38 protein-coding genes and 1 tRNA gene (1 of these 39 running past the window's edge) are annotated in these 57,671 nt (G+C 43.4%); 11 read left to right on the top strand and 28 right to left on the bottom strand.

Annotated elements, in window-relative coordinates:
* The 6 genes in view from DWW23_RS19970 to DWW23_RS19945 are tightly spaced (at most 18 nt apart) and all read right to left on the bottom strand, a layout consistent with a single transcriptional unit that may run on beyond the window.
* Nucleotides 1-1,387, bottom strand: partial view of an ABC transporter permease gene (locus tag DWW23_RS19970; protein ID WP_122355470.1) — the 5' portion only. It extends 1,010 nt beyond the left edge of the window; the window shows 1,387 of its 2,397 coding nt (coding positions 1-1,387); the start codon lies at nucleotides 1,385-1,387; its stop codon lies beyond the left edge, outside the window.
* Nucleotides 1,388-1,396: 9 nt separating this feature from the next.
* The gene (locus DWW23_RS19965) at nucleotides 1,397-2,449 is read right to left on the bottom strand and encodes a hypothetical protein (RefSeq protein ID WP_122355468.1); all 1,053 of its coding nucleotides are present in this window, start codon (nucleotides 2,447-2,449) and stop codon (nucleotides 1,397-1,399) included.
* An 18-nt stretch (nucleotides 2,450-2,467) separates the two neighbouring features.
* Nucleotides 2,468-4,855: an ABC transporter permease gene (locus DWW23_RS19960; protein ID WP_122355466.1), complete on the bottom strand. Its 2,388-nt coding sequence runs from the start codon at nucleotides 4,853-4,855 to the stop codon at nucleotides 2,468-2,470.
* 6 nt (nucleotides 4,856-4,861) lie between these two features.
* Nucleotides 4,862-7,168, bottom strand: coding sequence for an ABC transporter permease (locus DWW23_RS19955; protein WP_122355464.1), 2,307 nt, complete (start codon nucleotides 7,166-7,168; stop codon nucleotides 4,862-4,864).
* An 11-nt stretch (nucleotides 7,169-7,179) separates the two neighbouring features.
* Entirely contained in the window at nucleotides 7,180-9,600 is a 2,421-nt protein-coding gene (locus DWW23_RS19950; RefSeq protein WP_147382633.1) for an ABC transporter permease, read from the bottom strand.
* A gap of 10 nt (nucleotides 9,601-9,610) precedes the next feature.
* Nucleotides 9,611-11,938 carry an ABC transporter permease gene (locus tag DWW23_RS19945; protein ID WP_122355460.1) on the bottom strand — a complete coding sequence of 776 codons (2,328 nt, stop codon included), beginning with the start codon at nucleotides 11,936-11,938 and terminating at the stop codon, nucleotides 9,611-9,613.
* A 215-nt stretch (nucleotides 11,939-12,153) separates the two neighbouring features.
* On the opposite strand from DWW23_RS19945, the gene DWW23_RS19940 reads away from it, so the two are divergent.
* Entirely contained in the window at nucleotides 12,154-15,030 is a 2,877-nt protein-coding gene (locus DWW23_RS19940) for a hypothetical protein (RefSeq protein WP_122355458.1), read from the top strand.
* A 940-nt stretch (nucleotides 15,031-15,970) separates the two neighbouring features.
* Here the strand turns inward: DWW23_RS19940 and DWW23_RS19935 are convergent.
* Genes DWW23_RS19935 through DWW23_RS19920 form a run of 4 tightly spaced genes read right to left on the bottom strand, consistent with a single transcriptional unit; the run spans nucleotide 15,971 to nucleotide 23,520 of the window.
* A complete protein-coding gene (locus DWW23_RS19935; RefSeq protein WP_222941118.1) occupies nucleotides 15,971-18,340 on the bottom strand; it encodes an ABC transporter permease in 2,370 nt (789 codons plus the stop codon).
* Nucleotides 18,341-18,362: 22 nt separating this feature from the next.
* Nucleotides 18,363-20,768 (bottom strand): ABC transporter permease, encoded by a 2,406-nt coding sequence (locus DWW23_RS19930; protein WP_122355454.1) that lies wholly within the window; start codon nucleotides 20,766-20,768, stop codon nucleotides 18,363-18,365.
* Between the two features lie 18 nt (nucleotides 20,769-20,786).
* Entirely contained in the window at nucleotides 20,787-22,037 is a 1,251-nt protein-coding gene (locus DWW23_RS19925) for an efflux RND transporter periplasmic adaptor subunit (RefSeq protein WP_122355452.1), read from the bottom strand.
* A gap of 4 nt (nucleotides 22,038-22,041) precedes the next feature.
* Nucleotides 22,042-23,520, bottom strand: coding sequence for a TolC family protein (locus DWW23_RS19920; protein WP_122355450.1), 1,479 nt, complete (start codon nucleotides 23,518-23,520; stop codon nucleotides 22,042-22,044).
* A gap of 168 nt (nucleotides 23,521-23,688) precedes the next feature.
* Here DWW23_RS19920 and DWW23_RS19915 point away from each other — a divergent pair, with 168 nt between their 5' ends.
* Nucleotides 23,689-25,053: a sigma-54 dependent transcriptional regulator gene (locus DWW23_RS19915; protein WP_122355548.1), complete on the top strand. Its 1,365-nt coding sequence runs from the start codon at nucleotides 23,689-23,691 to the stop codon at nucleotides 25,051-25,053.
* Nucleotides 25,050-26,051 carry a PAS domain-containing sensor histidine kinase gene (locus DWW23_RS19910; RefSeq protein WP_122355448.1) on the top strand — a complete coding sequence of 334 codons (1,002 nt, stop codon included), beginning with the start codon at nucleotides 25,050-25,052 and terminating at the stop codon, nucleotides 26,049-26,051. Before DWW23_RS19915 ends, DWW23_RS19910 begins: the two co-directional genes overlap by 4 nt.
* A 3-nt stretch (nucleotides 26,052-26,054) precedes the next feature.
* Here the strand turns inward: DWW23_RS19910 and DWW23_RS19905 are convergent, their stop codons facing one another.
* The 6 genes from DWW23_RS19905 to DWW23_RS19880 all read right to left on the bottom strand — a co-directional run bounded on the left by DWW23_RS19905 (nucleotide 26,055) and on the right by DWW23_RS19880 (nucleotide 35,365).
* Nucleotides 26,055-28,736 carry a response regulator gene (locus DWW23_RS19905; RefSeq protein WP_122355446.1) on the bottom strand — a complete coding sequence of 894 codons (2,682 nt, stop codon included), beginning with the start codon at nucleotides 28,734-28,736 and terminating at the stop codon, nucleotides 26,055-26,057.
* A 104-nt stretch (nucleotides 28,737-28,840) separates the two neighbouring features.
* Nucleotides 28,841-31,228, bottom strand: coding sequence for a TonB-dependent receptor (locus DWW23_RS19900; protein ID WP_122355444.1), 2,388 nt, complete (start codon nucleotides 31,226-31,228; stop codon nucleotides 28,841-28,843).
* 75 nt (nucleotides 31,229-31,303) lie between these two features.
* On the bottom strand, nucleotides 31,304-31,717 hold the full coding sequence (locus DWW23_RS19895) for an ATP-binding protein (protein ID WP_122355442.1): 414 nt from the start codon (nucleotides 31,715-31,717) through the stop codon (nucleotides 31,304-31,306).
* 2 nt (nucleotides 31,718-31,719) lie between these two features.
* Nucleotides 31,720-33,669, bottom strand: coding sequence for a SpoIIE family protein phosphatase (locus tag DWW23_RS19890; protein WP_122355440.1), 1,950 nt, complete (start codon nucleotides 33,667-33,669; stop codon nucleotides 31,720-31,722).
* 6 nt (nucleotides 33,670-33,675) lie between these two features.
* On the bottom strand, nucleotides 33,676-34,620 hold the full coding sequence (locus tag DWW23_RS19885; protein WP_122355438.1) for an ABC transporter substrate-binding protein: 945 nt from the start codon (nucleotides 34,618-34,620) through the stop codon (nucleotides 33,676-33,678).
* A gap of 10 nt (nucleotides 34,621-34,630) precedes the next feature.
* Nucleotides 34,631-35,365, bottom strand: coding sequence for an anti-sigma factor antagonist (locus tag DWW23_RS19880; protein ID WP_122355436.1), 735 nt, complete (start codon nucleotides 35,363-35,365; stop codon nucleotides 34,631-34,633).
* A gap of 275 nt (nucleotides 35,366-35,640) precedes the next feature.
* Between DWW23_RS19880 and mnmD the strand changes: the two genes are divergently transcribed.
* A complete protein-coding gene (mnmD, locus tag DWW23_RS19875; protein ID WP_122355434.1) occupies nucleotides 35,641-36,297 on the top strand; it encodes a tRNA (5-methylaminomethyl-2-thiouridine)(34)-methyltransferase MnmD in 657 nt (218 codons plus the stop codon).
* A 1-nt stretch (nucleotide 36,298) separates the two neighbouring features.
* On the opposite strand, the gene trxA is transcribed toward mnmD, so the two are convergent.
* On the bottom strand, nucleotides 36,299-36,613 hold the full coding sequence (trxA, locus tag DWW23_RS19870) for a thioredoxin (protein ID WP_122355432.1): 315 nt from the start codon (nucleotides 36,611-36,613) through the stop codon (nucleotides 36,299-36,301).
* Nucleotides 36,614-36,685: 72 nt separating this feature from the next.
* Nucleotides 36,686-40,489: a DNA polymerase III subunit alpha gene (dnaE, locus tag DWW23_RS19865; RefSeq protein WP_122355430.1), complete on the bottom strand. Its 3,804-nt coding sequence runs from the start codon at nucleotides 40,487-40,489 to the stop codon at nucleotides 36,686-36,688.
* A 145-nt stretch (nucleotides 40,490-40,634) separates the two neighbouring features.
* Here dnaE and DWW23_RS19860 point away from each other — a divergent pair, with 145 nt between their 5' ends.
* From DWW23_RS19860 to tsf, 5 genes are all read left to right on the top strand, one after another.
* Nucleotides 40,635-41,276: a porin family protein gene (locus DWW23_RS19860; RefSeq protein ID WP_122355428.1), complete on the top strand. Its 642-nt coding sequence runs from the start codon at nucleotides 40,635-40,637 to the stop codon at nucleotides 41,274-41,276.
* A 215-nt stretch (nucleotides 41,277-41,491) separates the two neighbouring features.
* Entirely contained in the window at nucleotides 41,492-41,947 is a 456-nt protein-coding gene (rplM, locus tag DWW23_RS19855; protein WP_007655343.1) for a 50S ribosomal protein L13, read from the top strand.
* Nucleotides 41,948-41,952: 5 nt separating this feature from the next.
* The gene (gene rpsI, locus DWW23_RS19850) at nucleotides 41,953-42,339 is read left to right on the top strand and encodes a 30S ribosomal protein S9 (RefSeq protein WP_122355426.1); all 387 of its coding nucleotides are present in this window, start codon (nucleotides 41,953-41,955) and stop codon (nucleotides 42,337-42,339) included.
* Nucleotides 42,340-42,475: 136 nt separating this feature from the next.
* Nucleotides 42,476-43,321, top strand: a complete 846-nt coding sequence (gene rpsB, locus DWW23_RS19845; RefSeq protein WP_122355424.1) for a 30S ribosomal protein S2 — start codon at nucleotides 42,476-42,478, stop codon at nucleotides 43,319-43,321.
* A gap of 157 nt (nucleotides 43,322-43,478) precedes the next feature.
* Nucleotides 43,479-44,468: a translation elongation factor Ts gene (gene tsf, locus DWW23_RS19840; RefSeq protein WP_122355422.1), complete on the top strand. Its 990-nt coding sequence runs from the start codon at nucleotides 43,479-43,481 to the stop codon at nucleotides 44,466-44,468.
* 77 nt (nucleotides 44,469-44,545) lie between these two features.
* Here tsf and DWW23_RS19835 read toward each other — a convergent pair whose 3' ends face one another.
* The 4 genes from DWW23_RS19835 to DWW23_RS19820 all read right to left on the bottom strand — a co-directional run bounded on the left by DWW23_RS19835 (nucleotide 44,546) and on the right by DWW23_RS19820 (nucleotide 49,466).
* Entirely contained in the window at nucleotides 44,546-45,739 is a 1,194-nt protein-coding gene (locus DWW23_RS19835; protein WP_122355420.1) for a pyridoxal phosphate-dependent aminotransferase, read from the bottom strand.
* A gap of 81 nt (nucleotides 45,740-45,820) precedes the next feature.
* On the bottom strand, nucleotides 45,821-47,038 hold the full coding sequence (locus DWW23_RS19830) for a bifunctional 3,4-dihydroxy-2-butanone-4-phosphate synthase/GTP cyclohydrolase II (protein ID WP_122355418.1): 1,218 nt from the start codon (nucleotides 47,036-47,038) through the stop codon (nucleotides 45,821-45,823).
* A gap of 7 nt (nucleotides 47,039-47,045) precedes the next feature.
* The gene (locus DWW23_RS19825; RefSeq protein ID WP_233564398.1) at nucleotides 47,046-49,010 is read right to left on the bottom strand and encodes an LptF/LptG family permease; all 1,965 of its coding nucleotides are present in this window, start codon (nucleotides 49,008-49,010) and stop codon (nucleotides 47,046-47,048) included.
* 72 nt (nucleotides 49,011-49,082) lie between these two features.
* Complete coding sequence (locus DWW23_RS19820; protein ID WP_122355414.1) at nucleotides 49,083-49,466, bottom strand: START-like domain-containing protein; 384 nt, start codon at nucleotides 49,464-49,466, stop codon at nucleotides 49,083-49,085.
* Nucleotides 49,467-49,670: 204 nt separating this feature from the next.
* Here DWW23_RS19820 and DWW23_RS19815 point away from each other — a divergent pair.
* Together DWW23_RS19815 and DWW23_RS19810 are read left to right on the top strand one after the other, a co-directional pair.
* Nucleotides 49,671-49,744: transfer RNA gene (locus tag DWW23_RS19815), tRNA-Met, on the top strand.
* 116 nt (nucleotides 49,745-49,860) lie between these two features.
* A complete protein-coding gene (locus tag DWW23_RS19810; RefSeq protein ID WP_122355412.1) occupies nucleotides 49,861-50,439 on the top strand; it encodes an ORF6N domain-containing protein in 579 nt (192 codons plus the stop codon).
* A gap of 36 nt (nucleotides 50,440-50,475) precedes the next feature.
* On the opposite strand, the gene DWW23_RS19805 is transcribed toward DWW23_RS19810, so the two are convergent.
* The 6 genes from DWW23_RS19805 to DWW23_RS19780 form a co-directional block, all read right to left on the bottom strand.
* Nucleotides 50,476-51,792: a PAS domain-containing sensor histidine kinase gene (locus DWW23_RS19805; protein ID WP_122355410.1), complete on the bottom strand. Its 1,317-nt coding sequence runs from the start codon at nucleotides 51,790-51,792 to the stop codon at nucleotides 50,476-50,478.
* Nucleotides 51,789-53,144, bottom strand: coding sequence for a sigma-54 dependent transcriptional regulator (locus tag DWW23_RS19800; protein WP_122355408.1), 1,356 nt, complete (start codon nucleotides 53,142-53,144; stop codon nucleotides 51,789-51,791). The genes DWW23_RS19805 and DWW23_RS19800 overlap by 4 nt, the downstream gene beginning before the upstream one ends.
* A gap of 45 nt (nucleotides 53,145-53,189) precedes the next feature.
* Entirely contained in the window at nucleotides 53,190-54,464 is a 1,275-nt protein-coding gene (locus tag DWW23_RS19795; protein ID WP_122355406.1) for an ABC transporter permease, read from the bottom strand.
* A gap of 2 nt (nucleotides 54,465-54,466) precedes the next feature.
* The gene (locus DWW23_RS19790; protein WP_122355404.1) at nucleotides 54,467-55,732 is read right to left on the bottom strand and encodes an ABC transporter permease; all 1,266 of its coding nucleotides are present in this window, start codon (nucleotides 55,730-55,732) and stop codon (nucleotides 54,467-54,469) included.
* Between the two features lie 16 nt (nucleotides 55,733-55,748).
* Nucleotides 55,749-56,417, bottom strand: a complete 669-nt coding sequence (locus DWW23_RS19785; protein ID WP_221267755.1) for an ABC transporter ATP-binding protein — start codon at nucleotides 56,415-56,417, stop codon at nucleotides 55,749-55,751.
* Nucleotides 56,418-57,011: 594 nt separating this feature from the next.
* Nucleotides 57,012-57,671 (bottom strand): FimB/Mfa2 family fimbrial subunit (locus DWW23_RS19780; RefSeq protein ID WP_122355401.1); only part of this gene is annotated, 660 nt, incomplete at its 5' end.

Genomic DNA, 57,671 nt, shown 5'->3' with positions numbered 1-57,671 from the left:
AACGGTCACGATAATTCATTGTGATATGAATCAGCCCCTCTTTCCGGAATCCCAGATCCTTATGCTTCATTAATGAGATTTGCCGAAGCATGATGAAGGTACTCATCAGGAAGAATACGCAGATTCCGAGCTGAATGGTCATGCTGACTTTTCGGAATGAACCTTTCCGGTTGGCAGAAATACCTCCGGACAACATGAGTGAAGATGTTCGTATGAAACGCAGTAATAGTGGAAATGAGACAAAGAGTAATACCGCCCAGCTGACTAAAGTTGTAATAATAAGGCTTATATAGAAATCATGGTTGGCTATCTTCGTCTCGAAGGTTTTACAGAACAGTGAAGAACTGAGTTCCAGCAGACAAAAGGCCAGAACAAAGGCTATACCTGTCTGTAATGTGAGTTCGGTCAATAGTTGTATAATCAATTCCCGTTTACCGGCACCTATCGAATTTCGGAGTCTTATTTCTTTCATACGCTGATAGATACGGTTCAGGAGAAGATTGACGAAATTGAAGAATACGCACAACAACAACAGGATGGTCGTTATGGCAAAAGTGCGGATGTAGGACAGGTTAAACGATAACTCGCTTCCGAACGTGTGTCGCATATCTGTTAACGGAATCATCTTTATCGCAAGTGTATTCAGATAGTTGTTTTTCTCCAGATAAGTTTGCAGCTTCTTTTTGAATACATCCGCACTGGCTTGATCTTCTAACAGCAGATAAATTTCATTTTCAAATTGGCTCCATTGTCTGTCTTCCGATATTCTGTCTGTCATTTCAGTGGTAAACTTATCCAATTCGAAGACATTCTGTTTAAATGCGGAATTAGCAGGTGCATCTTCTACTACCGCCACGATGGTAAGTGTTTCCCGGTATCCGTTTTTCATCACTTTCCCGATCGCGTCTTCCGGACTTTTGAAATATTTGAGGGCGAAAGAGCGGGTTATGACTATTTCATCCAGCGAATGCAACAGATTCGTTTGCCGACCGCTAAGAACTTTCCTGGGGAAAAGGGTAAAGAAGTTGTTGTCGATAAATATTTCCTTCGGGTCTTCCAATGTCTGGTCGTTATATTTGAAGATGGAAACGAAATTCCCGTATACCAGTGCGGTCTCTTTTATCTCCGGAAAATCTTGTTTGAGTTTACGGGCCAGAACGAGTGGCAATTTTCTCTCTTTTTTCCCGGTTTGTTTGTTGATGCCGTAGAGCGTGTACATTTGTTTGGACTTCGGATAAAAACCGTCGTAGGAAGTTTCGTATTCCAACCATTTCATTCCGTAGGTGAAACAGACGAGTCCAACCGCCAGTCCGATAACGCTGATAAGGGTCTGTAATTTGTATTTGACAAAATTACGTGAAGCGATAGTGATATAATGTCGTATCATGGTTTAGAATTAAATTTTGTTCTTTAAATTATATTTGATAACATCCCGGCCTCCTTCTCCGTTGGGGGATAAAGCTAACAAGTATTCGCCGGACTTCTCTGTGGCAATCTTTCGCAAATTACGGTCTGCCTGCAACACCGCTTTTTGTTTCCCTTCCCAGTCGAATACATAGATGACCGAATTGCCGGTAAAGTTTGTCGATCCGTCGAACAGACAGAATACATATTTGTCTGAACTACAGATGTCGATAAAGCATTTTTTACTCTGTTCGGCATCCAGATATTTATTGGTTATGTCAGGAACCGGTATTGTATAATAATCGGCAAAAGAGACCGAAGCCGTCATATCACAATTCAGATCATAGAAATTGATACCGTCGATAAAACGTAAGGCTGCGACGATTACTCCTTTTTCTTCGTTGATAACCAGGTCGCTGACGTATGCTTTTCTCAGGACATCGTCAGGCATCGGAACTGTGATCCGGGGATAACCCGGAACAGCATATTGCCCTGTTATTTTATTGGAAGAGAAGAAAACCTGCGGTTTACCCGGATTGAATGAAACGGCATATAGTTCTTTGGACGTGATGCAACAGTTTGTACAGATATTCCCGGAAATGAAGTTTGTCATAGATATAAGCTCTGCAGAGACAGTAGGAGAAGTCTGTGTCTGATCCAGGTCTATGCGTTTCAATTGATGTGAATCATTGTCCCAGATGGAGATCCTGTTCTTGCTGTTGGCATAGTCATATTTGGTAAAAGACGGATAAGCAATAGAGAACGTATCTTTCTCTCTCGGTTCGATCTGATAAAGTGAGAAATCATTTTTATTTCTCACTTGCAGGAGTGTGTCGCTGTAATAGTCCAGAAATGCATAGTAATCGTTGGTAATCGCTATATCGTAGTAGTTATGTATCCCATTTCCGGCAAAAACAACCTCGCCGGACAGTTCGCCAGTGATCTCCGTACCGGCTTTATATGTTTTTATGCCTCCTTGGCTTTTCTGTTTATTACAGGATACCAATAGGGAAAGACAGGCGAGTAAATATAAGAACTGTTTCATATCTGTATTATTTTATTGTTATTCGGAACGGATAATATCTGCCGGATTTGTACGGGACGCTTTTTGTATTTGCCAGATCAGAGTGAGGAATGAAATACCTCCGGTCAAAAGGATCGCAATGGCAAAAATCCACCAGGCGATATTGGCTTTGTAGGCAAAATCGACCATGTATAAAGTGATGGCCAGCCAGGATAAAGGCAAACCGACCAGGCAGGCTATTCCATATAATTGACTGTATTTGATAAATAACATTTGCCATATAGCTTTAGTCGTCGCTCCGTTTATTTTCCGAATCGATATCTCATGAAACCGTTGTTGTATATCGAACAGGGATAAACTGAACAAGCCCATAGCAGAAATCAATATGGCTATAATCGCGAAAAGAGAGGCGACACTTACCAATTGCTTATCCTCCTTGTAAATTGACAACACTTCATCTTTCAAAAATGTATAAGGGAGTTCATTTCCACATGACTCGTTGTATATTTTTCGAAGAAAGTCGATTGCTTCCTGTTTTTTATCCGGAACGATACTGACTAATAGACCGGATGAAAAACCTTCTTTATAATAAAAGAAAATCATCGGTTCATAGCCTTTAGACAAATGTTGGGTACAAATGTCTTTAATAACTCCGATAACCTGATACCTGGGAGCCGGTTGCTCTTTCGTTTGCGGACTGTAAACAAGCAGGCGGTCCAGAATGACTGGTGTTTCATCGATATCTGTAATACCCAGTTCTCTTTTTGCCGATTCATTGATAACAATCGAAAGATCCATATTATTATCGATGGAGTCATTCCATAGCCGTCCTTCAATTGCCTCTATCCCCAGAATACGGAAGGAATTTTGATTGCTTACCTGGGTTCCTATACTTGTCCATTCTTTTCCCGGAATATGTGCCCAGCAATTTTGTCCTAAACGACTGAGTGGCCCGGGAGAATAACTATGCAGCTTGATGAGCGATGGGGTATTTTTCAGGTTTCTGTCCAGTTGCCGAACGATCAGATTGTATTTATTCCACATGCTCATATCGCTACCCCGTGGTCCTTCTATGGGTGAAATTTTGATAATGTTCTCTGTTTCATATCCAAGATCGGTATTCAGCATAAAGTTTAACTGACGGATAGAATAGATAGATACGATGGTTAAAGCCAGTGTGATAATATATTGTAAACAAAGGAATACTTTTCTGGATATAGTAGATTCTCCGCCTCTCCCGATCTTTTTCAAAGAAGTGACCGGCGAAGAATAATTATATTGGAAGAAGGGATATAGGGCTGTGATAAAAGGCAACAGGAACAGAATCCCAACAGAAAGGCTGGCGTCAAATAAGAAATGCGAAGGAATCCGGATCATTAGAAAAGTATTGACCAGCAACGTCCCTGTCTCTATGAATGCCCATGCCAGAAATAAAGCTACGAGAGTCATACATAAGTTTTCAGCATACAATTGAACGGCTACTTGGCGGGTATTTGCTCCGAATACTTTTTTCATACCGAATTCACGTGCCCGTTTCTGGATCAACACCGTGTAGACATTGATAAAATTGAATAATCCTACCAGCATGATCAATACGGCAATAGCTATCAGAATAAGTACGTGTGTATAATTCCCTACCAACCGTTTATCCAGGTATGTGACTACCTGCTGATCGAAATATAGCTTCTGTAGAGGGTAAAAGCAGATGCGCAGGCGGTTGGTGAAATTGGACATTTTACGGAATGCTTCGTATTCCTTGTTGACGGAGGCTGCAGAATGCCCCTTATGTAATTTGACAAGGGAATGGGGCATTGAATATTTTCTGTAGTTGGCCGATTCATTCGATATCAGCAGGTCGAAAGGCATGGAAAATCGGGTGTCCGGTTTACCCATGACGGCAACGACGGTTACCATCTCTCCCATCGAGGTGGTGATTTGTTGACCGATCGGATCTTCTTTCCCGAATATTAATCGGGATAGGTCTTCCGAGATTATTGCGTCTTGCGGATTCTCTAATAATTTATTCCGGGACGTTTTTAGTATGGGGATCGGTACTATTTTCAGATAATTCGTGTCTGCGGCTAAAGAGGCAACATTGTACAGTTTATTATCGACTGTAATCTGATCTTCGTCACTTTGGAATAGTGTAGATACAATTTCCACAGCCGGATCTTCCAATGGGTTTGGGGTATATCCATATTCAGGTAACAGACCGTAGAGTCTTTTCTGGTGAGATACTTCATCTTCTATCACTGTATAGCAAACCCTGTCTATTTCGGGAATAAAATGATCGGTCGTCATTTCTCCGTAGACATACCGGAATATCAATATACAACAGGCCAGGCTGAGTGCCAGTCCCAGTATATTGATTGCCGTATAAAGCCGGAATCGGAGGAGGGTTCGTATTGCTAACAGGATGATTTTCATTTTTATTTATTCTGATTTTACGACTTCTGCCGGATTTTGATTGGCTGCTTTCCAGATCCGCAAACCGGTACATGTGATAATGAGTAAGGCTAGTGCCAGCCATATGGCCGGATAAATCCAGAAATCGATACTTGTCTGGAGTACATAGCCTTCTATCCAGGGTTTCATGATGAGGTAACCGACAGGGAATGCAATGACGGATGCGATCACTAACAAGAACATATATTTCAATAGGAACGTTTTCACGATATGACTGGTTTCCGCGCCGTTCACTTTGCGTATGGCTATTTCTTTCCTGCGTTTTTCACAGTCGAGGGTGACGAGTGAGAAAACACCGAACAGGGAGATCAACACACAAACCAGGGTAACGAAATCCAACATCATCAGCAATGCGTTTTCCGATTTGAGGAACTTCTCATATTCTTCTTCCATAGATATTATGTTATAATGGATTATGTTAGGATTCATCTGTTTGATCAGTTGCTCGATCCGTTTCTTACAAGAGCTCCAGTCGCAATTCTGATATTGGAAGATGATATCGGAGGATACGCTTGATCCGTCCTCCAGGGTAAACATCATCGGTTTGGCCGGAATGGTAGGCGGAGCAATATAGAAGTCTTTGACGATGCCTGTGATTACTTTTTTCTGAAAACCCTTACCGATAGGATCATTCATATTCATCTGTAAGGCTGCTGTCTCATTTATTATCATACTTTTATCATCTGAAGGGAATGTCCCTTTCAGCAACTGCAGACCGTAAAACTTAAAGTAGTCTTCGTTGCAGTCTATAATTTCTAAAGTGACAGTAGAGGTCGAATCTGTTTTTCCTTCCCATTCATTGATTGTTTGGTAAGCGCGGGCATTACGCGGAAGTAGTCCGGGTAAGTTCGCCGGAACGATCGTTGCAATATAGGGATTTTTAGCCAGTTCGTCCTTAAGACCGTCAATTGGCGGATAAACCTGGATTGTTCCGCGATTTGCACGTTCGATTCCCAGATCCGTATGATTCAAATGATGTATCTGTTTCATCAGGATAGTAGAGCAGAAGATAAAACCGATACTGATAATCAGTTGTAATACCATACTGACTTTCTGAAAAGAGTTTTGCCCTTTTCCGTTTGATGAACCTTTTAGGGCTGCATTCAGACTTTTCTTTCGGGAGTAGTAGATCGGATATAATGACAAAATGAATGAAAAGGCTGCTACAATGCCGGAATAACTGAGTGCTTCCAGGTAAATACTTGTCTTATCCGATTTAATATCCGACAACTCCTTAAAAGTCGGGATTACCAGTTCCAGTAGGATCAGTCCGAAAAATATTGCAAAAACCAGGGTGATCAAATACTCGGTAGAAAATAACATCAGTAATTCACGATTGGACGAACCGTTTACTTTGCGTAGAGCTATTTCTCTGTCACGCATGCGAATACGGGTGATAAACAGGGTTAGATAGTTGAATAGCGAACAGAGTATGACTAATCCGCCAGCCAGGGCGAAAAGCCGGATATGTTCATATTTAACTGTTACTCCCTGGTTTGGACGGTCATACCGCATGGCTGTAATAGGGGTCGCTACACTTTTCTTTACTACGATCGAGTTCTCCGTTTCATAGGTATGTTCATATAACTTTTGGATAAATTTCTGTGCGTCGACCCCTTTTTTCAGTTTTATAAAAGTCTGGCACATACTGGCATACCATTGCGACCGGTTATCTCCCGGCGAAAAATTCCCGACAATTTCGTATGGAATGTTAGAATGACGGCTCCAGGATTGGATAATAGCACATATCTTTTTTTTCTCTCCATATAACTCCAGTTCCTGTCCAAGTGGATTTTCCGTTCCGAAAAGCTGTTGTGCGAGTCTTTCGGTAATGGCTATTTCATTGCTGTTTTCTGTAAGGAAGTTATGATTCCCGTTTGTTATTTTTAGTTTGAACATATGCATGGCTGCCGAGTCAATGTCCATTTTAAAAGACCGATATTCCGTACCTTTATATCTGACAGTCGTTCCCCATGCTTGCATATTGCAGGCATCTTCTATTTCGGGAAAAGTCGCTTTCAGATAACCGGCCAGCGGATAAGGAGTAATTTCGGATAGGCCGTTATTGGTGGTCTTTGATTCAGGTCTTACCAGATAGATCCTGTCGGCACCGTCATGGAAGGTATCGTAAGTCTGCTCGTAACGTATCCATAAGGTAGACAGGGCAAAACAGGTAAAACCGATAGCCAGTCCGATGATGCTGATAACGGATTGCGATTTGTATTTTATCAGGTTGCGTATCGCCAGTTTGATATAATGTCGTAGCATATTCATAATATTTCTGTTTATTCGGATTTAATAACTTCTGCCGGGTTGATCCGGGCTATTCTCCAAAGCTGCCATATTATCGTGAAGGCAACGATTGCTGCCATAAGCAGGAATATCAGGATAAAAGGTAGAATACCGATGGAGATTCTCTCAGCATAACTTTCCAACCACGATTTTAGTAACAATATCAATATGGGAAAAGCAATGCATGCAGAAATAAACAATTGCAACAGGTTGCTTTTGCAAAACATATGAACAATTGTAGCAGGTGTCGCTCCATTGATCTTGCGGATGGCTACTTCCTTTTTCCTTCTGTCGGTAGATAAAGTAACCGATGCGTATATTCCCAGTAGGCTGATGATAATAGATATTATGGAAAATATGGTTGTCAGTTTGAATATATTCTGTTCTCTACTCACATAAAAACCGGAATCATCTTTCATGGAGAAAATATAAGTGGGAGTGGCCTGATTGACATATTTGGATAGTTCGGCTTTCATGATCTCCGGAAATTCCTTCCTATATTCAGGCTTGATTTTTACTAAGCAGCTCATGTTAAGACTGTTTTGGGGAAATGGCATATAAATACAAGGAAGAACCGGGCGGGTATTCATTTCATACCGATTATTTATAAAATCTGAAACGATTCCGACCACCTGGAAGTTACTCATTTCCGTACCCCAATATCTCACATTTATTTGCATACCGATAGGATTTCGATTGAATAACCGTGCAAAAGATTCGTTGACAACTGCTTTGTCTGTTTCTTCTGAGCTATATAGACGTCCGTCCCGTAATTTTTGGTTGACAAGTTCAAAGAAAGATGGATCGGTATAGATATGGCCCATGGTGCTTTTAGCTTCCTCATCACTGATCCCTTCCCACGAAAAGCTTCCTTCTCTCAACTGCCAGGCTCCGGAAAATCCCATTCCGTTACGACAAACGATTTCGACTTTTGGGTCTTGCCGTAATTTTTGTAGTATTTCCGGACGGTGGGGAGTTAGCTTATCTCCGTTGAGAGATACGTCGAATGTTGAGGTTTTGTCGGTTTCACTCAGTCCGTTCGTCAGCCGGTATTCAATCAGATCGCTTTGTTGTTTGATAAACCAGGTAGTTCCCAGGAACAGGAAGCAGATAACGAGTTGTATGGATATGAATATATTCCGTAAAACACTATGGCGGCGTATGATCTGATTACTGAACAGACTTTGTATAAGGGATATCTTACCCAGATTATGAATAACGATCAGACACAGAAGCGCAATACCACCTAAACCGATAATGCTGTATTGGGTAAGAAGTTGTACTACGTAACTATTGTCTATTGAAAAATCAGGATTAAGACTGTTAATATGTGGAATGACCAGTTCTGCAATAGCGAAGCTACAAGTACAGGCTATCAGAAAGGCGATGGAAGCTTCAATGAAAAGCAGATAGAATATGGAACACTTTGTCGCTCCGTTCACTTGACGGATGCCGCATTCCTTGATCCTGTTCATCATCCGTCCGATGATGAACAGTACATAATTAAAGAGAGCTGTCAGTAGTACCAGCAGTCCGATAATAAAGAAAATAGTTCCTGAGTCAGAAAAGAAATTTCTTTTGTAGAGCGTATTACGCTTCGTCAGTGGTTTTAACTGAACAATAGATTCTGCAATTTCATTTTTATTTTTAGGATATTTCAACGTGCTTTTTTTAAGCTTTTCGTTTAGCTTGTCGATATTTATACCCGGTTTGATTTTTACGAATGAATTGAATCCGTCGTAATAGATATATCTATCGGGAGAACAGATTGCTTCATTTGTTGTATTCAGTTCGATACCGCTGTATCTTTCCAGATCACTTTGCTTTGGAAAGTTTTCGATCACTCCCCGGATGGTAAATACTTTTTGGGTATCGTCAAAATCATTAATATCGGTGAAGGTTTTACCAATAACATCCGTTGTTCCGAATAATCTATTGGCGGTCTTCTCTGTAACTAGGATAGCATCGGGTGTCTGATCTATTTCATTGGGGTTTCCATTGATTAGCCGTATATTGAAAAAGTCCAGAAAATGATGGTCGGCAAAGACAAACAACTCTTTGAAATAATTGGCTGTACCATCCGTCTTTCTGATTTCGCATAACTTCTCCGTGTAGGGTTGTACTTGGCTGTAGGCGGTAGCCGATTCTATTTCAGGAAACTCCTTTGCGAGCATAGCGGAGGCAAAAGGTGAATAACTTGTCTGGGTACCTTTCTCTGTTTCTGTAAAAACGATGCATATTCTTTCTACCTCTTTGATGCTGTGATTCCAGTTTAAGTCAACTCTTAACGTATAGGAACAGATGGCGAAACAGCAGACACCAACCGCTAACCCGATGATACTGATTAGCGATTGCGTCTTATATTTCAGTAGGTTACGTATGGCCAGTTTGATATGGTGTTGTATCATATTCATATATATTGTATTATTCAAATTTAATAACTTCTGCCGGATTTTTACTTGCAGCCTTCCATATTCGCCAATATATGCAAGTGATTGTGATCATGACAAGGGATATAAATAATATCAGGTAGATCCAGAAGGGGATTGTTGTTTGTATAACGTAGTTTTCCAACCATGCTTTCATGATCAGGTAACCGACAGGTAACGCGATGGCTGCTGCTACACAAAGTAATAATAAGTATTCTTTGAAGAACATGCGGACGATTATTCCGACTGACGCTCCGTTCACTTTACGGATAGCAATCTCTTTCCGGCGTTGTTCGCAGTTAAGAGTGACCAACGAGAAAATGCCGAAAACGGAGATAAGGATACAGACAATGGATACAAAGTCGAGTAACTTGATCAGGGCATTTTCCGATTGCAGGAACTTATTGAACTCTTCTTCTGTATTATTTAATCCGTAGAAAGTGAATTCCGGGTGTTTCTCTTTGATCAACGCCTCGATCCGCCGTTTGCATTCTTGCCATTGCCCTTCACGGAAAATGAAAAGGAGATTGCCACTGGAGTTAATAGACCAGAACAGTTCTTGTACTGTAAATACCACCGGTTTCACGGGGATAGTAGGCGAATCTTTACAGAAATCGCGTATTACACCGATAATCTGTGCCCGGGTAGAGTCGCTTTTGAGGAAAGATTTTCCGATCGGATCTGCCCAGCCAAACAGACGGGCGGCCGTTTCGTTGATCATCACTTTCTCTTTCCGGTCGTCATCCCTTAACATAGTGCCTTTCAGTAGTTTCAGATTATAATAATTACATATTCCTTCGCCGCTGGCAATCGTCTCCAAAAGTACTTCATCGGCAGATGCAGGCTTATCATCCCATTCTTTCACCGGTATATAGCTTGCTCCGTTTCGGGGAATGAAAGAGTTGTGATTACCTGAAAGGACTTCGGTTATCATGGGGATTTGCTTAAGTTCTTCCCGCAGGCTGGCTTCGGATGATTTGGCACTGAATGTGATGGAGGCTCTTCCTACCCGTTCCACTATACGGTCGGTATGTGATAAGTAATGTATCTGTTTGATCATCACAAGCGTGCAGAAGATGAATCCGATACTGATAATAAACTGTAAGACCAGGAAGAATTTCTGGAAATAATTCTTCCCTTTCCCTTTTTCCGTTCCTTTTATTGCTGCATTCAGCGATTGGCGGCGGAAATAATGGATAGGAAGCAGAGAAATAAGGAACGACAGTAATGCTACGAAAAGGGAATAGCCGATAGCTTCCTGATAGATTCCGTTTGTCGTCGTTTTTATTTCGGATAATTCCCGGAAAGTGGGTAGTATCAGTTCTATCAGTAACATCCCGATAAATATAGCAGTCAATAGCGTTAATACATATTCTATAGAAAATAACTCCATCAGGTGTTTATCGGAAGAGCCGCATACTTTGCGTAAGGCTATTTCCTTTCCGCGCATCCGTATCCGGCTGACGAACAGAGTCAGGTAATTGAACAGCGAACAAAGGATGACCAGACCGCCCGACAAGGCAAACAACAGGATGTGATTGAATTTGATGGTCGCTTCCCGGATGGGATGGTCGTATCGCATCTGTATGATCGGGGTCAGTACGAAATGTTCCAGTTTGGCGTTATCTTTTTCAATAGTATGCTCATATATCTTTTTACGGAAAGCCTTGATGTCCGCCTCTTTCCTTAGCTTGATAAAAGTCGTCCATCCGGAGGCGTACCAGACCGGGATCGTATAATTGGCTCTTACTATTTCAAAAGGCATGTTTGTATGAGGCTCCCAGGCTTTGACCACTGCACAAATGGGACTTTCCAGGCCGTATATGCTTAGTTCTTTCCCTATCGGGTTCTCTTTTCCGAATAGTTTTCCGGCAAGTTCTTCTGTGATGGCTATTTCTTTACTGCCGTTGACAAGGAAATTGGCATTTCCACTAACCAACCGGATCGGGAATATTTTCATGGAGGCGGAATCCATCTGGATCTGATAAGATGGATAAGTGATCCCTTTGTATTTGAATTCCATTTTACTGTCCGACACGTTACAGGCTTGTTCTATTTCGGGAAATGTTTCCTGCAGATAGGCTGCCAATGGGGAAGGGGTGACTGTGGCCAAACCCTCGTTACTGTTTTTGTCTTCGTTACGGACCAGGAAAATGCGTTCCGCTTCCTCGTGAAAGTTCTCGTAGGTCATTTCGTGCCTGATCCACAGGGTTGCCAGTGCAAAACAGGTAAAACCCATCGCCAGGCCGATAATGCTGACGATCGATTGGGTTTTATATTTTAAAAGATTGCGTATTGCAATCAGTAAGTAGTGTTTTAACATGGGCGCACTGTTATAATTACATTTGAAAATACAAAAGACGTGCCAAAGGGATAAGTGGTTAGTAATACGTGTGTTATGCTTTGTTTGGAACTGACGGTGGTGTGTGTATCCGCACGAATTGCGTTCGTTTACGCACGGTAGGGGAATTTTGCTATAAAAAAAGTGAAGCTACTTGGTTATATTTTATAGTTTTGTGGTCTGTAACTCTATAAAATATGCAGATACCTACGTTTCGATACCTGTTTTTAGCTGTATTTGGCTTGCTTACTTCTTTAAGTATGCAGGCACAGTTTCTTGATTACGGTTCTGATCCGGCACGCTTCAAATGGAACATCGTTAAATTGCCTCATTATAATCTGGTCTATCCGCAGGGAAACGATTCGATGGCTTATAAATATGCACTCTATCTGGAGAATGCTTATCCGCATTTGCAGAAAACGATAGGTATCGGCATGCAGAAAAAGTTTCCGGTGATCCTTCACCCGGCTAATATGTCGTCCAACGGCTTGGTATCGTGGGCACCGCGCCGTATGGAGCTGATCACGACACCTTCCTCTAAACTCGACGGGGTAAGCTGGGATAAACACCTCGTGCTGCATGAGTCGCGCCATGTCCTTCAGACCAGCAAGGTTATGCGGGGCTGGTTTAAACCGTTATATTATGTGATAGGCGAACAGGCTGCCGGTGTGGCTGCTTTTTTCATGCCGAGCTGGTTTCTGGAGGGCGACGCTGTCGGAACGGAGACTTCCATGTCGAACGGCGGGAGAGGGCGGTTGCCGGAATTCAGTATGCCTTACCGTGCCCAAATGCTGGGAGAAGGTAAGAATTATTCGTTCGATAAATGGTACCTGGGTTCTTATAAGGATTATACCGGCGATTATTATGCGTTGGGGTATAATCTGACTTCTTTTGCCCGTCACCGTTTCGGACCGGATATCTGGGATAAGACTACCACTCGTTATGTGAACCGTTTCTTTGCGATCCCGATGTTCAGCAATGCTTTCAAACATAATGCAGGAATCAGTATCGACGGACTGTATAATGAAACATTCGGTTTTTTGCGTAAAGAGTGGGAAAAGATGGATACGGCGGCTGTCACGCCTGCTTTCCTTTCTCCGGCATCCGGGATGTACACCTCCTACCGTTATCCGCAGGCCGTGAACGATTCGACGGTCATTGCCGTTAAATCGGGAATACAGGATATTAATTCGCTGGTATCGGTAACGAACGGGAAAGAGAAGCGGCTATGTTACCTCGGTACGATCAATAGCCGTCTGAACCTGGCGGGCAATCGGTTATACTGGACGGAGGTCGTTCCCGGACTCCGCTGGACACATGAAAACTATTCCGTTATCAAACAGTATGACCTGGAGACCGGGCGGTTGACGACACTCACTCCCCGCCAACGTTATCTGGCTCCGGCCATCGATAAGGATAATCGTACAGCGGCTGTTTCCCGTTTTACGGTAAGCGGTGAAAACCAGTTGGTGTTGGTCGATCTGGCAACAGGGAAGGAACAACGTTATTTTACAGTGCCTGATAATGCCTTTTTGAAAGAACTGACTTTTGGTGATGATGGAAAGATAACCGCTGTGGCAGTTACCGATACCGGGATAAGCTTGTTACAACTGGATACGCAAACCGGTGCATGGAGCGAGTTGCTGGCAACTACCTCTGTGAATATCACTGCTCCATTCTGGAGTGGCGGTAAGCTGTATTTTGAATCGGGGGCAAACGGAACCAATAATATCTATTCCCTGAACCTCCCGGATACAACCGTCTACCGGTTGACATCTGCCCGCTTTGGGGCGTTCGATCCTGCTTTTTCTCCCGGAAAAGACAAACTTCTCTATTCGGATTATCAGGCAGAGGGATACCGTATCGGTTCGTTGCCGGTCGATAGCCTGAAAGCTGAAAAGGCTGATCTGGGAGAGCCTTTTCATTCTCCGCTGGTCGCTTCGTTGGCGCAGCAGGAACAGTTCAATCTCGATTCTGCTGAACTGACCCCCATCGAATTTGCTCCCCGCCCTTACCGGAAGGGATTACATACGTTCAAACTTCACAGCTGGGCTCCTTTCTATTATGATGTGGCAGAGGCTATGAATACAGGTGCCGACGATTTGAGTACGATCGTGAAACCCGGTGTTATGGTCTTGTCACAAAATACGTTGAATACAGCCATTATGCAGGCGGGATGGTATTATCGAAAGGGCGAACATCATGGTAAGTTGTCATTTACTTACAAAGGCTGGTTCCCGGTTATCGATATAGCCGCCGACTATGGCGGAAAGGCATTCGATGTAACCTGGATGACCAACGACAAAGGAAAAGAGGTTGCGCAGGCCAAAACAGTGAAGCGGACGTTGCTGGAAGCCGAAGCACGTGTCTATCTTCCTTTCAATTTGACCCGCAACCATTATATACGTGGAATACAACCGGCTGTTGCATACTATTTTACAAACGACAAGTACCAGCAATACGAAAGCCGTACATATAGCAATTTCCAATATATCCTGCCGGAAGTGTTGTTTTACAGTTACCGCAAGAAAGCATTGCGTGATATTCTTCCCCGGTGGGGATATCAGTTGCGTCTACAATACCTGCAATCTCCTTTCAACAAAGAGAATTACGGAAGCCTGTATGCAGGGCGCCTTACTACTTACTGGCCCGGCATCCTGCGTAACCACGGGTTGATGCTACGGGTAGGATATCAATATCAGAGTGTGGACAATAAAACGTTGTATTTGCCGAAGCACCTGATCGAAAAGCCTCGTGGATATGATTTTATGTATCAGACCCGGCAGCAGGTTGCCTTTAAAGCGGATTATGCTTTTTCTCTCTTTTCTCCGGACCTTAGTCTGGGACAACTGGCTTATATCCGGCGTTTGCGTGCCAATCTGTTTTACGACCTCAACCGTAACCAGGCAGCGAAAGGGCGTGACTGGACGACACAGAGTTCTTTCGGTACTGACCTGATATTCGACTGGAATGTTTTTCGGATGAGCTTCCCGTTAACTACCGGTGTACGCTTGATACAGCCGATCGATTACGGTAAATTCCAGGCTGAGGCGTTGTTCTCCATTACATTTTAGGAAAGAATCGTTCACTCTTCACCTTTATGTATATAAGTTGTTGCTTATTAGTTGTTTATCTTGTGGTAAATCGAGTGAATGGTTTGACTAAAAGGTGAATGGTTTATCCGAACCCTTCACCCCAGCCTCCTGCCGAGGCTTTATAGAGTGAAATTGTTTACACCAGAAGAAGAAGGATACTTTGTTAATCGGTTTCGCGGTCATACATAGAAAATATTTGAGCCAATGTGGCAATATGCCCATGTGCCAATTTAGAAAGATTTGAACTATTCAGCTATAAACCATCAGTCATCAATAGGGCTGGTATAGTTACAGGTCCATTTGCCGTCGGTTTTAACCGACGGATAAGTAAATACTCTATCTCTTTGGACTTTAGTCCCATTTAAAGAGTCTCTCTATGTAAAGAGAAATGTGGCTGAAGCCAATAAAGAGAAGCAACTTGTTAACCGTCAGTTAAAACTGACGGCAAATAAACCTGTAATGGCTAAGTCACTTTGATAAAGGGATAGCCCATTATTGATAAATTCCGAACCTTTCCCTTAATCCTACTATCATTCATATAATTGGGAACTAATCGGAAAGCAATATATAGCTAATGGTAAACATATTATCCGGTCGTTTTTTGACTGCCATCGTTAAGCTTGTCGACGTAGGTGGTTAAGCTTAATGACAGTGGTCGAAAAGCTTGCCGGGCATGGTCGTTAAGCTATTGGGTTATCATTTTTGTGTTAATATACTATTGTCGGCGGGTTAATGGGTTATATGATAATGGATAGTAGTTCAGGGTGAAGGGTTTGTAGTAACCATTCACCCTTTTGCTTAACCGTTCACCTGGATGTCGTATTGTAATTGTCATTATATTAGTTATATACGATAGTATGGTGAACGGTGAATGCTTTTATGTCTGAATTGCATAGATATGCTTGTCTGTTTTCCGGATTTATTCTGTTTTGATTGCTTTCGCAGGGTTTGTCCGTGCTGCTTTTCGTATCTGCCAGATCAGGGTGATTAGCGATATGCTTGCGGTCAGCAGGAAAGCAACAGCAAAAATCCACCAGGATAACGGTGCTTTGTTGGCAAAGTTCTCCATATATTTCGTGATAGCCAGCCAGGAAAGAGGTGTAGCGATAATGAAAGACAGCCCCAGCAGCCTGTAATATTTTCGCAACAGCAAATTGGTGATGACTCCCACTGTCGCTCCGTTTACTTTACGGATTGCTATTTCCTTGTAGCGCTGCTGAATATCGAAAAGAGAAAGGCTGAATAAGCCCATAGAAGATATCAGGATGGAAATTAAGGTGAAAACAGTATAAATCCGGGCTACCAGCCGGTCTTTTTCGTACATGGCACTGATCTCATCTTCGACGAAGGTATATTCAAATTCACCCCCGATGGTCTTATCATGCAATCCTTTCAGAAGTTGTATCGCTTCCTGGCGGCGTCCGGGTACAATGGAAGCCATTAGTTTCCCCGGCCAGAACAGTTCGTCCTGTACGTCTTTGAGGGTGATGACAATCGGTTGGTTGCTCTGGGAGAGGTGTACTACCTGAAATTCGGGAGTAAAACCTTTTACCAGAAACGACTCGGTATCATTATACGAATCTCTCTCCAGTTCCGTAGGGGCTTGCCCATTCTGACTGAATAACTTTCTGGCGGTTTCATTCATCAGTACTTCTTTTTCACTTTGAGGAAACTTATCTGCTGAAACCGGTATTTCATATACATCAAAGAAACTTTTGTATAGTTTCACTTGAAGGACTTCCTGCCATTCTCCTCCCGGAATACGCATATTTATCCTGTTAAACTGATCGTCCGGCAATTCATACGGGCTTTCTCCGTAAGAGAATGTCTGGAATAGGGGAGATGCTTTGAGTGCTTCCTGCACAGTAAAAGAAATATCATCAGATCGTTTCTGGTCTTCTTCTCCATAAGTCATTTTGGAAGAAGGACGTATGAACCAGGCCTTTATGATGTCCTGCGTCCGATATCCCAGGTCTGCATTCAGCATAAAATGTAATTGCTTCATAAAGAACAGGGAAGAAATGATCAGGCAACAGGTAATCACATACTGAACGACAAGAAAAAGAGAACGGGTACCCATTTTGTTTTTTCCGGGAGTAATTCCCTGAAGCGAACGGATCGTTTGCCGGTAGCTGTAATTGAAAAACGGGTACAGCGTGATGATCAACGGCAATCCGAGCAAGAGGATAAGGGTTAGGACTGTGTTGAAGGATGAACCGACAGTAGCGATGATACCCAGTTGATTGATTTGCATCGGCTGGGTGATCTCGATGATCATCCAACTAAGAAAAAGAGCGATAGCTGTCAGTACCAGATTCTCTGCATATAGCTGGATAAACAGTTGTACAGGTCTTGCCCCGAATACTTTTTTCATTCCCAGTTCACGGCCTCGTTTAATGATAACGACCGAGCTGATATGAATAAAGTTGAACAAGCCGATAAATAATAACAGTATGGCGACAAACGACAGTATTTTCAGGCTGTCGGCATTTCCTTGCCGGAAAGTGTCCTGTCCTTTGTCAATGGCTTTATCCATATACAGTTTGTCGAGCGGTATGACCTGGAAAAAGAAACTTTTACTACCCGCCTTATGAAAGTCCGTTTTGAGTTTCTCGTTGATCTGTCTGGCATCGACACCGGGAAAAGCCAGAGCGACACTGAAATAATTAACCGGCGGCCAACGCCATTGTAGTTCTTTGGATATCAGCAGGTCGAAAGCTAGCGAACTTTGTGTATGTGGCTCTCCGATAATACCTTTGATAGTCAGAATATTTCCGTTATAGTCAAAGCTCTTGCCGATCGGACTTTCTTCACCGAATAATTTCTGTGCAAACCGTTTTGTGATGACGGCTTCTTTAGGGTCAGTCAATAGCCGGGAACGGCTTCCTTCTATGACCGGGAAGTCGAGTATCTGAAGGAAGAAGGTATCTGTTGCCAGGACATGTGCTTTGAATCTTTTTTCATCGACTTTGATCTCTGCATTACCGAGGGAGACAAAGGAGGTCCTTTGCTCTATTTCCGGAATGTCCAGCGGATTGACGTAGTCTCTTTTCATGAGTACGTTGTCTGTTGTGCATAAGAGTGTTTTTTGTTCTCCCTCCCCCCAGTGGCGTACACTCAGATACATCCGTTCATGATTTTTATTGAAATGATCGGTCGTCGCTTCGCTATATACATATCGGCTGATAATGATAACACAGGCCAGGCTCAATGCCAGACCGAGTACATTGATAACAGTGTATAAACGGAAACGCATCAGTGAGCGTATGGCTAGTAGGATGATCTTCATGGGGATGTATTATATAATTAGTTTATTCGGATTTGATAGCTTCGGCCGGATTGGTCCGTGCCGCTTTCCGTATCTGCCAGATCAGTGTTGCCAAAGATATACCGGCCGTAATCAGTAAGGCGACAGCAAAGATCCACCAGGAGATAGGTGCTTTATTTGCAAAGTGATCCAGATATCTGAAGATAGCCAGAAGTGAAATCGGGATGGATATCATAAAGGCTAACCCCAAAAGTTTGAAATATTTGCGTAACATCATTGCCATGACAACATTGGTCGTTGCACCATTCACTTTGCGGATGGCGATTTCACGGTATCGTTGTTGCACATCGAATAACGATAGGCTGAACAATCCCAATGAAGAGATCAGGATGGCTATGATTGTGAATAGGGAATAGATATAAGCTGTTTTTTTATCTTCTCTATACATAGCGCTAACTTCATCCTCGACAAATGAATATTCAAATTCACCGCCAACTGTGTCGTCGTGGAGTTTTTTCAGGAAAGCAATCGCTTCCTGTTTCTTGCCGGGGACGATAGATGCCATTAGTTTCTGGCTGTTGTAATTGCCGGAATTGGAAATAACCAAGGGAGGTGTCGGTTTGGACAGGTGGGTGAACTTGAAGTCTTTTACCACACCGATGATCTGATAGGGGGGATTGGTGTCCATATCAGCCCGGCTGGTTATCCACAAACGACGTTCCGGCTGTAATAACACGGCATCCCGATTTGTTATGCCAAGCAACTTTTGTGCCGTTTCATTAATAATGAACTGGTAACTGTATGTATTATCGATCGAGTCATTCCAGAAGCGGCCCTCTTTTAATTGCAGGCCGTACATCTGTATATTGGAGGCAGACATGTAGGCTGAACAAACTTCCTTATATTCCCCATCCTGTGTCTTCAGACGAATGCCGCTTTCCTGTATATTATGGGGACTATCTCCGTATACCCATTGACGGAAGAGAGGACTGGCATCCATCTTCTGCTTTATTTCATCATCCAGCCGGTTGATATTATTGAAATATTTTGCCCGGTCTTCATCCGGCATACTCCATACATTGCTGGGGTGCTGAATGAACTGAACTTTGACAATGTCTTTTGTCTTATAACCCAGGTCTGCATTCAGCATAAAATAGAGTTGCTTCATAAAGAACAGTGAAATAACAATCAGGCAACAGGTTATCATATATTGGAATACGATGAAGAGAGAACGTGAAACGACGGAGTTACCGCTGATGTTTACTGAACGTAGTGAAGTTATAGGGGGAGTGTAGTTATATCTGATAAAAGGATATACAGAAGTAATGGCCGGTAACAGAAATAAAATACCGGTTGAAAGTAAAATGTCGAATGTCAGGTTGCTTTCCTGTGAAATTCCTAAACCGGATTCAACGGCGCCTCTGCTGATCTCTATCAGTATCCAGGCAATAAAAAGAGACAAACCTATCATTGTCATGTTTTCACACACCAGTTGAATCAGCATTTGCGAGGCTTTCGCTCCGAATACTTTCTTCATACCCAATTCGCGTGCCCGCTTTAACATCAGCACAGTATAGATGTTGATGAAGTTGAAAATACCCACCAGCAGGATCAGAAGTGCGACACCGGCGAGGACCAATACATTGCTATAATTGCCCCTTAGATGAGTGTCATCGAACAGGTTGACCGTTTTGTCGAAATAAGATTTACCAAGAGGTAACAGTTGGTAGGGTATTTCATTATTCCCTTCTTTCCTGTTACCGGTAAATTCTTTATTCAGTTTGTTTATATCTGTACCTGGAGCCAGTAATACAATAGCATGGAAGATACGTCCCCATCTCTCTTGCAATTGCCAGGAAACGAGCAGGTCGAATTGAATGGAACTCTTGTCGGCAGGATCGTCAAGAACTGTTGTGATTGTAAGTGTTTTACCAATAGAATGTTGTATGCTTTTTCCTACTATATCCTTGTCTGTGCCGAATAATTTACGGGCAAAACTCCGGGTAATGACTGCTCCTTGAGGATCTAGCAACGCCACTTGCTTGTTGTCGGCAAATACCGGGTAATCGAGTATCTGCAGAAAGGTGGTGTCGGTAACCAGAATGCGGGTGTTGTATTTTTGGTCATCAATCAGTACATAATCCTCTGCAAAGGAAGAGTACGGAGCTACTTTTTCAATGGATGGGTTATTGGCCAGCCGGGCGTCTCCTATGCCTGTTTTAGGATTGAAATTGTAAGAAAAGCGAGGCATTATCTCGCTGTCGAAATGTTGGGTAACCAGACATATGCGATCCAACTTTTTGTTGAAGTGATCGACTGTCAATTCCCGATATACATACCGGGAGATAATCATAACACATGCCAGACTCATTGCCAGTCCGAGTATATTGATTACAGTATAGAGTCGGAAACGGCTAAGTGAGCGTATAGCAAGTAGTAATATTTTCATGGTATCTGTTTTCTGCTTTTATTTCAGAATCAATTCTTCCGCGTCGCCAAAAGTACTATATCCGGTGACAATAACCTTGTCGCCTGCTTGTAACCCGCCGGTGATCTCATACTGCTGCGGATTCTGGCGGCCGATGCTGATGCTTACTTTACGTGCTTTTGTTCCTGCCTCGTTCAGTTTATATATCCATTGTCCGCCGGTAGTCTGGAAGAAATCTCCGCGGGGGATGACCAAGGCTTCTTCCGGCTGTCCCAGTTCGACCTGTACACGGAAGCTTTTTCCGATACGGACATTGTCGGGAGATTCTTCGGTGAAGACAAGGTCGACATCGAAGTTACGGTCTTTTACTTCCGGTACTACTTTGGTGATACGCAACGGATATTTCTTTCCCTGCCAGGTGATCGTGGCGGGGAGGCCGGTGGTGATGCGGTCGATATAATATTCACTGAGTGAGGTATGTATTTTGAACTGGTCGAGTACCTTGATCTCGGCGATAGCCTCTGTACTCTGTACCTGTTGGCCCGGAGTTACTTTGACGAAACTCAGCTGTCCAGCCAACGGAGCACGGACGATCAGGTTCTCCATACGTTCCTGAGCGCGGTCGAATTTCTTTCGTTCCCGTTCCAGGTCGTTCTTCATCAGTTCGCGGCGGAGGATGGTTGCTGCACTGTCGTGGCGCAAACCTTCCAGTTGCAGAGCCGTACTTTGTGTTTTATATTCGAATTCATCCCGCTGTACTTCCAGCTGTGCTTTACTTTTTACACCCATACGGAACTCCTCTTCATCGAGGGCGAAACTCTTTTTCAGTCGGTTGAGTTCGTAGGTCGTTTGTAGCGTCTGCTTCTGCAGGTCCAGGCTTTTCTGTTCCATTTCGATCTCTTTTTCCTGGTAGGAGATCAGCTGCTTTTCCCATTCGTCCCGCTGGTCGTCGATAGTACGTACCAGGTCCGGATTATTCAGGGTCAGGATGGTGTCTCCTTTTTCCATCATAGTCCCTTCTTCTGCCACGATCCGTTCGACGCTTCCGGCTTCCCGGGCATTTATCTTAATGGTCAGGATCGGTTGAACGACGCCCTCCACATCTACGTATTCGAGGAATTTATCCGCTTGTGCTTCACCGATAATAAGGTTGTCGGCCTCTGTACGTAGTTTTCGTCCTCCGGATGCAACGATGGAAACGTACACTAGGAGGATTATAAAAGCTACACCTCCGGCAATATGCCAGCGGTAACGGTAATATACGGGTTTCTTTTCAATAGGTCTGTCCATTATTTTATTTCATTAATTGTTCGTAATCGAATGTCAGTTCACGGCTTTTCTCGAAGTCGTAGCCGGTCATACTGCGCAGTCCGTAATACAAGCTCCAGTAATTATATAAAGCCGTGATATATTCTCTTCGTGCCCGGTCTTTTTCGCTGATGGAAGCGTTGAGATCGAGGATAGTGGATTTGCCCAGGAGGTAAAGTTTCTGTGCCACATCGTTCCTGCGTTGGGCGGTCAGGTCGGTCTTTTGGGCGATCGTCACTTTATCTGCCTGCAGGTTGAACTGTTTGACCATTTTGATGACGTTCAGTTCGAAGTCGTTGCGCGATTGTTCTACTTCGGTATATACTTTGTCGCGATTGCTGAGAGCCACTTTAACCTTCCCTTTGCCTACGCCCCAGTCCAGGATCGGGATTCGTATGCCTAGACTGACCAGCTGCTGGTCCAAAGGATTCCGGTAAGCCTCTTTCAGTTTCTCATTCGTCTGTGTCAGTCCGAATTGCATGTACAGGTCGGCTTTGAAGCCGCGCGAAGCTTTTGCCTGTGCAACGGCACTTTCACTTTCAAGCCGACGGCGCTGCAGATATTCCGGCTCCGGATTGTTTTCATAAGCCAGTCCCAGAGCCTGTTTTACATCCACATTGAAATGCGGTATTTCTTCATTTACATCGGCAACCAGTTCGGAGGCATTATTGATCCCCAGGTAACTGCGTAGAGACTGGATACAGTCGTCCACTTCGATACGGGCGTTCATCATATTTGTTTGCTCGGTCAGCAGGTTAAGCTCTAGTTGCAGCATCTCGTTTTCTGTGATCGTCCCGATATTATACCGTCCTTTAGCATATTGGAACAGTGTATCGGCATTTGCGTAATTATATTGTGCTATTTCCCAGTTCGTCTGTGCAGTTGCTAGTCGGAAAAACTGTTGGGTTGCCTGTGCGGCTACCAGTTCCAGTGTTTCTACCAAATTCTTTTGTGATTCGACATAGCGGATAGGTTCGATTTTTTTATCCCACTTGAACTGATTGTATCCGAACAGGTTTTGCTCATATCCGACAACTACCGGCGTACTGTTATACGAGCTGGTCTTTTCCGAAAACAGATCCAGTCTTTGTAAGGCCGTCTTTACGAAGAGGCTACCTCCTGTAAACGGTATATTCTGATTGATCGTTAAACCGGCATCTATCATCAATTGGTTACGATGAACGAAACTCTCTCCTCCGTCGGGTAATGTAACCGAACTGATCGACCGGTTCAGCGAAGGATCGGAGGTGAAAGTAAGGCTCGGCAACATGTTTGCCCGGAAAGAACGCCAGTTCCAGTAAGATGCCCGGAAAGAATGACGAGCGGCAATAGCCTGGGGCGATTGCTCCTGTGCGATGCGTACAGTCTCTGACAAAGTCAGATGTAACGTGTCCTGCGAGTAGGCCGGAAATAGGACCGTCGTTGCAAGGATTATGGATAATATGTAACTTTTTATCTGTTTCATATTCTATAAGAAACAAATAGTATGCCATATTTATAACCTGTTGATTGATAGTTGTAAAAGAAACGATGCGATTGCTTTTGTAGTGCGTGTGCGCACGAAAAACGTTCGTATTCGCACGCACATACAATGGCTTTTATACTTATCTTTACAACCAAATCAGAAACAGGAATGAAACAAGGGAAAATATTAATCATCGATGATAATGAAGATGTGCTTTTTGCATTGAATCTGCTGTTGGAGCCTTATGTCGAACAGATCCGTGTCACTACGCAACCGGAACGGATCGAGCATTTTATGGAAAGCTATGTGCCCGATGTGATTTTACTGGATATGAATTTCCGGCGGGATGCCATCAGCGGGCAGGAAGGTTTCTTCTGGCTTGAAAAGATAAAGAAGACAGACCCGGATGCTGTCGTTCTTTTTATTACGGCTTATGCCGATACGGAAAAAGCTGTACGTGCCATTAAGGCCGGGGCGACGGATTTTATACCTAAACCCTGGGAGAAAGAGAAGTTGCTGGCTACCTTGTCTGCCGCTCTGAAACTTCGGGAAAGCCGTACCGAGGTTCGGTCGCTGAAACGTCAGGTAGCAGCTCTTGAAAGTTCGGAGGATGACGGGTTTGAGATTATCGGTGAAAGTAATGCCATGCAGGAGATCTTTACGACGATCGAGAAGTTGCGTGATACGGATGCAAATATCCTGATTCTGGGTGAAAACGGTACGGGTAAGGATCTTGTGGCACGTGCCTTATATCATCATTCGCCACGCAACGGACAGGTATTCGTAGGGATCGATCTGGGGAGTATCCCTGAACAACTTTTCGAGAGTGAACTGTTCGGATATGAGAAAGGAGCTTTTACCGATGCCCGTCGTGATAAACCGGGACGTATGGAGGTGGCTACCGGCGGTACACTTTTCCTGGATGAGATCGGTAACCTGAGTCTGCCTATGCAAGCTAAATTGCTGACAGCGATAGAGAAACAACAAATCACCCGTTTAGGAGCGACACGTCCGATAACCATTGATGTCCGCCTGATCTCGGCAACCAATATAAATATTCATGAGATGGTGGGAAAGGGAACTTTCCGTCAGGATTTACTCTATCGTATCAATACGATAGAACTGCATATTCCTCCTTTACGGGAACGTGGTAATGACATTCAGTTGCTGGCCGATTATTTTCTTGCCCGTTATGCCCGTAAATACAAGAAAGATATCAAAGGTCTCTCACGTGATGCACGGAGTAAGCTGCAGAATTACAACTGGCCGGGGAACGTCCGCGAATTACAACATGCGATTGAACGGGCAGTGATCCTATCTGATGGCATGATGCTGAAACCGGAGAATTTCATGCTTCAGCCTACTGCTTCGAACAAGATTGCAGAGCTGGAAGAGCTCAACCTGAGCATTCTGGAGAAGGAAGCGATCGAACGTGCTTTGCGGCGTGCCGAAGGGAATGTGACCCGTGCTGCCGAACTATTGGGAATTACCCGTTTTGCCCTTTACCGGAAACTGGATAAGCTGGGCCTATGAAACGATATATTATCCTGATAAAGATCGTTTTGATTGTATTGCTCTCGCTGGCTATTGCATTCCTTATATTGAAAAGCCTTTATTTTACATCTGTTATGATGGGGGCTATCCTGGTCGTACTGGCTTTCTCTTTGTATCTGGACCAGCGGAAGACGATCCGCCGGATGGAGCATCTGATTGCGAATATCCATTACGGGGATCTGAACCTCTCTTTTCCGGTGCCTTCTTCCGGAGGTGCTGAAGCCCAGTTGACCCGTTCGATGAATGAAGCCTTGAATGCATTCCGCTCCCGGCTTTATAACTCAGTAGTGGCGGAAGCTGAGACGGATGCCTGGCAGAAATTGATCCGTGTCCTTACGCACGAGATCATGAATTCGATCGCCCCCATTATCTCCCTGTCGGAAACGGTTACGGAACGTGCTGCTTCGAATGGGATGAATGAACGTGATTATGCCGTGATGCTACAGGCGATACAGACCATTCATCGCCGTAGCAAGGGGTTGCTCGACTTTGTGGAAAATTACCGTAAGCTGACGCGTATTCCGACTCCGACCATGCAGATATTTCCGGTATCGACTTTGTTCAGTGATTTACAAAAATTGGTCCCGGCAGCGGGGATACATGTCGTTTACTCCATTCATCCGGCAGAACTTAGATTGTATGCCGATAGGAGCATGATCGAACAAGTCCTTATCAACCTGCTGAAAAATGCGATAGAAGCCTGTTGTGACAGTGAGTTCCCTGAAATTCATATAGATGCTTTCAGGCGGGAGGGGATGCCGGTCGTAACTGTATCTGATAACGGCAGCGGTATCGTGCCTGAAGCATTGGATAAAGTGTTTGTCCCTTTCTTTACAACCAAACAGGGAGGATCGGGGATCGGATTGAGCGTCTGCCGGCAAATTCTGAACCGGCATGGCGGTAATATAACCGTTGCATCGGAAATAGAAAAAGGAACCACATTTACCATGCAATTCCCCGGTACACGTGCAATTTAGTTGTTATAGGAGTTCTGTTATTTTCTTTTTCAGGTCGTTGGGCTTGATCGGTTTGGCAACGTAATCGTTGAATCCACTCTGTTTGACCCGTTGTTCATCTTCGGCAAAAGCAAAGGCTGTTACGGCAATAATGGGTATGACCGTATTGTCTTTACGTATTTCTTTTGTTGCCTGGTAACCATCCATAAGCGGCATTTTGAGGTCCATCAGGATCATGTCCGGATGGTATTTCTTATAGAGGTCTACTGCTTCCTGACCGTTCCAGGCATGTACCAGATTGTATTCTTTGAGTATTGCTTTTATATATGTATAGTTGCTTTCATTATCTTCCGCTATCAGTAAAGTGGATTTTTTACTGTCATTCCCGATAGAGGTATTGCTTTGTATTTCTATTTTTATCGGCTCGATAGGAGCAATATGTGATTCTTCGATCACGGTGTCAGGCAGGGTGAACCAGAAAGTCGATCCTTGTCCCAGTTCCGATTCTACGCCGATATCTCCCCCCAGCTTCTGTATGATCATCTGGCAGATGGATAACCCGAGTCCGGTTCCCTGTGCGAAATTATCTAACTTGACAAAACGTTGGAAGACACTGTCTTTGACGGTCTTGTCGATGCCACAGCCTGTATCGGAGACAAAAAATACTAATTGACTTCCTTTGTGTGTGTATCCGAAACGTATGCCTCCCTCTTTGGTAAATTTGATCGCATTGTTGATAAAGTTGGTTATTACCTGCGACAGACGGTTTTTATCCGTCCTGATAATACAATGGGACATTTTCTCTACGAACGAAACCTGAACACCCTCTGCTGCTTTGAGGCGTGATGTTTGTTCTATATCACATAACAGTTGGTTGATATCGACATCCGAGTAAACAAATTCGAGCGTATTGGCCTCTATCTTTGCCAGGTCGAGAATATCGTTTATCAATTGTAACAGGAGTTCGTTGTTGTTGTTGATGATATTGATGTATTCTTCCCGTTCTTCCAACTCATCAGTCATGGCCAGTAGGCCGGAGAAGCCGACGATAGCATTAAGCGGCGTACGTATTTCATGGCTCATATTCGCAAGGAATGCCGATTTCAGGTGATCGGATTCTTCCGCTTTCTCTTTTGCCAGTCTTAACTCGTTTTCTGCCAGTTTCTGTTTGGTGACATTCTCTTTTTTGAATACGACACCCAGTAAATTATCCTTTGCATCCAGTATCGGGTTAGCAAATACGTGTGTATATTCGCCCGGAGCACATTGTTTGACTAACTCGAAAGGTTTCCGGCTTTCCATAGCGGAGATCAGAGCGCATTCGTCACAATACGGCTTTTGTCCGTTCTTGACCAGGCAGCAGTTTTTAGGACCGTATTGAGGTCTGCACGGCATTTTGATCTGGTTCTCCCATTTGACCGAATAATCCGGTTTTATGAAACGGATAGAAGATTGTATGTTATTCATGATGATAACATTATCCTTCTGTATATCCAGCAACTCGTCTTTCAGCCGGTTGGTCCTGAACAGGAAAAACAAGATCATGACCAGGAAAAGCAGTAATACGCATGCTACAATCAACAAAAGTTCGAATCTGTATTTTACGAACAGGTTTCCGTCTATATTGATCAGTATGGAGTCGGCAGGCAACTTACTTCTTTCTATGTTGAATTCTTTTAGTTTTTTGGCATCGAAGGTGTAGGTATTGGGTATATTTACCGTCTTCATATCCTTTAACAGTACTTTCTTTGTCTGGATATCAATAACCTGTTTGGCAAGATCTTTTCCGATAGGGCGGTATTTGGGGATATATCCTCCTATGGCCCAGTGGCTAAGTCCGATCGAAGTCAAAGTAAAAGCCGGAATCCCGGGGTTGCCTGACATCATGGTGTAGGTGGCATTCCCTACATAGTAACCGTCGTTTACGTCTACGCGCCACGTCCCTAATAAAATGACAGTCTCTTTAGGTAACTTTTTTATTTGTTCGACAACCGTATAAATATTGTTCTTTCGTCCGTCCAGCAGGATCAGGTTTTGGTCAGGAAACTCTTTCAGCTCCTTTTTTACCAGAGCCTGCAAGGCGATGCCGCCGTAGCTGTTGTCTGTTATCAATGCAAAATGTTTTGTTGCAGGATAAAGATCGAGAGCGAGTTCAATGTTCTTTTTTATATCATAATTATAGGTAAATCCCGATAAATGGTATCCGTTGTTTGTGTAACTCTGAATATCGATGCTTTCCGGATCCCATTCGGTCAGTCTGGTACTTGAGTCCGGTAGGATAACAGCATTGCTGCTGACCATTCCGCATACAATAGGAACCTCCTTCAAAATAGGTTCATCCTGCGACAGATAAGAGGACCATCCTTCCTGACCTAAAATAATAATAACCTGAGGTGTGCTTTCGTTACTGTATTTTTTCAGCAAAGTTTCCATTTTTCCTTTCCATAAAGGAGCTTCCGGTAAACTCTTACAGTTCATGTTCTCGATAATGACCGGTGCTGTACCGCCCAGATGCTTGTATTCCTCCATGAATTCGGAAATATTCTGCGTCGTATTACGGGTATCCGGATTATAAGAACTGATAATGAGGATTGGATGAGTGTCATCTTCGGCATAGCCTGGAACAGTCAATAATAAACATACAAGTATGAATAGTATTCGTATGTGGTATGTAATATTTATATTTTTCAGAATCGTTTTAAACATTGATACCTTATCTGTTACAGTCTGTATTCCCGGCTACAAAAATAAGCATTATTTGTAATCTATGCAGAACTATGGCAAATAAAAACGCAAGAAAATCAAGGGTATTATATTTCTATCATAATGCCGATGCTGGGCAATAAGGTTCCTGTCATACGTTCTACCGGTTTCAGTTCATATCGTTGCTCTTCTTTAGGTGCTTCGGGGTTCACGATCTTTCCGGTTTTTATGTAGACATCCTGTTCTTTATATTTCGAATTAAGCACATTCTGCAGGTCTATATAAAGTCCGAGCATGACTTTCTTAAGGTAAAACGTTTTGTCTATGCGCAGATCCAGCTGGGTGAAAGGTTTCAGGCGTTCGCTGTTGAAGCGGCTGTAGTCGTAATAGAGGCTGCCGCTGGCATCCCAGGCTTCCACATAACTGCTTTTTTCCACATCGTAAGGTGTGTAAGGGGCACCGCCGACTACCCGGAACTTGGCACCTATATCCCAATTCCGGGGGAGTGAGTAGGTACCGCTGAAAGTGAAAAGATGTTTGTTATCCCAGGCAGAAGGCAGGTATTTGCCTGTCTTTCTGCTATCTTTGAACTCACTTCTTACGTATGTGTAGGAAGCGATAAAAGTAAGTCCTTTATAATTATACCAGCGTCCCATCAGCTCCATGCCGTACGCATGTCCGGTAGCGGTGGAAGTAACGGCTTCGTTTCCCAGTACACCATAGTCTGTTCCTTTGGATGCCAACGGAATACTGTCGATGGATGACATCGGATAATGGTTATACTGTTTGTAAAATCCTTCTGCCGTGAATTTCAGATAAGAAGCAGGACGGTATTCCAATCCTAAGCCAGCCTGATCGCTGCGGATATATTGCAGGTCGTTGGACTTGTTGATGTAATTACCGTTGTTATCCTTGAATCCCATAACGGTATAAGGAGGTAGTTCATAGTAGCGTCCGGCATTCGCATTCAGATATATGTCTCCGGCAATCCGGTAAGACAATGAGAGGCGTGGAGATAGCTGGTCTAGCATATTATTCATTTTGGATGAATAATTATTGGCATCCGTACGAAGTCCGAGGGAGGTGGTAAAGCGTTCATTGTCGCTCTCATAGATCGCTGTGGCATATAATCCCCATTTCCATACACCCAGATCGGTCTGATAGGTTATTTCTTTGGGTACAGTGATAAATTGTTTTTGAAAAGTACGGTTGGTATATTCCGAATAATCGATATTTCCACCTACTTGTAGCTGTATATAGGGAAGACGGAAAATATTTTCGCTGCGAAATTTATTCTCAATCTCGTCCGAGCGATAATTCAATGTAAGGTTATCCGGTGTACTTTCATCGTTGTCACGGTATTTGATGTTCTTGTTATTCATCTGGCTACGGCTTACGATCAGCGAATAAATATTTTTTCCTGTATAATGTTTGTAGACGGCTCCCAGCGTGTATGTTTTTTGTTTGACAACGGGCAGATAGGCAAGGATATATTGGTTTTTCTCACTCATATCTTTCATGTCGGTGTTCAGTTTCATATCGTCGATGGCACCCAATCCAAGAAATGTCAGTTCGTTTTTCTTGTTGAAAGAATGTTTGATCTTGAACTGTGCATCCGTGAAGGTCGGCAGAAAAGGAAGTCCGATCATATCGAACAGGAATTGCAGATAGGAACGTCTGACGGATACCTGGTAGGTCGTTTTATCTCCTATAGGACCATTGACCGACAGGCCGATATCGGAGGCTCCAAGCACACCACGCAGGGAGAACTTTTCTTTATTACCGTCCTGTAGTTTGAAGTCCAGTACCGAACTCAGTGCATTTCCTCTGGCTGCCGGGAAAGCTGCTGAATAGAAATTGACTTCACGTATGAAATCGGGATTGATAATTCCGACCGGTCCTCCCGAAGCTCCTTGTGTAGAGAAATGGTTAATATTCGGAATTTCTACTCCATCCAGGAAAAAACGGTTTTCGGACGGTCCGCCGCCTCTTACCATCAGGTCGTTCCTGAATGCAGCTGTGGAAGCTACGCCGGGAAAAGATTGTACGACACGTGAGATGTCCCGGTTCCCGCCCGCGCTCTTTTCAATCTCTTTAAATCCGATGACACGCAGACCGAGCGGACTTTCAGCCGTTTTACGAAAAGGGGAGGCAACGACACTGACTTCCTGCAAGTTTTCACTGGCAGGATCCAGTTCGATGGGGAAAAAGATATCTTTATTGGCAACACGGAATTCTGCCGTTACCGCAGGTTTGTATCCGAGAAACGAAGCCTGCAGGCGATAGCTGCCGGGGGCGACTCCCGTTATTTCAAAATTACCGATAGAGTCGGTAGCCGTTCCCTGTGTCGTATTCCATATAATAACGGTTGCATAGGGGATGGGTTCCCCGCTTGCCGCTTCTTTTACCATTCCCTTGATGGAATAAGTCTTCTGTGCCTGTGCTATCTGAGTACAGGCAAGGAATAGAAAAAAGACAACAAGCTTCTTTATCATCTTTGTTTTTATTTTAGGTCCACAAAGATAAATAAAATGACGTGATAAACTGAGGTAATCTTTGTAAACTCAGCTTTACAGGTCTTTTTTCATTATCAACCGATTCTCTTCTTTCAGACGCAGATATGAAACTTCATTCATGATGCTTCGGATAAGAAAAATACCCAGTCCGCCGATTCCCCGCTCTTCTATGGGCAGTTTGATATCCGTATCGGGTACCTGAGTCGGGTCGAACGATTGTCCTCTGTCTGTCAGCAAAAAGATCAATTGCTGAGGACTGACCGTTACTTTCAGTAGTATTTCATGATGTTCGCCTTCGGGATAGGCATACATGATGACATTTACTACTGCCTCTTCCAATGCCAGGTTGATATTCATGATCGTTTCAGAAGATAAATTGAGGTCATTACCTAACTCTTCTATAAATTCCTGTATCCGGGAAATTTCTTCCAGATCGTTAACTATTCTGATTTCTCTACTGCTTGTCATAATCAATTCCTTTCCTGTTTTTGATTGTTCGGTTCATAATGTATTACCAGTATTGTCAGGTCGTCGCTTTGTTCCGCCAGTTGTACGTGGTGGGCAACTGAACAGATAACGGAGCTCACAATGGCATGTATATCCTGTTGGGAATTGGCAGATAATGTTTTTATCATATTAGCTTCTCCGTACAATTCCTTTTTGGCATTTTCTGCCTCTGTTATTCCGTCTGTGTAAAAGAATATTTTAGTACCTTTTTCAAGATAAAAGATCTCGTTTGTATATTCATGGTCAATCATGATACCGACAATCAAATGTGTCCGGGCTTCTATTAACGAAACCTTTCCCTCTGGGGAAACTTGTACAGGTAAGGTATGTCCCGCGTTACATATCTTTAACTCTCCGCTATGAAGGTCCAGGACGCCGACAATGAGCGTAATGAACATATTGGTTTCGTTATTTTCTGAAATAGCGTTATTCATACCCGATACGATTGTTGCCGGTGAGTCTGTATGGCGTGAAAACGAGCGGAACATACTGCGCGCAATAGCCATAAATAAGGAGGCGGGAACTCCTTTTCCCGATACATCGCCTATGATAAAATAAAGCTTGTCGTTCTCGATGAAATAGTCATACAGGTCACCTCCGACTTCCCGGGCCGGCTGGAGTATCGCGTATAAGTCTACATCCTGGCGGCTGGGGAAAGGCGGGAATGTTTTAGGGATCATTCCCATCTGGATTTCCCGGGCTATGGACAGTTCGCTTTCAATACGTTCTTTTGTCGCCGTAGTTTCATGGAGTTTTATCACGTAATCGAATAGCGATTGTTGCATATATGCAAGTGAATCGTGTAACATTTTTATTTCGTCATATGATTTAACCTCTGGCAGTTTCACATTGAAACGGCCGGTAGCTATAACTCTTGCCGATTCGGAAAAGGCTGCGAGCGGTTTTACCAGCCGGCGGATAATGATATGGATGACGAAGAACAGAACAAGCATTCCGGTCAGTAAGCCGAATAGTATCTGCCCGGAGATGGTATCCAGGTCTTTTAAAATTATACTGGGTGGACAGACATTGGCTACTGACCATCCTATGTGAGGTATGGATGAATAGAAAATATAAGCGGGATTACCATTCAGTTTAATTTGCGCTGTATGGGTCTGTCCGGCCAACATTTCTTGTCCGACATTTTCCAAACCTGTATTATTCGAGGTAAACGCATCGGTCAGGATCGTTTCATTCATTATTTTCTCATGGTCAGGATAAGTCAGATAACTGCCGTTGCGGCTGATCAGGAATGTGAAACTGGATGAATACGGTTTCAACTGATCTATCATGGTCGTGAACCGGGATAATGATATGTTAGCTGTGAAGATAGCATACACTTTTCCTTCCTTGTCTAATAAAGGGAGCGAATAGGTACTCATTATAAAGTTGCCGCCTCCCTGGTCATAATAAGGCTCGCTCCAGTAATCCTGCTTTAGCAACTTAGGGATCAGGTACCAATCCATACAAGGATAATCATAACTTTGACTGCCCAGTAGCGAATATTCCGTTTTTTTGTTTATAACCGACACGTAGGGCATGAAATATTTCCCTTTTGTTTTATAATAGTAGGGTTCGAATGCGATGCCACTACTTTCTATGAGGTCGTTATTCTCTGCTACGGCGGCTATGATGCGGTATAATGAGTCCGGGTCGTTCAGGCTTTCTTCTATCGTCCAGACTGATTGGTACATCGTTGTTTCTACGGTCTGTAACAGATTATTGATCTCGATAGCCGTATTGTATAATTGTCCATGCGTAGATTTGATCGCATAATCGGTGACCTTCTCACGACTGTATGAATAGAACAGCACTATGATGACGGCAAATACTACCAGTGCGAATGAGAGTACATAGACACTCATGCGGGTGGCAAAAGACTTGAATTGAAATATTTGTCTAAAGGGGTGCATGGGAGATTATTTTACGAAATCTGTATAAAGTATCTTTTTCTTTTCCTGTTCATCCAGCAGGATATCTGTTGCCTTTTTAAAGCCTTCCGGGCTTAGGCGGAAGGTCCGTTTGTCGGAACTTTTATTTGTTTGCAAACGAAGTACTTCTTCCAGCATTTTTCGTTGATGATAACGGTTGGTCCCGATATTGTTCTCGCGAATGATCTGCATCAGTATATCGAGTGTTTCTTCTTTGTGCTCGTTGGCCCATTGCCATCCGCGGATGCTGGCACGTACCAGTTTTTGGACCATTTCGGGGTGGGATTCATAAAAAGGTTGAGTAACATAAAGTCCGTCTTCGGGTAAATCATATCCGAAGTCAGTAAAATGTAACGAATAGAAAGAATCTGTTTTCAATCCGCATTCGAAAAGTTGAATATATTCATTGTAACTTCCTACAAGACAAATATCCACAGCTCCGGTCAGGAAAAGGTTGACACCTCCGTTGAAGCGTATCCATTTTCCGTCGAGTTCATAATGGGCGGCAAAGCGATCCAGCAGGTCTTGACTTAAGTGGTTCCAGACAGCTATTTCCTGATGGCGTAACGAGCTTATATCTTTCAGAGGATGTCGGCTGACCAGTATCAGGCTGTTTTCTTGTGAGGTTTGCATGATATTGACAATGGGAGCACCGGCTGCCCTTGCGGTTAAAGCGAACGACAGATTCATGACGGCCGCCTGTGATTTTCCACTTTGCAGGACTGAAAAAGAACTTTCTGAAAGGGCTGTATGTACAATTTGTATATCAATCCCTTCTTCTTTGTAAAAACCCATTTTATCGGCGACGTAATAGCCGGCAAATTGAGCCTGCGCCGTCCACTTGGGGGTGATGGTGATAGTTTGCCCTGAAAGTGTACCGTATGCGGAGATCAGGATTAGCAGAATATAGTATATGTGTTGTTCTCTTTTCATTGTGGAGCTTCTAATGAATGTTGAACAAAGATGAGCAACCGGTCATGTCGAATATTTTGCGTATTTCGGGTTGCATATTTTTCATGATCAGTTGTCCGTGCTGACTACTTACCTTTTTTTGCATCAGAATAAAGCAACGCAATCCGGAACTGCTTATGTATGTAAGATCTTCACAATTGAGGATGATTTCGATCGCGCAGTTTTCCAGTAAAGGTTGAAGGGCGAATTCAAATTTACGGGCGTTAACCGTATCCAGGCGTCCTTCTATGGTGATAATAGCTCCCCCGGCTACGCGGCAGATGTTAGTGTTGAAAGAACCTTCTTCTTCCAGGCCAATCTCTACCCTTTTGGTCAACATTAGAAAACTTTGTGAACCATTCGAATGAAAAGCTACTTCATCCATTGTCTTGAATATAAGGAAAAATTCCTGTCCCCCGGTTATGAGAGTTTCCAATGATAATTTATCAGTGTCGGCAAAAGGAACGGTAGGATCGGAATTTAATCCGTTATGAGTGATCATGCAGGTGATATCTCCGTTGACGTGGCTTAATTTTAGTTTGATATCACTTTTCTCTTTACTTGGATATGCATGGTGGATAATGTTACTGACAGCCTCTTCAATAGCGAGACAGACACGCCTTGTCATATTGGAAGATATGCAAAGGCTTACCCCCGCAGATTCTATAAATCGTGTGACATTGATTATTTCAGATAAGTCGTTTGCGATGATAATTTCTCTTTCCATTTTCCTATTTATAAAATTCAGGACTGAATATTTTTACTGCGGCAAATGTATGGGATTGTTTCAGAAGTTTCGGTGAATCAAGGGGTTTGAGTTTTGACAGATTGTATATATCTTTTAGTGAATCATATATTTGGGATGAAATCTGTGAGAATAGAACCTTTTTGCAGGTATAATTTTTGTTTGTCTTCGAGTATTCTGTAAATGTAGTCTCATGGCGCAAACTATATTTTTATATCTTTGTATGTTTGTAAAAATACAGACAGGTCAGAAAATATATGAAAAGAGAATTGCAGGAGACGGCAGATGGCAGTCATACATTGTTCATCCCGGAGATGGATGAACATTATCATTCGGTAAATGGGGCGGTGCAGGAATCACGTCACGTTTTTATTGAAGCCGGATTGCATCGTCAGGAAAAAAAGGATATTACTGTTTTTGAAGTCGGCTTTGGTACGGGATTGAATGCTTATCTGACTCTGCTGGCTGCAGAAAATGAGGACCGTTCCGTTGATTACTTTTCTGTGGAACTTTATCCGCTTGATCCCGCTTTGGTCCGGGCATTGAATTACGGTGATATGATCTGTCCGGAAAAGAAAATGTTGTTTACTGCATTACATTCTGCAGCCTGGAATGAACCGGTAAAAATAACCGATCATTTTACTTTACATAAGATACAGGGAGATAATAACAGTTGTACACTGCCCGAAGATATGGATCTTATCTATTTCGATGCCTTTGCTCCGGATAAACAACCGGAGATGTGGAGTCAGGAGATATTCGATAGATTATATGCACATACGTCGGAAGGAGGGATTCTTACTACCTATTGTGCCAAAGGAGTAGTTCGCCGTATGATGCAGAAGGCCGGGTATTCCGTTGAAAGAATACCCGGCCCCCCGGGAAAACGCGAAATGCTCCGCGCTATAAAATAAATTATAAAAGAGCGTCGACCTTAGCAACAAATGCCGGTTTCTGTGCAGCACCTACCTGTTTGTCAACTAACTTTCCGTCTTTAAAGAAAAGTACGGTAGGAATATTGCGAATACCGAACTGGGCAACAACATCGTTATTGTTGTCTACATCCATTTTTCCTATGGTAACGCGACCTTCATATTCGGTTGCCAATTCATCGATGATCGGGCTTACCATGCGGCAAGGACCACACCATTCTGCCCAAAAGTCAAGGACCATAGGCTTACCTGAGTTTACCAACTCTTCAAAATTTGCATCTGTAACTTCTAGTGCCATAATTATATATCTAATTTAAATTGTTCCCTTTTGCGGTGCCAAAAGTACTAATTCTTTCCGCACCATACAACTTTACCCATTAATTTTGAAATCAATATTCTCGTTCTCTTGCAGGAATTCAACCAGTTTACCTGTTACATTTAACCGGATATTCTGTGAGAAGAAATTTTGTGCGATATTATGTTCGCCGTCCACTACTCTGAAATATAACAAGCTCTGTCCCGGATTGTTTTTGATCAGCACCGATAATTCATTGACTGTAGGCTCATCGAGATCATGTATCGGCAGCGTGATGCTAATCTTTTCGATCAACTTGTCTTTCTCGTCCTGTAACAAACGGATGGAACCGATGTTGAAATCGAGTTCATTCTCATTCCAGCGACGTGGTTCTACACGGGCTGTAATAAGTAGATACATGCCCTGTTTGCAGTATTTACTGTATTCTATATAGTTGTTACCGAACAATGCAATTTCGCCGCTACCGGTAAAGTCTTCTATCTTGACCACTCCGTAAGGTTTACCGGTTTTGGTCATACCTTCCCTGAAGTCTGTTACGATGCCGCCCAGCAGTATTTCACGCCCTTTCAGGCTTTCCCGGTCGTTAATCTCTGCCATACCTGTATTGCATACGTAAGTCAGAACGATGCGGTATTCGTCCAATGGGTGGGCGGAAAGATAGATGCCGACCAGTTCCTTTTCTTTGTTCAGACGTTCCAGGTCGCTCCAGCGCTGGCAAACCGGAAGTTCCGGTTTGGCAATGGCTACCGAGAGGTCGTCGCTGCCGAACAATGAATTGGCGGCTGTGTTCTTGTCCATCTGGTATTTGTTGCCGTAGCGTACCAGTGTGTCCAGGAAAATTTCGCCTTTTCCTGTCTCTCCAAAAAACTGTTCGCGTTGTATGCCGAAGTTGTCGAACGCGCCGGCCAATGCCAGCGATTCGATGTTTTTCTTATTGCAGGCAGTAAGGTTCACTCGTTCCACAAAGTCAAAAATATTCCGGTACGGACCATTCTTTTTCCGTTCTTCAATAATATTCTGTACCGCTGCTTCTCCGACACCTTTTACGGCTCCCAGTCCGAAACGGATATTCTTATTTTTGTCTACACTGAACTTCAGGATAGATTCGTTTACATCAGGACCTAATACCTGGATACCCATCGCTTTACATTCGTCCATAAACTTCGTGATATCCACGATATTCGACAAACTTCGACTCAGTACGGCTGCCATGTATTCCGAAGGATAGTTCGCCTTCAGGAAGGCAGTCTGGTAAGCGACCCATGAATAGCAGGTCGCGTGACTCTTATTGAAGGCATAGGATGCAAACTTTTCCCAGTCGGACCAGATTTTTTCAAGTGTCTTAGCTTCATAACCGTTCGCTTGCCCGCCTGCCATGAATTTTGATTTCAGGTGGTTCATCTTGTCGATCAGCTTCTTACCCATCGCTTTACGCAGAGCGTCACTCTCGCCACGGGTGAAGTTAGCCAACAAACGAGACAGAAGCATGACCTGTTCCTGATAGACTGTGATGCCGTAAGTATCTTTCAGATATTTTTCCATTACAGCGATATCATACTCGATCGGCTTACGTCCGTGCTTACGGTCGATAAAGTCGGGAATGTAGTCCATAGGTCCCGGACGATACAGGGCGTTCATGGCAATCAGGTCTTCAAACTTGGAAGGTTGCAGCTCCTTCAGGTATTTTTGCATACCTGCCGATTCAAACTGGAATGTTCCGGTTGTTTTTCCGGTACAATACAGTTCGTATGTTTTGGGGTCTTCCAGGCTGATGTGGTCGATATCGAGGATATGACCGGTGGTAAGCCGTATGTTTTCGATAGCTTCTTTAATGATGGACAGGGTTTTCAGTCCCAAAAAGTCCATCTTGATCAATCCCGTCTCTTCAATTACTGAACCTTCATATTGGGTTACGAGCATTTCTTCGCCGGTTTCCTTGTCTTTGGCGGTACTTACCGGTACGACATCGGATATATCATAACGACCGATAATAACACCACAGGCATGTACCCCGGTATTTCGTACGTTACCTTCCAGCATTTGTGCATATTTCAGTGTGTCGCGTGCCAAAGGATCATTCCCGGTGGCGGCTTCTTTCAGTTCCGGTACGTAGTTGATCGCATCTTTCAGTTTGAACTTCTTCATATCCGGGATCTTATCCGGTACCAGTTTCGCCAGGCGGTTCGATTCGGAGAGTGGTAGTTTCTGTACACGGGCTACGTCTTTGATCGCCGATTTGGTCGCCATCGTACCGTAAGTGATAATGTGAGCAACACGGTCGGCTCCGTATTTTTCCGTTACCCAGCGTAACACCTCGCCGCGGCCGTCATCATCGAAGTCGGTATCGATATCGGGGAGGGAGATACGGTCGGGATTCAGGAAACGCTCGAACAGAAGGTCGTACTTTATCGGGTCGATCTTGGTGATCCCCAGGCAATAGGCTACAGCTGAGCCGGCAGCCGAACCACGTCCGGGACCTACCGATACGCCTAACTCTTCGCGGGCGGCAGCGATAAAGTCCTGCACGATAAGGAAGTATCCGGGGAACCCCATTGTCTTCATTATATGCAGTTCGAAATCCAGACGTTCCCTGACTTCATCCGTCAGATTTTCGCCATAACATATTTTGGCACCGTCGTAAGTCAGTTTACGAAGATAATCGGCTTCCAGTTTGATACGATATAATTTGTCGTATCCGCCTAGTTTTTTTATTTTGTCTTTGGCATCTTCTTCACTTAAAACGACCTTGCCGTTTTCGTCACGGGTAAACTCTTCGAACAAATCTTGTTCAGTCAGTTTGGCCCGGTAGGATTCTTCTGTTCCGAACTCTTCCGGTATGGCGAAAGTCGGCATGATAGGGCCGCTGTCGATCGAATAGAAATCAACTTTATCGGCTATTTCAAGTGTATTGCTGAGTGCTTCGGGAATATCGGCAAAGATGGCATTCATCTCTGCAGTCGTCTTCATCCATTCTTGTTTGGAATAGCGCATACGGGTTGGATCATCGAGGTCTTTGCCTGTACTGAGGCAGATCAGGCGGTCGTGCGCTTCGGCATCTTCCTGATTGACAAAATGGACGTCGTTGGTGGCGATCAGCTTCACATTGTGTTTACGTGCCAGTTCGATCAGGACCTTGTTTACTTCCTGCTGCTTCGGAAAGGTAGTACAGTCGGCATTCGGGTCATGTGTCTCGTGCCGTTGCATTTCCAGGTAATAATCTTCGCCGAACAGGTTCTTGAACCAAAGGATCGACTCTTCAGCTTTATCTATCCGATCGTGCATGATATGCTGAGGTATTTCACCTCCCAGGCAGGCAGAGCAAATGATCAGGTCTTCATGGTATTTCTCCAGCAGTTCATGATCAATACGAGGGCGGCCATAAAAACCTTCCGTCCATGAGATGGAAACCATCTTGATCAGATTCTTGTAACCGTTCAGGTTCTTGGCCAGGACGATCAGATGGTAACCGCTTCGGTCTTCTTTGGCGGTTTTGCTGAATCTGCCGTTGCGCGCACAGTAGCATTCGCATCCGATGATGGGTTTAAATATTTTTTTCTTTTCAGCTTCTATCAATCCCGGGATTTCTCCCAGGCGTGCCTGTTCTTCAGCAGTGAGTTCTTCTTTTCCTTTGAGCGCTTTCTGCTCTTTTTCCAGGTCTTTGATGGCTCCAAGCGGCTTTCCGTTCTTCTTGGATACCTTGTTAAAGAACTCTTTTATACCGAACATGTTACCATGATCGGTAACAGCAATAGCATTCATGCCGTCCTTTTGTGCCTTGTCTACGAGGGCATCAATGGAGGCTTGTCCGTCCAGTAACGAGTATTGTGTGTGGACGTGTAGATGTATAAATGGTTCCATATATATGATTGAAAAAACTTTTATATTTTACCTAACAAAGGTACGACTTTTGTTACGTTTTTACAGAATCATACGTTAAAATCATCGAATAAGTATCATCATTAGAAAAAAAAACTATCTTTGCTCATGGAAAATAGTATATAGTATGAAAAAGATCGGATTGGTAATTATATTGGTGATGTTGATGATTATACCGGTAACTGCCCAGGTCACTTGGGGTGTGCGTGGCGGTTTGGCTTATTCTTCGCTGGTACAGAAAATAGACAATAATTATCAATCGGGTGCCCGTTTCGGATTTAGTGTGGCAGGGTTGACCCAGATACCTTTATATAAAAGATTATCTTTGCAGCCGGAAGTAGCTTTCGTGCATCAGGGAGGAAATTATCTTTCCAATATACCGGATGAAGATGGAACAGGTCGGGTGTATCCGAAAACAAAATGTAACTATTATTCTATTTTAATACCGGTCAATCTGGTATATACCTTTCAGTTCACAGATGTTTATTTCAGCGTGATGGCCGGTCCGGCAGTCGATTTCTCCCTGTTCGGTAAAATGCGTACCCAAAATGTCGACACCGATATCGTTTTCGGACAATCGGGCGAGGCAGACCTTAAAACATTCGATCTGGGGGTGAACCTCGGATTGCAGGTTGAATATTCGAATTTCTTCTTTTCCGTATCTGCCCTGTGCGGTACTTTAGACCGCCGTACTTCCAAACATGACGGCGAATCTTCCCTCTACCAGAATAACGTAACTTTCTCACTGGGATATTACTTCCGCCGATAAGTATCCACGTCTCTCTTAGCGGTTCATAATGAAAAAGATGTACAAAAGTTTTGTATTTCGAAGAAAAGCCGTACCTTTGCAAGCCGAATATTATCAAATTGTACTAAGAGTTTAGTTTCTAGCACATTATTACGTCAAGTGTCCGTAGTGATAGTGACAGCGAAAAAACTAAGCGCTTGTTTTTTAGAGTTATTAATTAATTAATTTATTAAGCAGTGGATACTTTAAGTTTTAAGACCATTTCTGCAAACAAAGCAACTGTAAACAAAGAGTGGGTCATCGTTGACGCTGATGGACAGACTTTGGGACGCCTTTGTGCAAAAGTAGCAAAACTTTTGCGCGGCAAGTACAAACCCAACTTCACTCCTCATGTTGATTGTGGTGATAATGTGATCATTATCAATGCAGATAAAATCGTTCTGACAGGAAACAAATGGAACGATCGTATTTATTTGAGATATACCGGATATCCCGGTGGACAGATCGAGTACACACCTAACGACCTGATGAAGAAGGGTGCCAGTCATTTGTTCAGAAAAGTAGTAAAGGGTATGTTGCCTAAAAACCGTCTGGGTGCTAAGTTACTTGCTAACTTATATGTATATGAAGGAACAGAGCACAAACACGAAGCTCAACAGCCTAAGTCAATCGATATAAACTCACTTAAATAATAACTATGGAAGTAGTAAATGCAATAGGAAGACGTAAAGCAGCAGTTGCTCGCGTATTCGTAAGCGAAGGAACGGGAAAGATAACTATCAACAAACGTGATCTTGCTAATTACTTTCCTTCTACAATCCTTCAGTTCATTGTAAAGCAACCGCTTGCAAAACTGAGCGTTGAAGAACAATATGATATCAAGATCAACCTGGATGGTGGTGGTTTCAAAGGTCAGTCAGAAGCTGCCCGTTTGGCTATCGCTCGTGCCTTGATCAAGATTAATCCGGAAGACAAACCTGCGTTGAGAGCAGAAGGATTCGTAACTCGCGATCCTCGTGCTGTTGAACGTAAGAAACCGGGTCAGCCGAAAGCTCGTAAGAGATTCCAGTTCAGCAAACGTTAATGTTATTTGTGAGTTTCTTACAAGGACAAAGCGTTTAGTATCTAAATTGTCGGGATTTCTTTTGCATGTGGACATGCCGGGGAACTACCTGATGGTTGAAAATTAAACAGAAAGTAAACGATTTAAAAAGAAAAAAATGTCAAGAGTTAATTTTGATCAGTTATTAGAAGCTGGTGTACACTTCGGACACTTAAAAAGAAAGTGGAATCCTGCTATGGCTCCTTATATCTTTATGGAGCGCAATGGTATTCATATCATTGATTTATATAAAACAGTTGCTAAAGTAGACGAAGCAGCAGAAGTAATGAAAAACCTGGCAAAACAGGGAAAGAAAGTACTTTTCGTTGCTACTAAAAAACAAGCAAAACAAGTTGTCGCTGATAAGGCTTCTTCTGTAGGTATGCCTTACGTTATCGAACGCTGGCCGGGTGGTATGTTGACTAACTTCCCGACTATCCGTAAAGCCATCAAAAAGATGACTACTATCGATAAGATGACAAAAGACGGTACATTTGATAACCTGTCAAAAAGAGAAAAACTTCAGATCACTCGTCAGCGTGCTAAGTTGGAAAAGACATTAGGTTCTATTGTAGACCTGACTCGTCTTCCGTCTGCTTTGTTCGTTGTTGACGTGATGAAAGAACATATTGCAGTTCGCGAAGCCAACCGTCTGGGTATCCCGGTATTCGGTATGGTTGATACTAACTCAAACCCGAACAACATTGACTACGTGATCCCGGCTAACGATGACGCTACTAAATCTGTAGAAGTTATCTTAGGCGCTATCTGCGAAGCAATGAACGAAGGTTTGCAGGAACGCAAAGCTGAAAAGATCGATACAGAAGCTGCTGGCGAAGGCGAAGGTGCTAAAAGAGAACGCAAAGGCAAAGCTACTGTAAAGAAAGAACGTACAAAGAAAGAAGACGAAGAAGCTTTGAACGCTAACGTTGCCGACAAGTACGCTAAAGATGTAGAAGAATAAATATAATTGGCGATTGACAATAGACAATTGACAATTAGAATATAAAAATACAATGGGCAATAGGCTTTTGGCAGTCAAGTTCTTAGGAATTGTCAATTGTCCATTGTCCATTGTTGGTTTTAGAATAGTATAAACATTAAATAGAAGGAAATAAATTATGGCTGTAACTATGGCTGATATTACCAAGCTGCGCAAAATGAGTGGAGCTGGTATGATGGATTGTAAGAAGGCTTTGACAGAAGCTGACGGTGACATCGAAAAGGCAATGGAAATTATCCGTAAAAAAGGACAGGCAATCGCTGCTAAACGTTCTGATCGTGATGCTGCTGAAGGTTGTGTACTGGCTAAGAAAGACGGTGAATTCGCTGCTATTATCGCTTTGAAGTGCGAAACAGACTTCGTTGCTAAGAATGAAGATTTCGTTGCTTTGGCTCAGGCTATCCTTGACGCTGCTGTGGCTAACAAGTGCAAGACTCTGGACGAAGTAAAAGCATTGTCGATGGGTAAAGGTACTATCCAGGACGCTGTTACTGACCGTAGCGGTATTACTGGCGAAAAGATGGAACTGGACGGCTACAATGTAGTAGAAGGTGCTTATACCACTACTTACAACCATATGGGTAAGAATCAGCTCTGTACAATCGTTGCATTCAACAAAGAATCAGAAGAGGTTGCTCATAACGTAGCTATGCAGATCGCTGCAATGAACCCGATCGCTATCGATGAAGCTGGCGTTCCGGAATCAGTAAAAGAACAGGAAATCCAGGTGGCTATCGAAAAGACAAAAGCTGAACAGGTACAGAAAGCTGTAGAAGCTGCTTTGAAGAAAGGCGGCATTAATCCTACACATGTAGATAGTGAAGATCACATGGAAAGCAATATGGCTAAAGGTTGGATTACAGCTGAAGATGTAGCAAAAGCAAAGGATATCATCGCTACTGTTTCTGCTGAAAAGGCTGCTAATTTGCCGGAACAAATGATTCAGAACATCGCTCAGGGTCGTCTTAGCAAATTCTTGAAGGAAGTTTGCTTGTTGAACCAGGAAGATATCATGGATGGCAAAAAGACTGTTAAGGAAACAATGAAGGAAGCTGATCCTGAATTGAAGATCCTTGCATTCAAACGTTTCACTTTGCGTGCTGAATAATTTAGCGTAAGCAGAATGATATAAAAAAGGGGTTCCGATTTCGGAGCCCCTTTTTCTGTTTATAGAAACTTTCTTTTTTATTTCAATTCAGCCAGTGCAGTTTTGATACGTTTGATAGCTTCTACGATATTTTCATCGCTGGTAGCATAACTCATACGGATACATTCAGGAGCACCGAAAGAAGTACCGCCTACACAAGCAACGTGTGCTTTTTCCAGTAGATACATAGCCAGATCGTCAGCATCTTTGATCGTGTTGCTTCCGTCCGTTTTACCATAATAATAACTACATTTCGGGAACAGGTAGAAAGCACCTTCCGGTTTGTTGATCTCGAATCCCGGAACTTCTTTTGCCAGGTTCACGATCAGGTCACGACGGCGTTCGAAAGCTTTACGCATTTCTTCAACCGGTTCCTGTGATCCTGTGTAAGCAGCTTCCGCAGCTTTTTGAGATACAGAGCAAGGACCTGAAGTATATTGTCCCTGTAATTTGTTCACAGCCTTAACGATCCATTCCGGTCCGGCAATGAAACCGATACGCCAGCCTGTCATTGCATACGCTTTGGAAACACCGTTTACAATAACTGTACGGTCTTTCATGCCATCGACAGAGGCAATACTGTGGTGTTTGCCGATATAGTTGATATGTTCGTAGATTTCGTCAGCAATAACGATAATCTCCGGATGTTTCTTCAATACTTCAGCCAGACCTGCCAACTCTTCTGCACTGTAAACAGAACCTGTCGGATTGGAGGGTGAGCAGAGGATTAACGCCTTGGTCTTCGGAGTGATTGCTGCTTCCAGCTGGGCCGGAGTGATCTTGAAGTCTTGTTCGATACCAGCCGTAACGATTACCGGCTTGCCTTCTGCCAATTTAACCATTTCCGGATAGCTAACCCAGAATGGTGCCGGAATGATTACTTCATCTCCGGGATTAACCAATACCAGGATAGTATTACAAACGGATTGCTTTGCTCCATTCGCGCAAGAAATCTGAGTAGCTGCATATTCCAACCCGTTTTCATTCTTTAGTTTGGCTACGATAGCATTGCGTAATGCCGGGTAACCGGGAACCGGAGAGTAACGAGAGAAATTGTCGTCTACCGCTTTTTTAGCTGCTTCCTTGATGTGATCAGGTGTGTTGAAATCAGGTTCTCCCACACTCAGGTTGATAACATCGATACCTTGTGCTTTGAGCTCATTGCTCTTCTGAGACATCGCCAACGTAGCGGAAGGCGATAAACTTGCTAAACGATCTGAAACTTGTGTCATGACACTGCTGTTTGTATAGGTTATTTTAAATAGTTGCGACAAAAGTAATTAATAATCGGATTCTTTGCAACAATTTGCTAATTATTTGATGTTGTGAAGAACATGCCCCATACGCTCCTTCTTTGTCTTCATATAAAACTCATTATATTTATTCGGAGTGACTTCGATAGGAACGTTTTCCACGATAGTTAAGCCATACGCTTCCAGGCCTACGCGTTTTATCGGATTGTTGGTCATCAAGCGCATTTTCGTGATGCCGATATGTTTCAGAATCTGTGCTCCGACACCATAATCGCGTTCATCGGCCTGGTGACCCAGATGCAGGTTGGCATCTACTGTATCCAATCCTTCTTCCTGAAGTTTATAAGCCTTCATTTTATCCATCAGACCGATACCGCGTCCTTCCTGATTCAGGTAAACGATGGCACCGCGTCCTTCTTTCTCGATCATCTGCATAGCTTTATGTAACTGTTCGCCACATTCGCAACGCATCGAACCAAAAATATCACCGGTAGCACAAGATGAATGTACGCGAACTAATACAGGTTCATCGCCTGAGATATCTCCTTTTATCAAAGCAATATGTTCCAGTCCGTTACTTTTCTGACGGAATGGGATCAGGTGGAAATGACCGTATTGTGTAGGCATATCTACTTCGACACCTTTGTCGACAATCGATTCTGTTTTCAGGCGGTAAGCGATCAGATCCTTGATGCAGATAATCTTGATATCGAATTTTTTAGCAACTTCCACTAATTGGGGTAGACGAGCCATAGTCCCGTCTTCGTTGATAATCTCAATCAACGCTCCTGCCGGATAGAGACCGGCCAGGCGTGCCAGGTCGACTGCAGCTTCCGTGTGTCCTGCGCGGCGAAGTACACCACGTGAACGGGCGCGTAACGGATTTACATGTCCCGGACGTCCCAGATCGGAAGGTTTCGTTTGTTTATCGGCCAATGCCCGGATCGTTTCAGAGCGGTCGAACATAGAAACGCCGGTCGTACAGCCACCCCCCAGTTTGTCGACTGTTACGGTGAACGGAGTTTCGAGCATGGAAGTGTTTCTGGCAACCTGCATATCCAGATCCAGTTCCTGGCAACGTTCTTCTGTGATCGGGGCACATAATACACCACGACCGTATGTCATCATGAAGTTTACTTTTTCGGGTGTTATCTTTTCCGCAGCTACAATAAAGTCTCCTTCGTTTTCGCGATCTTCATCGTCGACTACGATCAGGAATTTTCCTTCACGGAAATCTTCAATTGCTTCTTCGATAGTGTTTAATTTGATCTCACTCATATCATTTTTAATTTTTAGTTTCCAAATTGCTGATCATATCCTCCAATTCCTGACTCGTCTTTTGTACAACCTGTATATCATGACGTAATAACTTGCGCTGGTACGTGGCGAGCAGATAGATCGGTAATCCTACCGGGAAGAATATACCGAGCGCCAGCCCGATTTTTCCTTTGAAATGAGTATTCCGTTGGTTATATCCGCCAATAACAGGATAATCCATCAGTTTGTTGAGTATCAGGTTCTGATCCGAATTTCCCAATTCTTCAATAATACCTTCCATTTCTGCAGCCAGCTGTTCGGCTGTATGATCTTTTCCTCCCTGTTTCCAGAAAGTAAAATAATTGAGCCAACGTTTATGGTTCTTCAGATATACCACGCAGTTTTCAGCCAGTTTATCCAGACGCGGTAACAAGCCTGCATAGTCGGGAGTGAAAATGATTACCTCTTTTTTCTCTACCTTGCGGCCCGAGCGTTTACCGATAAAGTTCTTCAGGGCGTTTAGGTAAGTATCTGCATTTAATATCACACTGTCGTTTACCGCCTTGTAAGTCAGGAAAATACCCAATGGGGCCAGAACTGCGGAACTCAGCCACATTCCTTCCCAGGCAGGCCATATACCATCGCGTGCCATTTTGAATCCTATATTATCTACAATATAATAGAAGATGAACAGGATAACGGAGATAACGACCGGCATACCTAATCCTCCTTTACGGATGATGGCTCCCAGCGGGGCCCCGATAAAGAAGAAAACGATACAGGCGAATGAAAGCGTGAATTTCTTGTGCCACTCGGTCAGGTGGCGACGTAGTTTATAGGCTTCGTCTCCCTGTGTGGCGGCTTTAAAATAATAATCGGCTTTTACGCTTTCGATATTTGATTTGGCACGAACGAGCAATGCTGCCTGGCCACTCGGTGTTTCTGCCAGATACAGGCTGTCGAAGTTAATGACTTTGACTGGTTCGTCGGATTTTTTAGTCAGTGAGTCTGTATTGTTTGTCGATGCAACTACGGCTGCACCCGGTTCCTCCTGTAGAACCGATTCTTTTTTTGACTTGGAGAATGTTCTCTTATATGACATGTCATAGACATTCTTGGCATTGAGCGCTTTAATGCTGTCGAGTCGAACGCTCATGGAATCGATGGAGGTCTGCAGATCGTTCAGTTGCTTGCCCATATACTGGTTTGCCATGAGAGACTCGTCGGAGCGGGAGAAATTGGCATCGAATTCGATCAATATCTCTTTGTTCTCGAATGTCTCCCTGCGATAAGGAACAGCCGTTTTCTTGCTGCTGCTGCCCGACTGGTTTTCCATGTTCTCGAATGATTCTCCGTTGAAGAGAGATAACACAAGGAATAACTTATCGGCTGACGTTTTTAGTCTGCCGGAGTCGGCAACGATCACACTGGTCTTATTGAATCCTTTCGAATAATCATAGATCATGACATCCTTCAATAATCCGGTCTTATCCTTCTCTTTTACATATACATTGTATCCTGTGATTTCCCCGTAGAACACCCCTTCGGGAATATCCAGTTCCGGCGATTTCTGACGCATGGAGTAGAGTAGGGTATATAATTTGACCTGTGCGACAGGCATTACATTGTTTTGGAAGAAAAAAGCGCCGATACTGATAAGCCCCATCGTGATGATCAGGGGACGCATGATATGAATAAGCGATACCCCTGCCGATTTCATAGCCAACAGTTCCAGGCGCTCGCCTAAATTACCGAAAGTCATAAGAGATGCCAGCAGGATGGCCAGCGGGAGAGCCATGGGGAAGAGTGATAATCCGGCATAAAAGAACATTTCGCCGAGCACAGGAATCCCCAATCCCTTTCCCACCATGTCGTCTATGTACCTCCAAAGGAACTGCATGAGTACAATAAACAAGCAGATACCGAAGGTCATAATGAACAACGGCAGGAAAGTCTGCAGCATAAATGTATATAATCGTTTTATCTTCAACATTACCTATCCGGGTTGACGGGGCAAAAGTAGTGTAAAAAACGATAAGAACATTACATTATTCTCTAAAACAACCTAAATACCGAGTGTCCGTTTCAATTCTTCCACTTGGGAATCCCATAAATTGATGGAATCTTTCTTTTCATCCGGCTCGGCAAAGTCTGTTATTTCAAGAGCGGTTGCTCCTGTAAGTTCGACTGTGTGAATTAAAAATTCGAAGTATACATTATCCTCTTCCTCGTCGGTCCATCTGTAACGGATACTTATTTCCGGTTTTACGGCTAGCACTTCCGCCTCTTGTTCATCCCTGTTCCATTTAAAAATGTACGTGTTATTGTTAATCGTTACATCATCAGCAAACCAGGCCGATAGTCCCGGAGGGGTAGTGAGGTGATTCCATAAACTTCGTCGCGAAACTTTATCGAAAATGTATTCGATATGAAACTTCTCTTTTTTCATCTTTCATACAATTATTTGCGCAGCAAGTTAATCATAAAGATTGATATAACCCAATAATCTTATAGTAAAAAAGCATCTAATTTTTAACGGCTTAGCTGAAAGCCCTGAAAAATAATAGATTTTTTTTCGCAAAAGTGTTGCATAATATAAAAATTACCTCTACTTTTGCAGCGTCAATAAGAAAAATGACACCAAAAACATGATGGCGAGATAGCTCAGCTGGTTAGAGCGCATGATTCATAATCATGAGGTCCCCGGTTCAATCCCGGGTCTCGCTACGATTTAAGCCTCAAGGTCGAAAGATTTTGGGGCTTTTTTGTTTTTCATGCCTTTTGAGTTGTTTTCAATTCGTTTTTATGGTAGCTTTGTATTTTAATAAATAAAATTAATAACCATGGAACTTCGACTGATACAGAATAAAATTTACGAGATACGAGGACAAAAGGTAATGCTTGATTTTGATCTGGCGGAAATATACGGTATAGAAACTAAATACTTGAAACGTTCCGTAAAAAGAAATATAGAAAGGTTTGAAGGTGAGGATTTTATGTTTGAGCTAACGAAAGAAGAACTTTCAAGGTGCAATTTTGGCACCTTGAACAACCAACGAGGAAGCAATGTCAAATACATGCCTTTTGCCTTTAGTGAACTCGGTGTCGCTATGCTCAGTAGTGTGCTTAAATCCAAAACAGCAATAGAGATAAACAGGGGGATTATACGTGTTTTTGTTGCTATGCGGCATTTGGTTTTAAACCCTCCGGCAGATAAGGTTGTAGAACTTCAGCAAGAAGTTAAAAATTTGAAGGAATACATAGAAGAAGTTTTTTCCGACTACAACGATATTAATGATGATACCCGGATGCAACTGGAACTCATCAATCAAACGTTAGCAGAATTACAATCGCAAAAGAAAATCCGGAATAAACTCCGTAATCCGGTCGGATTTGTTAAACCTGATCCGGATATTTTGTAATGCAGAGTGTCTATCTGGGGGAAATGAAATGCCGGATCAGGGTTTGGTGTCGGTATTGAAAAGTATCTTGAATAAGGTGTGACCGTTCTCTGTCGTCAGGCTGAATTTGCATTGGTGGTTGGTCAGGACCTCCCTGACGAACATTAGTCCGATTCCCTGGCCGGAAGATTTGGTTGTGAAGAACGGAGTGAAGAGTTTCTGTCTGGTTTCTTCGCTTATGCCGGGTCCATTGTCTTCTATGATAATAGATAAAGGAGCATGGTGCGTATAGATTTGTATTTTGCCGTTTTTTCCGATCGCCTCATAAGCATTTTTAATGATATTGACCAGGACCTGTTCGAACTGGATACCGTCCACATGAATATATTGGTCTTCTTCTGTGAGGGATAAGACCAGTTCTATATTTCTTTGTTGGCATTCGGCGCTGGTCAGGGCATATACCGAACGGACCTGCTCGTTCAGGGAGATAAGTGAAAATGTCGGTTCGGGTATACGGATAACCTGCGCCAGGTTGCCGATGAAACTGGCCAGATGTCCGCAGCGATCGAAGGAAGCTTCGATTGCGGGCAGTACATATTCCCATTTATTGTTTTCATCCTGTTTAAAAATGTCGGCAACGACATTCAAAGTAGAGCCGATAGCACCGACGGAATTGTTTACTTCGTGCGACATCATGCGGATGATACGCTCGTACGATTCTTTCTCGATTTTCTGTAATTCATGTGTGATCTCTTCGATCAGGATAAAAGGATGTTTGAACCCCTGGTCGATAAAAGACGAATGGATGCAGCGGTATATTTTATTTACTGAATTTCGGACCATCACGTCATCACCCAGTTTTAACCCGGCTAAAGCAGGTGCCAGTTCAAAGGTTGATTCGTTGAATGTCTTTCCTTTGATTTCCGTAAGCTCGGAGATGTTCAATAATTTTAATCCGGAGGGATTTACCTCTACGATCTGTTTATCGAAGTTTAGGATGATGATCCCCTGTGGAGAGGCATGAATGAGCAGGTCGAGAAACTGGTTTTTCTCCCGTACTGCCAATCGTTCGCTCCGCAATTGTGAGATCATCCGGTTGAAGATTCCGATCAGTTCATTCGCATCTTTATTCCTGACCGGGCGCAGATGAGTGGAAAAATCCTGGTCTTTAAGAAGTTGCATGCCGCTGAGCAGGATGTGATACGGTTTGACCAGCTTATGGTAAATAAATGTAGCCAGCAAGAGTGATAAGATGGCGATACACTGTACGACCCAAAAGGGGATCGGTTCTTCCCTGAAAAAGAGAAAACCAATACCGCTTGCGATACACGCGATAAAAGCAGCGATCGTCCAAAATATCAGCTTCGATTTCATTCCGGTAATTTGATATCGTATTTTTCAAGGCGGCGATATAACGTTTGCCTGGTCAGTCCCAATGCCGTCGCTATTTTGGAATGATTGCAACCATATAATTCCACCGCTTTTTGTATCATCTCTTTTTCTACCCTCTCCAGCGAAAGGATCGTATTCCCGCTTACAGGTTGGCTGGAAGGGACTTCTATATATTGCTTTTTGAAGTCGGCATCCGTAATGATTTTCTTTCCAGAAATCAGGATTGTCCGTTCTACCAGGTTTTTCAACTCGCGTATGTTTCCGTGATAAGGAAGTTTTTTCAGATATCCGTATGCTTCCTGTGATATTTCTATTGGGGACAAGTTATTTTGTTCCGCTTGTTTCTGCGTAAAATGATCGACAAGCAGAGGTATATCTTCCAGCCGTTCGCGTAAAGCCGGCATCTGTATCGTGATCAGGTTGATCCTGTAAAATAAATCTTCCCTGAATTTGCCTTGTGCCACCATCTCCGGGAGATTCTTGTTTGTCGCACAGATAATGCGCGTATCTACTTGCCGGGGTCTACTTTCACCCAACGGCTCGAATGTCTGATCCTGTAGCACCCTTAATAGTTTGACCTGGCAGACCATATCCAGTTCTCCGATCTCATCGAGAAAAATCGTTCCTTTGTCTGCGAGTTCGAAACGTCCGGTCCGGTCGTGGCGTGCATCGGTGAAAGCCCCCTGTTTATGACCGAACATTTCGCTTTCGAACAACGATTGTGAAATACCTCCCAGATTGACCTTTACGAACGGTTTGCCCTGGCGGTTGCTATTCTCATGGATCGCTTCGGCTATCAGTTCCTTGCCTGTTCCGCTTTCTCCGGTGATCAGGACAGGAGCGTTTGTGCGGCTGATGCGTGAAATTGTATTGAGAATCTGTTGCAGAAGGATCGATTTTCCGATGATCTTCTCAAAGCGGTCGGTTCTTTCCGTTTCTTTTCCGTCCGTCTCTTTTTCTTCGCTTTCCTGTAGCTGGATGGCAGTCTGTATCGTTTTCAGCAAAGCCAGGTTGTTCCAGGGTTTGGTGATGAAATCGAAAGCACCTGCCCGTATGCCCTGCACTGCCAGGTTTATGGACCCCCAGGCGGTGATCAGGATTACCGGAACCGCCGGGCAGAAGATACGGACTTTCGCCAGTAACTCCAGCCCTTCCTCGCCGGTAGTCGTATTACTATAATTCATATCCATCAGGATCAGTTGCGGGCAGGTACGGCGCACGAAGTCGATCGTCTCCTGTGGGTTCGAAGCTGTTGCAACCTCATATCCTGCCCGCTTCAGCACCAAGGTCAGTGAAGTTTGTACCGTAAGATCATCGTCACAGATAAGTATCATAGCCAATATTATTTCATTATTATCAGTACTGTAAAGTTACTAATTTTATTCATCCCGTAAGGCTTCTGCCGGTGGAATCTTTGCTGCCTGTCGGGCAGGATACCATACCGCTATCAGTGATATGACAGCCAGTAAACCGAATGCCAGTGCATAATTGATAAATTCCTGTTCATTCCCTATACCCGCATCCATTCTGTTTGCAATTGGAATATCAAGAAGTTCTAGTAATTCGGTATGCCCTATGTTAATGCAGATATTTACTCCCACTATGCTGGCGATAAATAACAGCAGCAACGTCTCTCCGAAAATTAATTTTTTCACACCCCACCGGGTCGATCCGAGTGCCAGCCGCAGACCGACTTCGCTCCGGCGTGCTTGCGTGCGGTACCAGAATGTCCCGATGATCCCCAGGAATATATTCAGGATCAGGAAAGCCGTGATCGCATAGATGCCATTCAAATCATCTGTAGGCCAGTTTGTTATCCGGGCATTTTTGTCGATCGATTTCAGCGAACTCATGAAATACGGTCCGAGCATTAGTTGTTCCCGCATCTCCTTTGTAAACCGTTCTTCAAAATCTTTATCAGCACCCGGGCTTACACGCAGACATATCTGCATTTCCCGCAAATCATATTCCTCCCTTACTAACGGCAACAATATATTACAGAAATACGAGTTGAAATAGCCGTCTTTCATTTTTTCAGCGCTCCCGATGACAGTATGTTCCTTTCTGTCGCTGGTGGATGAAGTTAGTTTTTTCACATCTTCCAGCGGAACACTGTATTCTTCATTACCGAATAAGCCTTCCCGGTTCGGGGTGATCAGTATTTGGTTCGTTCCGGGAGCATCCCAGCCGCTAATCTCTTTGGCGGTGGTATTTATTCTGAATACATCGAAGAAACTTTCTGAAACCCATCTCAGCCGGAATGTGACATTATGGGTCGTGTCTTCGTCGATATAATAGCCGCTCATGTAGCTGGATCTCTCAAAAGGTGCCGCCCATTTGGAAAAACATACATTTTCTACACCCGGATAATTTTTTACCCGGTTCAAAAATGTTTGTGCCAGTGCCAGTTTGTCCACTTCTTCCGTTTCTCCGTTTCCTTCCGTGTTGTTGAAGGAAGTGTCGGGTTTTTTTTGCATCTCGAGCACATATGTGTTCTTCGTGTCGAAACCGACCGGTTCCCAATAACATTTACCCATATAGTACAGGTAATCGACGCAAAACCAAAGCACGCAAAATACAAGTATGTATTCCAACACGATCCAGGCATTCGTTTTACGTTCATTCCAGATAATTTTAAATATGTGACGTATCATAATTATTTGTCATTTTGATTGAGTGAATTAATGATCTTCATCCGTGAAGCCCGGTAAGCCGGTATACCGGCAGAAAGGAGATTGATGATCAGGCAAACAGCAAATACCGCCAGCAAGACTGGGAAAGAGATGAGCGTACTGACCGGGATCGTACTGTCTGCCGGGACATCCAGCAGCCAGTCCCGCATCCGGAAGACAATAACGTACGAGAGTGCCAATCCGATCACGCCGCCGATCACCGAAGTGATCAGGTTTTCAAAAAGCACCTGTATCAGGATCGTATATTTCTTGGCACCGAATGCTTTTCGGATACCGATCTCTTCCGTCCGCTTCTTTATACGTGAGAGGCTTAATCCTGAGAGATTGATTGCCGGTATCAGCAGCAGGATCAGCAGGATAAAAATCATTTTCCTTTTTTGTACGGCGATAGCAGAAGTAATCTCTTCGGCATTGTTCCCATAAATGCCTTTCTGGAAGATCTTGTTGTTTACCGGTCCTTTCAGATAGAGAATCCAGGGACTGCGTTCCGTTTCGAATTTTTTCTCCATCCTTCGTACCTCTTCTATAATAGCAGGAAAATCTTCCGGACTTTCAGCCATCAGCATCACTTCGGTAAACCTGTTTTCGACGGGCTGTGTGGTATGAGGTATCCACAGGTCGCCGTATGCCTGTTTGAACACCGGCGATACATCTTCTACAATACCCACGATCCGGTACGGTTTGAAATTCACCAGAAAAGTTTCTCCCAGCGCATTTTCTCCTTTGAATATTTGTTGGGCGAGAGTTTTACTGACAACAGCCGCGGATATTCCCGACTGAAATTCCCCGTCGCTGAAAGGCCGTCCCTGCGTGAAGGAAAAAGACATTATTTTCCAGTAAGCCGCATCAGTTATCCGCATATGTGCGTTGATGATCTCGCTCGATCCTTCGCGCGTAATCAGTGTATTTGGAATATTTGACCATGATGGATTGACTCCGGAAACATACAAGGGAGTTTTCAGCGGGTAAAGATACTCTTTGAGCGTCTCGTAAGAGATAGATCCCGACTGCCAGCTGTTTCTGGCCGTATCCCTTTTGACCTGGTAGTCGACATACAAGGTGCGGTTCCTGTTTATCTCCGGCGCCGTGCTGATCTCTTTTATCTCGTCTGTCACAATGATCGTCATGATCATCATAATAGCCAGCGCAGTTCCCATAATAGCGATCATGCTGATAAACTTGTTTTGTTTCAGCATCAGCAGTGCCTGTTTGAAATATACTTTGTACATACTGGTTTCTTTTGATTTATTCTACCCGTCTTCCGTCGAAAAAACGAACGATGCGTTGTGTTGATTCAGCGATATGCTCGTCATGTGTAACCATTACGATGGTTGTGCCTTCTTCATTCAGTTGGAATAAAAGTTCCATGATTTCCGCTCCCATTTTGCTGTCCAGGTTTCCGGTCGGTTCATCGGCGAGAATGATCTGCGGATTACCGACTATGGCACGGGCAAGGGCAACACGTTGGCACTGTCCGCCCGATAACTGGGTCGGGAAATGTCTCATGCGGTGTGATAGTCCTACTTTTTCCAATACTTTTACGGCAGCTTCCCGTCGACTTTTTGCTGTGGAGTTCCTGTAGAGTAGGGGGAGTTCTACATTGTCGAGCACATTCAGTGAATTGATCAGATGAAAACTCTGAAAAACAAATCCCAGCATTTCGTTTCTGAACTCAGCCATTTCTCCGTCTTTCATTTCGGTGGTTCTTGTGTCGTTGATCAGGATATTGCCCTTATCCGGCACATCCAGCAATCCCATTAAATTGAGTAACGTACTCTTTCCGCATCCGGATGGTCCCATGATTGAAAGGAATTCTCCCTTTCTGACGGTGAGATTCACATTTTCAAGTGCAGTGGTCTCTACTTCGCTTGTGCGGTACACTTTTGTTATACCTTCCAGTTTAATTATTTCCATATTATCCTCTGTTTATCTGCTAATCTGTCTACAACGTATGTGCCATATTTATATTGTGTTGAAAATGAGGGTGGAAGTATTGAAAGGGGTGTCCGAATACGGACAAATCTGTCCATAAATTAGTCCAAAAAGAAGCCCGCATTCTCAGATTGTCGTTATAAACAACTTGAGAATGCGGGCTTTATTAATTATGTAACCTCCCGGTTATGTTAATTAAGGTTTGCCTACAGAATTAAGGGTTCATATAGGCAGAGTATAGGGTAAAATTTCACAAATTGTATTGTGTCTACAAATGTACTACCGTTAGCTTTATTTGTCATGTGTGTATTTCTATCATAGATATATGGTATATGTGTCAATCTTTGCTTTCTCTTATATGATGGGTGGTAAATGTGTCATTTGTGATTTGAATACACCTGTCTTCTTTGCGTTTGTTGAATATCAATGTTTTTGCGACTTAAATTAATATATGCATGTCTATCATAAAGGGTGGTATTCCTATCACTGAGAATTGCGTATATAAAAAAAATCGGCGCACACTCGGAACAATCCGAATGTGCGCCTTTATGCATATAAAAAATTGAGGGTCAAATTTTAACCAATAGTAACATGTTGAATAACTGAACCCCAGTCTGCTACAACAATATTACCACTGTTTCTTGAAAGGTCAAAAGTCAATTCAGACAATTCTCCTTCGTTTATAGACACTTTCTCCAAATTTTTGACATTTTCGGAAGAAAGAATCATTTTATCGTCTTTGTAAAGCTCTATAGTGATATCGGAAGCCGGTAAAATGGTTGTGTTGTCTGCAACAACATTTCCTTTATCGTTCATTGTAGCCGGAATAATATATTCGATATCTTCTCCGATCAATTCTCCGTTATGATTAAAAGAGCTTTTTGTTTTCTTTATTTTGTAATAAAAATTACCATCTCTTGAATCCAGCATTTTAATAACACCTTTAGTGATCAAAGAAACAGAAGAAACTTTACGTTCTATCTTTAATGTTTCAGAGCTAGCTTTTGTAGAAGTACTTTTCAAAGTAACCTGTCCGTAGAATAAATCTCCCGGTAAGCTTGCTGCAACACCATTGTTTTGTTTGAGGCTTACTTGCAGGTCTGAAATAATATTCGCCTGGTTCAAAGCACTGATATTTTCGTTTTCTCCGGAAAGTCCTGCCCATGCCACCACTGTGATCTGGTCAGATCCGGGACATGCGATCTCTATCGGTTTAGCCTGAAGCAAATAAGTTCT

The organism is Parabacteroides sp. AF14-59, from assembly GCF_003479515.1.
GTDB classification, from domain to species: domain Bacteria; phylum Bacteroidota; class Bacteroidia; order Bacteroidales; family Tannerellaceae; genus Parabacteroides; species Parabacteroides faecis.
The sequence above is the reverse complement of the archived record's forward strand: the minus strand, read 5'-3'. Positions and strand labels throughout refer to the sequence as shown.

Excerpts from the sequence above, each read along its gene's own strand:
- DWW23_RS19965 (WP_122355468.1), bottom strand. The coding sequence starts at position 2,449 with ATGAAACAGTTCTTATATTTACTCGCCTGTCTTTCCCTATTGGTATCC.
- DWW23_RS19960 (WP_122355466.1), bottom strand. The coding sequence starts at position 4,855 with ATGAAAATCATCCTGTTAGCAATACGAACCCTCCTCCGATTCCGGCTT.
- DWW23_RS19955 (WP_122355464.1), bottom strand. The coding sequence starts at position 7,168 with ATGAATATGCTACGACATTATATCAAACTGGCGATACGCAACCTGATA.
- DWW23_RS19950 (WP_147382633.1), bottom strand. The coding sequence starts at position 9,600 with ATGAATATGATACAACACCATATCAAACTGGCCATACGTAACCTACTG.
- DWW23_RS19945 (WP_122355460.1), bottom strand. The coding sequence starts at position 11,938 with ATGTTAAAACACTACTTACTGATTGCAATACGCAATCTTTTAAAATAT.
- DWW23_RS19940 (WP_122355458.1), top strand. The coding sequence starts at position 12,154 with ATGCAGATACCTACGTTTCGATACCTGTTTTTAGCTGTATTTGGCTTG.
- DWW23_RS19935 (WP_222941118.1), bottom strand. The coding sequence starts at position 18,340 with ATGAAGATCATCCTACTAGCCATACGCTCACTGATGCGTTTCCGTTTA.
- DWW23_RS19930 (WP_122355454.1), bottom strand. The coding sequence starts at position 20,768 with ATGAAAATATTACTACTTGCTATACGCTCACTTAGCCGTTTCCGACTC.
- DWW23_RS19925 (WP_122355452.1), bottom strand. The coding sequence starts at position 22,037 with ATGGACAGACCTATTGAAAAGAAACCCGTATATTACCGTTACCGCTGG.
- DWW23_RS19920 (WP_122355450.1), bottom strand. The coding sequence starts at position 23,520 with ATGAAACAGATAAAAAGTTACATATTATCCATAATCCTTGCAACGACG.
- DWW23_RS19915 (WP_122355548.1), top strand. The coding sequence starts at position 23,689 with ATGAAACAAGGGAAAATATTAATCATCGATGATAATGAAGATGTGCTT.
- DWW23_RS19910 (WP_122355448.1), top strand. The coding sequence starts at position 25,050 with ATGAAACGATATATTATCCTGATAAAGATCGTTTTGATTGTATTGCTC.
- DWW23_RS19905 (WP_122355446.1), bottom strand. The coding sequence starts at position 28,736 with ATGTTTAAAACGATTCTGAAAAATATAAATATTACATACCACATACGA.
- DWW23_RS19900 (WP_122355444.1), bottom strand. The coding sequence starts at position 31,228 with ATGATAAAGAAGCTTGTTGTCTTTTTTCTATTCCTTGCCTGTACTCAG.
- DWW23_RS19895 (WP_122355442.1), bottom strand. The coding sequence starts at position 31,717 with ATGACAAGCAGTAGAGAAATCAGAATAGTTAACGATCTGGAAGAAATT.
- DWW23_RS19890 (WP_122355440.1), bottom strand. The coding sequence starts at position 33,669 with ATGCACCCCTTTAGACAAATATTTCAATTCAAGTCTTTTGCCACCCGC.
- DWW23_RS19885 (WP_122355438.1), bottom strand. The coding sequence starts at position 34,620 with ATGAAAAGAGAACAACACATATACTATATTCTGCTAATCCTGATCTCC.
- DWW23_RS19880 (WP_122355436.1), bottom strand. The coding sequence starts at position 35,365 with ATGGAAAGAGAAATTATCATCGCAAACGACTTATCTGAAATAATCAAT.
- mnmD (WP_122355434.1), top strand. The coding sequence starts at position 35,641 with ATGAAAAGAGAATTGCAGGAGACGGCAGATGGCAGTCATACATTGTTC.
- trxA (WP_122355432.1), bottom strand. The coding sequence starts at position 36,613 with ATGGCACTAGAAGTTACAGATGCAAATTTTGAAGAGTTGGTAAACTCA.
- dnaE (WP_122355430.1), bottom strand. The coding sequence starts at position 40,489 with ATGGAACCATTTATACATCTACACGTCCACACACAATACTCGTTACTG.
- DWW23_RS19860 (WP_122355428.1), top strand. The coding sequence starts at position 40,635 with ATGAAAAAGATCGGATTGGTAATTATATTGGTGATGTTGATGATTATA.
- rpsI (WP_122355426.1), top strand. The coding sequence starts at position 41,953 with ATGGAAGTAGTAAATGCAATAGGAAGACGTAAAGCAGCAGTTGCTCGC.
- rpsB (WP_122355424.1), top strand. The coding sequence starts at position 42,476 with ATGTCAAGAGTTAATTTTGATCAGTTATTAGAAGCTGGTGTACACTTC.
- tsf (WP_122355422.1), top strand. The coding sequence starts at position 43,479 with ATGGCTGTAACTATGGCTGATATTACCAAGCTGCGCAAAATGAGTGGA.
- DWW23_RS19835 (WP_122355420.1), bottom strand. The coding sequence starts at position 45,739 with ATGACACAAGTTTCAGATCGTTTAGCAAGTTTATCGCCTTCCGCTACG.
- DWW23_RS19830 (WP_122355418.1), bottom strand. The coding sequence starts at position 47,038 with ATGAGTGAGATCAAATTAAACACTATCGAAGAAGCAATTGAAGATTTC.
- DWW23_RS19825 (WP_233564398.1), bottom strand. The coding sequence starts at position 49,010 with ATGTTGAAGATAAAACGATTATATACATTTATGCTGCAGACTTTCCTG.
- DWW23_RS19820 (WP_122355414.1), bottom strand. The coding sequence starts at position 49,466 with ATGAAAAAAGAGAAGTTTCATATCGAATACATTTTCGATAAAGTTTCG.
- DWW23_RS19810 (WP_122355412.1), top strand. The coding sequence starts at position 49,861 with ATGGAACTTCGACTGATACAGAATAAAATTTACGAGATACGAGGACAA.
- DWW23_RS19805 (WP_122355410.1), bottom strand. The coding sequence starts at position 51,792 with ATGAAATCGAAGCTGATATTTTGGACGATCGCTGCTTTTATCGCGTGT.
- DWW23_RS19800 (WP_122355408.1), bottom strand. The coding sequence starts at position 53,144 with ATGATACTTATCTGTGACGATGATCTTACGGTACAAACTTCACTGACC.
- DWW23_RS19795 (WP_122355406.1), bottom strand. The coding sequence starts at position 54,464 with ATGATACGTCACATATTTAAAATTATCTGGAATGAACGTAAAACGAAT.
- DWW23_RS19790 (WP_122355404.1), bottom strand. The coding sequence starts at position 55,732 with ATGTACAAAGTATATTTCAAACAGGCACTGCTGATGCTGAAACAAAAC.
- DWW23_RS19785 (WP_221267755.1), bottom strand. The coding sequence starts at position 56,417 with ATGGAAATAATTAAACTGGAAGGTATAACAAAAGTGTACCGCACAAGC.